The sequence below is a fragment of the Paragemmobacter amnigenus genome (assembly GCF_009908265.2).
In the GTDB taxonomy this organism is placed as follows: domain Bacteria; phylum Pseudomonadota; class Alphaproteobacteria; order Rhodobacterales; family Rhodobacteraceae; genus Paragemmobacter; species Paragemmobacter amnigenus.
On sequence record NZ_JAAATX020000014.1, the window covers coordinates 55,702 to 109,472 of the forward strand.

The window sequence follows — 53,771 nt, forward strand, 5'->3', positions numbered from 1 at the left end:
ACGCCGGACAAGAGCCTGATCAGCGTAGACTTTCCGGCGCCATTGTCGCCGAGCAGACACAGCACTTCGCCAGCGCGGACCTCCAGATTGATGTCATGCAGCACATCGATGGGTCCGAAGCTTTTGTTGACGCCTTTCAGCGATACGATGGATGCGGTCATGCCTTGGCCCCTTTCTTCTTCGGCGCATAGGACAGCGCCATCTTGCGGAAGGTGTTGTTCATCAGGACGGCAACCAAAAGCAGGATGCCGATGATCAGGCTGGCCCAGTTGGCGTCAAACCCGGTGTAGTAGATGCCCTGGTTGACGATGGCGAAGGTCAGAGTGCCCAGCACGATGCCGAAGATGGAACCGTAGCCACCCGTCAGAAGCACGCCACCGACCACGACAGAGATGATGGCGTTAAAGATATAGGACTGACCCGCCGAGACTTGCGCCGAGTTGTAAAGGATCGCCTGGCTGAGGCCCACGAAGGCCGCGCTCATGCCTGAGCACATGAAGAGGATGATCGTTACGCGGTCGGTTGGAATGCCGGCGTTGCGCGCCGAGACCTTGTCGCCACCCATGGCCAGGATCCAGTTCCCGTACTTCGAGTAGTGAAGGACGAAGGCCCAGAAGGCTGCGGCCGCGATCCACCAGAAGATGGTGACCTGAAAAACGCCGCCGATGAAATGGCCCAGCAGAAGCTTAGCCTCCGGCCCGGCTTGAAGCTTCACGCTGGTGGTGCCGGTGATAATCACCGCCAGACCCAGCAGCAGGCCCGCCACGGCAAACAATGTGCCCAGAGTCACGATGAAGGACGGGACTGCAGTTTTGACCACCAGAAGCCCATTGATCAATCCGACCATTGCCCCGAGGGCCAGCGCCGCCCCGATCCCCACTACGATGGGTAGCCCGAAATGCCCCGATATAATCGCGCAGGTCATCGAACCGGCTGGAACCATGGAGCCGATGGAAATGTCCAGCTCCCCGGCGATCATCAAGAGCCCGATTGGGATCGCAATGATGCCCAGAGAGGCGGCCACGTTCAGCCAGCTTGCAGCACCATTGGGAGATGCGAAATTTGAACCACCAAAGATCCAGAAGAAGACAAAGACCGCAGCCAGGCCCAAAAAAGATCCTGTTTCCGGTCGGCGCAGCAAGGCGCCAAGCGACATGCGTGGGTTGGGGTCGGTCATGACTGTCTCCGATTGGCGTCTTCGTCGGCGGATCATAGCGCCTGGCGCGCTTTTTGCCGAACATCAGGGTTTCCGGCCCAAGGCGATCAAGCCTCGGGCCGAAAGGTCTGGAGGGATCAGCGATAACCTGCGCCGGCACCCGCCAGCGTGGCATCGATGTTGGCGCTGTCCACGATCCCCGGTCCGGTCAGCACGGGGGCAGAGGCAATGGCCAGACCGTAGTTTACATAGGCATCCGCCATGGTGACCGCGAGGAAGCCCTGCAGCCAAGGCTGTTGGTCCACCGCAAACAGCTGAGTGCCCGCTTTGATCCGGTCCAAGCCCGTGCCATCCATGTCGAACGAGGCGAGTTGAACTTTACCGGTCAGACCGGCCTGGTCGATCCCGGTGGCGGCAGAGTTCGCGTCGCCCGCCGAGATGGTGATCGCACCATTGATGCTTGGGTCGCCAAGCAGAGTAGCCTTGATAGCTTCGGCGACCGCCGTCGGATCGCCAAAGGCCGAGGCAGGCAGGGGAAGCTGGGTCGAAACGCCACCTTCCTTGCCAATTCCGTCAGACACCCCCTTGCAGCGGTCTTCCAGGTTCTGCGCGCCCGGAACGGTGTTGACGCAGATCACATTCTTGAAGCCATGGCTGCCGTAATAGGCACCGGCCGCCAGGCCCGCTGTGTATTCCTCGTTGCCGATGTAGTTGATGGCGCCCAGCTCCTTCGCCTTGTCGGCACCGCCCGAGTTATACAAAATGACTGGAATGCCGGCGGCCTGGGCCGCCTTGATCGCCTCGTCCTGAGCATCCGGCACCCAGTTCGGCACCGCGATGACCGAGGCACCTTGCGAAATGGCCGTGCGGACGAGGTTCGCCGCGTCGCCACCGATGTTGTCATAGTTCTGCAGCATCAGATAGTTGACAGTGCCTCCATGGGCCTGAACGACCAGCGTGCCGTCGTCGATGCCCTTCTTTACCTTGGCAAAGAACGGGTCATCGGCCTTGCCGCCAACGACGGCAATCACGGCGCCATCGGCCAAGGCCATCGTGGCGCCAAAGGCAATTGCGGTGGTGGTCATCGCCAGCCGCATAAGGGTTTTCTTGATCGTCATTGGGTATTCTCCTCCCTGAAACCGCCCATCTGGACGGGGTTTGCTTTTTCGTAGTCTGGCCCAGTTCGGGCCATCAGCGGCGTCGACTCCTCAAATCGCCACCGAAGATTCCGAGGTCAGCTTTGCGTCTTGTTCATTCGAGCTCGTTTTGCCGCAAAGCGCTTCTCCATCTGCGCTTCTCCATCCTTGGATCCATCGTGGAACGTCCCGAACCAACGGTCGAAGGGCACCAGCCCGTCTGAGTAGTTCACCTCGAAATACTTGTGGTGCAGGTAGTGGGAGTAGGCCTGCGTGTTGATCGCGCCCTCGCCGACCTCGACCTTGTCGAACCCGATGTGACCCACGACTGCACCCGTGCCGCTAAGTTGAAGGTGGTAGAGGACCAGCAGGGGATGCGACGGGAACACCAGGTGGATCAGGATGTCAGACCAGTAGAGCAGATGCTCGACCGGGTGCATCGACAAGCTGGACCACGGACTTGGATTGACCGAGTTGTGGTGAACCGAGTGGACGTATTTGTAGAGCGGCCCCTGGTGGATCAGCCAGTGAATGCAGAAGAAATGCGCTTCATGAATTAGGGGTATCAGCAGGCCCAAGATCACCAAAGCCCAAGGGTTGGCCTCGAACGTGGTCCAAGGTCCCCAGCCGATTGCCCAGAGGTGCAGCATGACGACTTCATAAGCCGTCCAGATCGGCACCCCGGTGCCAAAGCTGCGGACGAAGTTGTCGATGTTCTGGCTCTTGAAGAGGAATACGTCGGATTTCTTGTCCGCCGGGAACAGTCCGTTGAACTTGAACCGGTTGCCTTGCGCGCGGCGGATGTAGAGCCGAAGTTCCATCAGGCCGTAGAGCACAAACACAATCGCGGAGTTGCGCAGCCACAGGTAGCCGATCCAGCGCCAGTCGAAATTGGCCAAGGTCTCTTTCGCCGGGGTCGCATAGAACCAGATCACAGAACCAAAGGCGAAGAACAGCGCGTTCCACGGCAGGAAGTAATGCGGCAACCACGCCAGAAGTTTGGCCGGGCGCGGTGGCCAGACGAACAGGGGTGCGCTTTCCAGTCGGGCGTTGGGGGCATAGTCCCCCCGCTTGTTGCGCGTGCCGAATTTGAGATCGTCCATCTTTCTGTCCCGCCCAATTGTCCATGCCGCTGGCACCAGAAAGTCAGTCCAGGACTGTACTCCAGTCCGGGGATTTGCAGCGTCAAAGGACGTCATTCGATATCTGTGGACGCTTGGCGCGCCCTTTCCCCTGATGTCGGTCAACCTCTGTTCCGAGGCGACCTTTCTGGCGCAGAGTCATATCGAAGCTTGACAAAATGTCGCGGGGCGCATTGATTGATTTCAATCAACGGTGGACCAGAAAAATCTAAAGCATTGAAATAATGGCAAAAAAAACCTCTTCCAGAGTGACACTTTCTGATGTCGCGGCCTTGGCGGGCGTGGGCAGCGCCACCGTGGACCGTGTGATCAACGACCGCGGCAATGTCAGTGACGATGTTCGCAAACGCGTTCTGGATGCCGCGCGAACCTTGGGATTGAAGCGGATTCTGCCTTCGTCGCACCATAGCATCGTTCGCCTGAACGTGATTCTGGCGCGGCCAGAACTGCCCCTGATCCGGCGTATGGGGTTCGAGTTCCGCCGCCTTGCCCAACGCATGAACCACTCTCTCGCGATCCACCGGACCGTCCTGGAGGACGAAGAACCTGCAACCATCGTCGCGGCCTTGGACCTAAGCGGCTATGACGCCGCCATCGTCTATGCGCAGGACCATCCCCTGATCCGCGCTGCCATTGCCGATCTGGCAAGGCAGGGTCGGCCAGTGGTCACGATGATCTCGGACCTGCCCGGATCGGCGCGCTTGGCCTATGCGGGGACCGACCATTACAAGGCGGGACGCTCGGCGGGGTATTTCCTGGACCTGATGGCCCGGCCCGGGTCGATTGTCGTGCTCTGCAATCACCTGGGTTTCCAATCCCATGCTGAGCGATTGTATGGACTAAAGGATCAGCTGGCAGAGACCGGTAAACTGGTTGTGGCCGAGGTGGTTGAAGGGGGCGATGACGCAGTCCGCTCTGAAGTGCGCCTGAAGGAGGCTTTCCGCCGCAATCCCTCGACCGTGGCGGTTTACAACATCGGCGCGGGCAACCGGGGTGTGGTGGGGGCGATCAAGTCGGACATTCTGCCTTCACGCCCGCTCTTCATCGGTCATGAACTGACGCCCTTCACACATGTCAGTCTGCGCGAAGGGACGATGACCCTGACGATTGACCAAAGCCCGGAATTGCAGGCTCAGTTCGCACTGGAGGTGCTTCTGAACCATTTCGGCTTTGAAGGAGTAACCGATCTGGCGCCGCCCTACACCTCCACCGTACCCATAGTGCTTTATGGCCCGCAGAACCTGCCCGACTCGGTGCCCGGCTGATGGATTTCGATCAACGTCGGGCTATGCGATGAGGCCGCCGGCCCCTATTCCCTTGCGGAAAACAAGAGGGCTTCATGCAGTACAGGGCGTTCGGGCGAACCGGCTGGCAGGTGTCGGAGATCGGGTTTGGTGGCTGGCAGATCGGCGGACAATGGGGCCGTGTCGATGATGTAGCCTCTATCCGCACCCTTCTGCACGCGTTCGAAGCCGGGATCAATTTCGTCGATACGGCAGAGCTTTACGGCGCGGGGCATTCGGAATCCGTGATCGGGCAAGCGCTCCGACAATGGCGGGGGGCCAAGATTTATGTCGCGACGAAGGCTCAGCCGACAGTCTGGCCGAACCCGGAAGATCTTGCGCCCGAGATGCGAGGGCGGTTTCCGAGCTGGCATTTGCGGGCAAATGTTGACGCCTCCTTGCGACGGTTGGGTGTCGAAAGGATCGACCTATTCCAACTCCATTCGTGGGGTCCGGCAGGTCACCGCGAACTGGATTGGCTGGAAACCCTGAGCGACCTGCGGACCGAGGGCAAGATTGACCAGATCGGCGTTTCACTCCGGGACAACCAGCCGCAGGAAGGAGTAGCGCTGGCCCGGCTGGGGTTGGTGGCGTCCGAGCAGGTGATCTTCAACATGTTCGAACAGCCACCGCGTGACGCGTTGTTCCCGGCAGCCAGAGCCGGCGGGACCGCGATCATCGCACGCGTTCCGCTGGATTCCGGGTCACTGATCGGGCAATGGACCGACAGCAGTTACGAAAACTTCGAGCCCGGCTCGCAGCCGCATCAGATGTTCCGGGGCGACCGCTTTGCTGAAACCCTGGCGAGAGTGGCCGCGCTGAAGTCCGATGTTGCACCCTACTATTCCAACCTGGCCGAGGCGGCGATGCGTTACGTTCTGGCGCATGACGCAGTGTCGGTTCTGATCCCCGGCATGAAGTCGCCGGACGAAGTGGACATGAACATCCGCTACAGCGATGGCGCCGAATTTCCGCATGACCTTCTGGCCAAGATGCCGCGACACGCCTGGGTGAGGAACTTTTACCGATGAGACAGATCGAACGCCTGCGCCCGCACCAGATCGAAGCTGCGTTGGCCGAACGCTCATTGATCTATCTCCCGCTCGGCACCATCGAATGGCATTGCCACCACCTTCCAGTCGGGCTTGACGCCCTGACCGCGCACGGCCTTTGCCTGCTCGCAGCAGAGGAAACCGGCGGCCTGGTCTGGCCGGTCCTTTACTATGGCACGGGTGGCGGTCATAGAGACTTTCCTTGGACTGTGATGATGTCCGAACGCGTGGAAATCGAGGCCCTCTTGACCCAAACCCTGCGAAGGCTCAGTCAATTGGGCGTTCAGGAAGTCGTGATTTTCTCCGGTCATTTCGCGGACGAGCAGTTGCAAATGATCGACGCGATGGCTGAGGGCTGGAACGCAACCGGCCACCCGCCACAGGTCAAAGCCTTCGCCGTCAACCGTGCTGACGTCCCGAAATTTCCGCCAGACCACGCAGGATTGTTCGAGACCACGTTGCTTGCTGGTTTGACGGAGGGGTTGATTGACCTTTCCAAGTTGGGATCTGCCGCGGATGACATCGACCGTTTCGATCCCGCTTCGCCCCTGTGGGGTATCGTTGGCACAGACCCCCGCGAGATTCCCCCGTCGGATGGGGCGACGGTGGTCCGCAGTGTAGTCAGTGCAATCACGGCCCGTGCCGCCTCCCAGCTGTGAAGGTCATTTGGCTACGGGACGACGCACACAACAATACAAATCCGCTAAGCGCAAAGTGTTTCCGCTCTCCTTTTCGGATAGCCGTCTATCCGTTCGCCGGTCCTGAGGTAGTGAATGGCTGTACAGTCTAGCTGTGCGCTTTGCTCTAAGAACTGTCGGATGTCCGCTTTCCGCCTTTTGCGAAGCCAAGGCTCGCTTCAACCCGCCGCGCTTTACAGTTGATTCCCGCGCATCCGACGTCGCGTTACAGGCACAGTATCTCCGCCACCCCCCGGCTACCACCTTGCCGGGAGAGCTGCACCACCAAGTCCACGCTCCCTTCGCAGTACCGCTTCACCTCCTCGAATCCCATTCCGAGCCCGGCAGCCATGACCATGATCGCCAGCCGGTCGATGGCTTTTCGCGCCGTATCTGCATGGATGGTCGTAAACGACCCGCCGTGTCCCGTGTTGATCGCCTCGAGGAAGGTGCGACTTTCCTCGCCCCGCAACTCGCCCAAGATGATCCGATCCGGCCGCATCCGGAGGGAGGCTTCCAGTAGCCGCGCAGGCGTCCGTTCGCCGTGGCCGCTGCGATCCGCCTTGAGCGCTACCGCGTTCTCCTGACGGGGGAACAGCTCATAGGCATCCTCGATGGTCAGGATTCGCTCGGCTGGGTTCACCATCGACAACAAAGACCGAGCGAATGTCGTCTTACCGGTCGAGGTGCCGCCGGAGATCAGAAGGTTCATACGTTCCTCAACACACAGCCGCATTGCGTCGATGACATGCCCAGCCTCAGCAAATTTCATCGCCTCGGCTGCTCGCGCCCGTCGCCGCGCGTCCAGATCGACAAGCCCACCATGCAAGAGCCGTGGTTCGATCAGCTGATCGGCTGCGACCTTAAACGGCCGGAAGGTGATGGCCATCCCGCCTTCCACGACGGGCGGTGCCACAACCTGCGCCCTGATCGCAATGTCGCCCCAGACGATCTTGCCTGACACAGTCGGCTTCTTTTCGGAGAACTGCACGCCGACCGCTGAAGCGATGGCATGACCAAGATTGTTCGATAGGACCCGGTCGATGGTCAGATGTGCCATCCGCTCCATGTGGGTCGCGCCCTTCCGCTCGATCCAGACGTTGCCGTCAGGATTGATCGCCACTTCGACGAGGTTGTCGCGCAGGAACAGCGGCGCGATCGGCGTGAGGTATGTCCCAAGGAAGCTCGGCCGATCGTCCATCACCAGATTTCCAGATCGCGGTCGACCATGACCGTGATCGCGGCCCCGGGGGCGACCGTGATGATCGGCGGCAGGCTCGTGTAGGCCTCGACCGCCGAGCCCATGGCAGCACTCAGGTCTTCGCCCATGCTCTCGGCTGTATCTGAACTGATCTCGTCGGTGTATTTCGCGGCGGCAACGGCGGGGGCGGCCCCGAGAAGAGAGATGAGCGCAGCCGACCCAAACCGCGCGCCGAATCGGGTGTTGACCTCGCCGGTGAGGCCGGAGCGACCCTGGGCGTCCCCACCGAAAGCCTCCATCTGCACGGACTGCCCATCCGGGGTGACGAGCCGCCTCCAAGCGACAAGAATGCGACCCTGACCAATCGCCACGTCCGAGGAATAGTCGCCGAAGAGACGCGAGCCGGCGGGAATCAGGATCTGGGCCTGATCGAAGGACCAGACCGGCCGGGTCACGATCGCCGTGAGCTGGCCGGGCAGGCTCGAGTCGACCGCGTTCTCCAGGGTTGCCTCGATCATGGTGCCTTGCAGGACGGTGTTCGACGGGTTGGCAATCACCTGGCTGACTTCGGTCGCGGTGGCTTCCCGCCCCGACTGCACGAAATCCCGACCCGTCGCATCTCGGCCCTCGGCAGGGGCCTCGGGCATCCCCATCCCGGCATCCCCTGCCCCACCCTTCTGACCATCGTCGAACACGACAGAAGGCGAGGCCACACGGGCCGCAAGCTGCGCCTCGCGCTCGGCACGTTTGGCAGCCAGTTCGGCCTCCCGCGTAGATTCAGCGGCACCAGCGGTATCGGCACCTGCCTTTAGCACGGCAATCTCCTGATCGAACTGACGCCGCATGTCTTCCATCAGGGCAAGGTTCTGCGACTGCGCTTCTTCCAGCGCGAGCGCCAGTTCCTTGGCCGTCTCGTCCTTTTCGGCATCGGCCCTGTCGGCAAGATCACCCAACTCGCGCTGCAGCCGTTCGACCTCGGACTGGAGCGTGGCGTTCCGCGCTTCGAGGTCTTCGCGTTGCGAGGCCAGTTCCCCTTCGATGTCGGAGAACCCATCTCCATCGGGCTTCGCTTCCGGTCGCGGCTCAATTGCTCCGAAAGGCGAGCCTCCCGCCCGATCCTGGAATTCTTCGACGGCCGAGGTTTCCACATCGGGAATGGCTTGGGCAGAGGGCCAGACCGTCCAGAGCGCCGCAAGGCTTGCCCCTGCCAGCAGCGCACCCATGCCAAGCTTTTGCTGGCGGGTCAGCTTCGGCTTCGGTCGCTCGACCTTGTAGTCCAGCTCAGCGCCCTTCTGCGGATCGGTCATCTCCGGTTGCGCCATGTCAGAACTCCCATCCTTGAAGCTTGGCGAGCAAAGCCGGGTCGGTGGTCACACCGCCATCCATCCGCTCGATGCATAGAACCTGCGTGCCGATCCGGATCGAATAGGCGGAGCGCAGCCCCGATACGCGGACGATGCTGCCTTGCGTCCCAGAATTCAGCGTCACCTCGCGGCCCGTCGCATCGACGCCAAAGATCGAAGGCCGAAGACCTGGCGCGAAGGCGAAGTAGGTCGCTTGCCCATCGTTCCAGATATGGACGGGTTTCAGGGTCACGTCGCCCGACCAGGCGTAACCGATGTCGCGCGAACCTGCGGCCACCGTGCTGCGGGCTGTCCGGCTCGTGCCGGTTTCGGGATAGCGCAGGACCAGACGATACGTCGGGTTACGAGACCTGCCCTCGCTGATCGACAGCGAGATCGTGCGCCGCCCGGTGTAGATCGTCATGTTGGTTTCCGCCCCGGCGATCAGGGGTTTCACGGAAACCGTAGTGCGGTTCGAAAGCACCTCGACCTCGAAGGCCTCGCTGTCGCCAAGAAGGACCGAGTCGATCCGCTCGCCCGCACCGAGTTCGATGGCGGTGTTCACACGAAGATGCGTGTCGAGCCGGATGACATCGACGGGGTTGTAGAGGACCGACCGGACACGGACATCCGCGCCCATTGAGGCGGGGGCGACTTCGGCAGTGGAAACACTCGCGACGACGAGGACGCAGGCGAAGGCAAGTCCCGGGAGGTGGAGAGATCGGGTCATGGATTGGTCTCCAGGGTTTCTGCGTCGACGCGGTAGGCCGAGACAGTGAAGCCGAGCGGGTTTTCCCAGACATGGGCGAGAGAGCGTTCGGTCTTTGGCTCGAAGGCGAATTCGACCGTCGCAACGAAGGGCTGGGTCACCGGCTCCTGCTTCGTCTTGCGCAAGGTTTTCAGGAAACGGATCTGGGCGACGTTCGGCGAAAGGAACGTGATCCGGCGCACGGTCACCGTGACTTCCGCACCGGGCCCATAGACATCGGGCGGATAGGCAGAATTGCCGCCGCCCTTCGACCAGAGAAGTCGCAGACTTTCCTCCGCGCCCCCTGTGGAGCGGCGCTGGACGCTCTCGAGCCGGGCTTGAATGCCTGCGAGGAAATAGCCTTCGCGATCTGAGACGTAAGCCACGAGGAGGCTTTGCTTCAGCGCCTCCTGGTCCTCGATCCCGGTCGGGGCGACCTGCAGGATGTTTTCAGCGTCTCCGGTCTGGCGATCAACGAGGACGGTGAAGACCTGGGTTTCCCGCAAGGGCAGGACGAGGACCAACGCGGTCGCAAGGATCAGGCTCAGCCCGCTAGCAGCACTCGCGACGATCCAGGCGCGCCTGGCCGAGAGGCGGGGCTCCAGAACGAGATCGACATCAAATCCATGCGCCTCCATGGGCGGTCCTCCACTTCTCGAATTCTGGGGCATCAGCTCTTGTCCGGCGCCCGGCTGGCGAGCCGAATCGCGGTCTGCACCGCGGACCGCCCGATTTGTCCGGCGGTGTTGCCGTTGAGGCGGGCATCCGATGGACGGCGACCACCCGCATCCAATCCGGCGGCTCCCCGGCCCGCGCCGATCCCGGAGGCGATACCGGTGCGTCCGTAACCTTTGGCGTTGTCCGCTGTGCGGAAGGTCGAGGCAGCGACACTGCCGAGACCGGTCGCGGTCGACGCGAGGGACTGTGCGATCGTCGGCACCATGGCCATGAGGCCGGTGCCGAGCATCATGACGACCACAAAGCTCAGAACATCGCCGATGGTTTCCACCGAGGCGAGGGAGGCCGGGGTTAAGTCCTCCGCGATGTAGATCGTGAAGGCCGCCATGCCGGACGTCAGCATTGGGTAAAGAGCGAAGCCGAGGGCGAGGTTCACCCACCGGTCGAAAAGCGGGGTAGTCACCTTGAAAAGCGTGCAGCCGATTGCGACGGGTGCGAAGATGACGAGAACACCAATCATGATCTTCGCAGCCGAGATCACGATGATCGACACCGTCGCCATGAGGGCTGCCACAAGGAACATCAGGAGACCCGCGAGGGCACCGGTGATATAGCTGCCATTCTGACTGATCGCCTGACCTACATCGAGGGCTTGAAGGTAGAGGGCATCCAGACCTTCATAGAGGTTGCCCGACCGATCGCCGAACGCGTTCATTACGACCGCCCCGATCTCGCTCGGAGCATTGGTCAGGACGCCGTAGACCGAATTGAAGTTGGCCCAGGATGACAGAAATGCCGAGGCCACGGCGATGCGTGCCATCAGGCCGAGCCCGTTGCGAAGGGTCATTGGGACGGCTTGCGCCATCAGGTTTATCCCGACCAATGCCACCACAAGGACCGACCCGACCCGGAAGACCGGCACGATCTCGGCCGCCACGGCATCAAATGCCGTAGCGCCAACCGCAGTTGCGGCGGCATCGACCTGGGTCAGAATGTCGGCGATGATGGCCATGGATCACTTGGCCCGACAGCTTTGCTCGAGGTCTCGAAACCGCGCTTCGGTCGCGCGCCGATCTTCATCGCGGATGCGTTCCAGCACTGGACGGTCTGCATCTGTCAGTTCCGCCGTCGACTTGCCCAATACGGCCTCTACGAAAGCGTCGAAGCTGAAGCCGTCGAAGAGGCAAGCGCAGGAGCCATCTTCAAGCCGCTGCGACATCGCCACGCGGAAATAGGCTTGGCGAGCCACCGCGCGGAACTTCCAGTCGGTGATTCCGTCCGGTAGGTTGATCACCTCTTCGCAGGAAGGCTTGTCTGCATTGGCAAAAATCCCGGTCCCACGCCGCTGCATTTCGGTCAAGAGGTCAAGCGCGGCCTCGGCATCTTGCGCCACTACCGCTTCCCGGGTTCTTTCGGCCAGTTCAACGTCGCTGACCAAAGAGAGGTCTTCCGCTGCGGCGAAGTTCGCAAGGCACAGGAGGGCAAAAGCCGCCACGACCGGCTGAGACGCCCGCCACATCATTCGGCCCCCGAGTAGTCGAAGAAGCTCTTTTCCTTGGCCTGTTCCGCCGCCCAATTCACACCCGTCTGCCCGGCAGCGAGACCCGCAGCCGCGTTCAGCCGCCACATCTGGCCGAGCATGTAGTTGGTCTCGGCGGCCATCCGGGTGTTGAGGTCGATGCTTTCCTTTAGCGTATCCTGGTTGGCGATTTCGTCCACCAGCCCGTCGATCCGCGCGAGGCTTTGGGCGGCTTCCTCGTAGGAGAGCTGCGCCACGCCCATAGCCGTGGCACTTGTGGCGGCGGTCGTCGCGATGAGCTTGTCCTGCGGGTTCTCCGACGACGAGAGCCCGGCCAGGGCTTCCGAGGTCAGTCCGGCCCCTTCCAGCGTGTCGCGCATATACTCCGCGGCCATCTTGTCGCCCATGGTCACATCGCCATCGAGCAGGCTGTCCCGGAGCCCATCGAAGTCCCCGATGGTCAGTGCGTCCTGGAAGCCGGAGAGATCGGTGATCTTGGCCGCCCGCGAGCGCAAGTCCTCCACCGAATTGTAGAGGCTTGCGATTTCGTTCAGGCCTGAAATCGACCCCAGGATGCCTTCGAGGTTGGTCAGCTGCTCGAGACCTGTCTCGACCTGCTTCTTCAGCTCTTCGATCTGCGCAATCTGGTTTTCGGCATCGCGAAGTGCCGCCTGCAGTTGCTCAATGTTCTTGGCGAGGTTGGTGCCGTCAATGACGGGCACGCCCTGCGCCAGAAGAGGTGATGCCAGAAGCGTTGCGCAGACGGCGAGCGCGAGACGCGCCCTCATTCGAAGGACGGCAGATATCACGGAGTGTACTCCCAAAAGGTGGTGTATTGCAGGGACTGCGCGGCATCGGAGAGCCCACGGGCCGCCTCGACCTTGACGGCGCCTGCGCGGAGTCGCAGCGTCAAGGCCATGAGACGCGCGCGTTCGGCGAGCATGTAGGTGTTGTGGTCGACCGCCTCTTTCGGGGTCTCGGGCTTGGCCGCTTCAAGGAAGCCCTTGATCCTAGCCATGGCCGCCTCGATCTGCCCCGACTGCTGGCCGGAATAGCCGATAAAGGCCGAAGACATGTTGCCCCATTCGGCACTTGCGCCCTCCACCCCCGCCAGCGTGCCAGTTACATCGGCACCGGTGATCACCGAGAGATAGGCGTCGTAGTAGCTTGAGATCCGGCGAACGTAGTTCTGGGTTTCCTCGAAGGGTGGGATGCCGCCATATTTCTGGACGTTGCCGGGCCCGGCGTTGTAGGCCGCGAGCGCGAAGTCGATCCGGCCGAAGCTGTTGAGCTGGGTCGCGAGATAGCGCGCACCGCCATCAAGGTTCTGCAGCGGATCGGTCGGATCGACGCCGAGATCGGCGGCGGTACCGGGCATCAACTGGCAAAAGCCCATGGCCCCAACCGGGCTGATCGCCGCGTTTGAAAACCCGCTCTCCTGCTTGACCAGCGACTGGAAGAGAATGCGCCAGGTCGTGGGTGTGAGCCCAACCTTCACAACGCCGGGATGCGTCTCATAGCGCGCCGCCGTCGCGATGATCATCGCTTCGACCGTCTCACCCTCGCCAAAAAGCCGCTGGCTCTCCGCGCTCGTCTCTTGAAGGGGATAAACCTCGTCGGCAGAGCGGAAGCTACCCGCCCCCGTCTCGAAGCCGCTGAGGTCGGTCGTGCCAGTCGTATCTGCGAGGAAACGCTCATAGGCAGCCAGCTGCTCGTCTTCGATCTCGCTGAGTTCCGTGCGGGTGGTTAGCTTATCTCCCTGCTTCACGGCGTCCTCGGCCTGTTCGACCAGACGCGAGATGAAGTTTGAGAGCCGTGAGCCGTCGATGATCGGTACGCCCTGGGCCTGGATGCCCATGGGCACCGAAGTGCCGAGGAGAAGCCCGAGAAAGAGGGGGGTGCGACGCATGCGGTGGCTCAGTTCGCGCAATGGGCGTCGGGGGCGTTCATCGTCGAGACGATTACTGTCGTGCCGTTAGTTTGCTCCCGCACAGCGAAGTACTTGCCTTCGGCGCGGAACTGGCCGTGGCAGGGCGAGACGGCCCCCGTTTCGACGCCGGCGCAGGCAGACAGGAGGGTGATCCCGAGAAGGGAGAGAGGGATCAGGCGGTTGCGTCGTCGGGTCACGTCATATCCTTCCAGAAATCGTTGGTGTCGCGCCAGCCATAGGGGGCGCGGTCTTCACCGGATCGGCCACCGCCGAGGACGGCGAGCGCGGGCCCGAGGGCCGCGAGATCCATGTTCACGAAGACCGAGTCTCCGGCCGAGCGCAGGAGGGCGAGGCGCAGGCCGCCCGTCGGCGTGCAGAGGAACTCGGCCTCTTTCTCGTTCAGCCGCAGTATCCGATAATCCTCGGGGTTGGCGCGCGGGTTCGGGTAGAGAAGCTGGGTCACCACGCTTTCCGCGATGATCTGGCCGACCTTGACCCGGGTCAGGTGCGTCGGCGTCTGGGTCAGCATCATCACCACGGCGTTCTTCTTCCGCATGGTGACCAGCCAATCGTGCAGGCGCTTCTCGAAGATCGGATCGTCGAGCATCTTCCAGGCTTCATCGATGACGATGAGGGTCGGACGACGATCCTCGATCACCCGATCGATGCGACGGAAGAGATAGGCCAAAAGCGCCGAGCGCTCGGTTCCGAGATCGAGGATTTCCGACATGTCGATGCCGACCACATCTTCGGACAGACTGATCTGAGATGTGGCCCCGGGCCCAAAGAGCCAGCCATGCCGACCCCCCTGCCCCCATTCCCGGACTCTGCCTACCAGATCGCCCTCGTCGTCGGTCGAAGCGACGAGGGTTGCCAGGCCATCGAACGTCCGAAGCCGCGGATCAGCGGAAACGATCTGACGAACGGCGGCGTTGAGACTGACGGTTTGGGCGGTCTCGAAGGGCCGTACACCTGCAAGAATGTCACCGAGCCAGTCGGTGAGCCAGGCCGCCCCCCGCTCGTCGACCTCGGTCTGGAATGGGTTCAGGCCTGTCGCCTCGCCGATCCTGATTGCGGAATAGCTTCCGCCCAAAGCGCGCACAGCCATCTCGAGGCCCCGGTCCTTGTCGATGACGAGGATGCGGGCATGCACCCGCCGGGCCTGCGCCATCAGAAAGGCCGTGCCAAGGGTCTTGCCGGATCCGGTGCGGCCGAGAACCAGCGTGTGTCCAGCGCTCGGCTCGGCACCCCGCTCACCCTTGTCGTGGAAATTGAAGCGGTAGAGGCTCGATGTCACCGTCGGCAGTGCCGTGATCGTCTCGCCCCAGGGCGATTGCACCTTGGAGCGACCTTCCGTCACCCGGTGGAGCGCCGCGAGGTGCGCGAAGTTCTGGGCTGACAGCAGTGCGGTGCGTGGACGGTAGGCCCAGTTGCCCGGGGCTTGGGCAAACCACGCTGCGCGGGCGGCGAAACTCTCGCGCACCAAGGTAGCCCCGCAGTCCTGCCCTGCCCGCCAGACCTCAGAGGCTGCTTCTTCCAGCCGTTCAGGGCTTTCCGCCGTGACCATGACGGTCAGGTGATGCTTGCCAAAGACCTGTCGGCCCGAGGCGACGTTGTCCGCAGCCTCGTAGAGTTCCTCACGCAAGGTTTCGGCGGCGTCCTCGGAGGCGCGCATCTGGCGCGCCGTGCGCTTGATGCGCTCTTCGATCTCGTTGTTGCGGGCGGGCGTGAAGCTGTTGGAGATGACGATGTCGTAGGGTAACTCCAGGGCATCGAGCATCCGGGCCCAGGTACGGGCGGGGTAGGATTTCACGCCGAAAATCGTCCCAAAGCGCTGCCCGGCGCAGGTTTCGATTTCCACCCGCTTGCCAGAAAAGGTCATCTGCGATGATGCTACGGCCTCGCTGAGAAACTGGCCGCGCATTGGAAGTACTTTGGCCATCGGCTGACCAAGAACGACGCCCAGAAGACCGAGCCATTCCCCGGAAGAGATGCTCAAGCGCCGGAAGCCCAATCCCTGGCAGGCACCGGCAAGCAGGCCCATCGCTTCATTCAAGCGTTCGATCCGCTGGCCAAGATCACCTGTGAACGCTGCCTTGAAGAGAGCACCGATCAGCGGAGCCCGTTTTAGCGCGGTGGGGCGCAGAATAAGTGAGACCATCAGCACCCGGCGCTTCAAAGTGCGGGAGCGAAGATGTCCCTGCCAACGGCCATCGACCATGGCAGCGAATTCCGCCCCAGTGCCCTCACCATCGAAGGGTTTCAGTTGAGGTGCATCCGGCAGGGTCAGCTTTGAGACGTGAAACCCGAAACCTTCGCCCAGCTGGCCGATCAGCCGCGCAAGCGAAATGGTCGCGAGCGAGAGGTCCCCCTCTTCCGTCGTGAAACTGTCCTGCCCCTCGACCACGGCTGAGGCGATCAGATCCCCCTGACGGGTCAGGATCAGATTGTCCGCAGGTGCGGAGAGCCAGGGCAAATGTCGGGCGAGGGTCTCGGCTGCGAGATCCTCGGGCCGCAAGACAGATCGAAGGGCCGGTGTGGCAGGCAAAAGGGACTTTAAGTCAGCTGACATGGCGATCTCCGCCAAAGGCCGACTTGCCGTGCGCACGCGGTGTCCGGGAAAAGACCACCGCGACTGTCTCGAAGAGGTTCGGGTTGCGATCCGCAACGAACCACAAGATCGGATAGCCGACGACGCCGATCAGCAAAAACCGCCAGTCGTTTGCCCCAACGAAGGGAATGACCGAGCCCAGCATCAGGCTCACGAAGTAGCCGATGGGCAGGCCGAAGATCTTCGGCGGCCTGGTGAGGCCGAGAAACAGAGGCGCGTTATGCATACGAAAGGGTCCGGATCAGGCCGCAGGGCAGAGGGGTAAACCGCACCCCCTGCCCTGCTGGCATCAGCCTCAGGGGGCTGCGAAGCCATCGATGATCGTCGCGGCCGAGAAGACCAGGACCACGCCGAAGAAGATGGCGAGGAACAGGGGCCAGTTCAGGCGGCCGGTGAACATCATGTAGCCCGCGGCCACCACAGCGAGGATGGCGATCAGGCGACCGATCGGGCCGGTCAGCCCGTCAACGATGACCTGAAGCATGTTCTCTAGGGGGTCGAGGTTCTGTGCGAGCGCAGGTTCAGCGAGGATCGCCGCGAAGGGCAGTGCCAGCAAAAGGGTGTGCAAAGCCAGGCGCGGAAAACGCGCGCCGAAAAAAGTCCGGAACATGTGGGGAAGTTAATCCGATGAGAGGGTTGCGTTGGTCAGCCGTAGAACCTTGGCCACATGGCCTTCGGTTTCGGCATAAGGGGGAATGCCGCCATAGTCGCGGACCGATTCGGGGCCGGCGTTGTAGGCAGCCAGAGCAAGGTCTGCGGCGCCGAAGTTCTCAAGCTGGGCGAGGAGATAGCGTGCAGAGCCGTGCAGGTTGTCTTCAGGATCATGGGGGTCGACACCGAGGAGATCAGCAGTTCCTGGCATCAGTTGGCCAAGCCCGATAGCTCCGACCGGTGAGCGCGCATCCGGATTGAAGGCGGATTCCACCGCGATGTTGGCCCGAAAGAGCGCGAGCCATTCCGTCCCGGAAAGTCCCGCCGCTTTCAGCGCAGGGTGGCGGAGATAGTCGTCGCCCACGTCAAGAACGAGATCCTCGATCTCGGCCGTGCCACGCGGTCCCCTGCCCTTCTGGGCCGTGCCGTAGGACGCAAGAACGACGAGACCTTCGTCTTCAGCATCGGCCCCAGCTTCTTCTGCGAACGCGTCGTCGTCCAGATCGCCGCGTTTGGGAAGCTCTTTGCCAAAATCGAGAACACTGGCCAGAACCCTGAGGTCCTCTGCCCCTGCCCCAAGGTCGATCACCTCGGCGACGGCACCTTGTGCGCCGATGAGCCAAAGCGCCAGCCCGCAGCATAGGGTCAGATCAGGGAATAGGCTCCACCGCTGCGTCATGGGTCCAGGTCGCCTTCTCGCCCGTCTTCAAAGGAACGGGGACCGTGGTCAGACCCAGCTCGACCGCGAAGGAGATGAGACCAGTGACGGTCTTGAACTCCCGGGGTTCGAGCCCGCGTGAGATCACCAGAAGGGCTGTCTGGTCGCCCAAGCGCAATTGAATGCGCCAGGTGCCTTGCCAAACATTGAGAACCTTCTTTGCGTCCTCGACACAGAGGGCTTCGACGATGCCGCCTTCGGTCAGGGCCTCCTTAAGTCCGGCCTGCAAGATCACCGGGGTCAAGTTCCTCATGGGTAGGCACCTTCCGAAGCAACACGCTTACGGCAGAACATAGTGCAGGTTGCGCTGATGAGAAACATGTCGTCGCACAACATGGCGCTCACCTAGCGGTAGAATCCTGTTGCGTCAATAGAGGTGTTTTGCAATTCATGCACATGTTTTGAAACCGCGGACCGTGCATGCCCCTTCTCCGCTCCAGACACGCTTGCCTCGCCGCCGCCGCCCTGTTCACGATGCCTGTCTGCGGCGTCGCTCAAGGTGCGACGGCGTTGGACTGCTTGCCGCCGGTCCCGCCTGCACCGGTGACCGATGCTGCCACGCGCGCGGAATATCGCGTGGAGATCGGGCAGGAGTTCACGGCCTATTTCGATGAGGCGCAGACCTATCTGCGCTGTCTGGATGCCGCGCGAGCCCAGGTGTCCGAAGAGATCAACCGCGCGATCCACGACTACCAGGCTCTTGGCGAGGACCCGGACGGATGACCGCGTGAGATCAGGTCCCCCTACCCTTCCCCTCCTGGCATCTTCACAAGGAAACTCCCATGACAAGACTACGAGCTGCGGCCGCCCTGGCAGCGACCGCCATGTCACTTTCTGTTGCGGCTCCGGCACAAGCCTACCCCGTCGATTGCGCGATCCTTCTCTGCCTCGCAGGCGGCTGGCCAGCCTCGACCGAGTGCGCCCATGCCCGCACCGTCTTCATTGCCCGGATCACGCCATGGCCGGTCGAGCCACCGCTGCAAATCTGGAACTGCCCGATGCGGGCGAGTTTCCGCGGCGAGGCCAAACCGATCGAGCGCCTGTTCGACATCGCCGTTCGCGGAGAGACTGCCCCGCTCATCTCTGTCCCGAAAACGCCGTGGGCACCTCAGCTCGTCCAGGATCGGGCAGATGTCGATATCTCCGATCCGGCGTTTGACTTTGTCCGCTCGATCCGCGTGTTCGAGATCACCTACCAGCAGAGACGCAACTCTGACGGCGACTGCAACAGCTGGGGCGCCGTGTACATGGGCACCTATGGCGCTCAGGGCGACTACAGCCGTCGTCGGAGCAGCATTTCTGCGGTGCCGACCGCCTCAGACCTCACCGTGCCGGCAGACTGTCGCAGCTATTGGCACCGGTCTGTTTTCGTCGAATGGCGCGACTATGAAGGGAGCTACGGACACGAAGAGGTTCATTACTGAGAACATGAACGACCGCCCTCCCACGAAACGATCGAGTGACCGGATCCCCAGAAACAGAAACGACGCCAGACCATAGGCCCGACGCCGCACTGATTTCCTCGTGGTGATGGAAATCTAGCGCGAGCTTTGGGTCCGTTCAACCGGCAAATGCCTTTGCCGGAACGAAATTTTGCACGGCTCACGGTCTGGTGTCGCCCCAAGACGGAACGACACATCATGGAACTCACGACCGGCGCCATCCTGCGCCGCATCACCGAAACACCACTCTCCACTGCGGCCCATAAGCTCGCGACGATCATCCTCGACGGCATCGCCTGGAAGGATGGCTACAACGGGCTTGAACGCGGAACGGCCGCGTTCACGCTGGCGCACCTCGCCGAAAAGATGGGGGTTTCCCGGCAGCATCTGACGGCGCTCCTGGTCGAGCTCGCGGCGTCCGGCTTGGCGCTGGCCCGGTGGAAGCCCAATGGCAAGTTTGCGCCCTGGCTGTTCCGGTTCGGGGGGCATATCGCAACTGGAACAGCGCCAGATGTCGTGTCATCTGCAGGCGACACATCACTATCTGGAGACTCTAAGAACAAAACTATCTTTGCAGGAAAGATCGAGATCGGCGCAGTAGCCAGCGTCTACCACACGCCTTGGGCAGAATTGATCAAGTCAGCGAAGGTGTCGCTTGCCTGCTGGAACGTCGATACGCAGATCATCTGGGAACGTTTCCTGACTTTCAACCAGTCGCGCGGCAATGCCCATGTCCCGGCTGGCTACTTGCTCGGCTTCATGCGGCGCTGGCGGACCAGTTCGTCAAGCCGGGCTCCAACGTTTTCATCGGAGCCGGAGCTGCTGGCCAAAGAAGATCCGAAAACGCTCGAGCTCCATCAGCAGATTCGGGCTGCTCCTAGTGCCAACCGACAGTTTCACGCATCGGATTTGTGCAGCCTGATTGGCCAAGCCGCCTACGATGCTCGTGTCCTAGATGTCGTCCGACAGTTCGGCTGTCCAAGGTTCACTGCAATCCTTGCCGTGCACGGACGCGCCGTTTTGGCAGGAGAAATCTCGCGATGAGATGGCTTGATGCGGAAGAGAGACCTCGGACATGCTTGCTCCAATCATTTCTGCCGGGGTTTCTCCGACCACTTTCAAACCAGGGATTGACCCATTGGCTTCACGACGGCACCACCGTTGGCAAGGTCTCCTGCCTTCGCCAGCCCGCGCCCCTTGATCAGTGCGTAGACAGCCGGAATCACGACCAACGTCAGGATGGTGGACGACACCATCCCACCGATCATCGGCACGGCGATACGGCTCATAACCTCAGACCCGGTGCCATGCGCCCAAAGGATCGGCATCAGGCCCGCCATGATCGCCACCACCGTCATCATCTTGGGCCGCACCCGTTCGACAGCGCCGACCATGATCGCGGCATCCAGATCGGCGCGGGTGAATGGGCGTCCTGCGCGGGCGACCTCGGCCCTGCGTTCCGCCAATGCATGGTCGAGGTAGATCAGCATGATTACCCCGGTTTCCGCCGCCACGCCGGCCAGCGCGATGAACCCGACCGCGACTGCCACCGAGGTGTTGAACCCCATCCACCACATCAGCCAGACCCCGCCGACGAGCGCGAAAGGCAGCGATAGCATGACGATCAGGGTTTCGGTCAGGCGGCGGAAGTTGAGAAACAGCAACAGGAAGATCACCGCCAGTGTGATCGGCACGACGATTGCCAGCCGAGCCTTGGCACGTTCGAGGTATTCGAACTGACCGCTCCAGCCCAGCGAATAGCCGGGCGGCAGGATCACTTCGCCAGCCACTGCCGCTTGTGCCTCGGCGACATAGCCGCCCAGATCGCGGCCCGCGATGTCCACGAAGATGTAGACGGCAAGCTGACCGTTCTCAGTGCGGATCGACGTCGCACCCCGTGTACGCTCGACAGCGGCGACCTCGCCCAGGGGCACAGTGCCACCACCCGGAAGCGCGACCTGAACCTCTTGCGCGATGGCCTCGGGATCCTGGCGCAGCGCTGCGGGATAGCGCAGTGCCACGTTGTAGCGCTCGCGTCCCTCGACGGTCTGAGTGATCGCCTCGGCCCCAAGCGCCATGGCGATAACCTCCTGCACGTCCTGGATCGACAGGCCGTAACGCGCCAGCCGTTCCCGGTCGGGCACGATGTCGAGGTAATAGCCGCCGATCACCCGTTCGGCATAGGCGCTGGTGGTGCCGGGAACATTCCGCAGCACCGCCTCGACCTGCCGCGCGACTGCCTCCATTTCTGTAAGGTCAGTGCCGAAGACTTTCACCCCCACAGGAGTGCGGATGCCGGTGGCCAGCATATCGATGCGGGCGCGGATCGGCTGGGTCCAGGCGTTCGAGACGCCGGGGAATTGCAGGGCGGCGTCCATTTCCAGCCGCAGACTTTCCATCGTGACGCCCTCGCGCCACTCATCCTTCGGCTTCAGCTGAATGATCGTCTCGAACATCTCGGTAGGGGCCGGGTCGGTTGCCGTCAGCGCACGTCCCGCCTTGCCGAAGACGGTCTCGACTTCCGGGAAGCTGCGGATGATGCGGTCCTGCATCTGAATCAACTCCGCTGCTTTGGTGACGGACAAGCCCGGCAGGGTGGTGGGCATGTACATCATCGTGCCCTCGTCCAGAGCGGGCATGAATTCGGACCCCAACTGCCGCGCGGGCCAGATTGTGGCGACCAGTGCCACCAGCGCGAGCGTGATTGTGAACACCCGCGCCCGCAGCACCCATTGGATGACGGGTCGGTAGATCGCGATCAGGGCGCGGTTCACCGGGTTGCGGTGTTCCGGCACGATCCGCCCGCGCACGAAGATCACCATCAGCGCGGGCACCAGCGTCACTGACAAGAGCGCTGCGGCCGCCATGGCGAAAGTTTTGGTTGCAGCCAAGGGGCCGAATAGGCGGCCCTCTTGCCCTTCCAGCGCGAAGATCGGCAGGAAGGAGACGGTGATAATCAGCAGGCTGAAGAACAGCGCCGGGCCAACCTCGGACGCGGCTTCGATCAGCACTTCCACCCGTGGCTTGCCGGGTTCCGCCCGTTCCAGATGCTTGTGGGCGTTTTCAATCATCACGATGGCGGCGTCGATCATCGCGCCAATGGCGATAGCGATGCCGCCAAGGCTCATGATATTGGCCCCGATGCCAAGCGCGCGCATGGCGGTGAAGGCCATCAAGAGGCCCACCGGCAGCATGATGATGGCGACCAGCGACGAGCGGACATGCAGCAGGAAGACAAATGTGACCAGCGCCACGACGATGCTTTCCTCAAGAAGTGTCGTCCGCAAGGTTTCAATGGCTGACAGGATCAAGTTGGACCGGTCATAGACGGTGACGATCTCCACCCCCTCGGGCAGGCTTCGCGCGATGGTCTCGATCTCGACCTTGGCGTTATCGATCACGTCGAGTGCATTGGCCCCCACTCGTTGTAGCACGATGCCGCTGGCGACCTCTCCCTCGCCATTAAGCTCTGCGATGCCCCGACGCTCATCGGGCACGATCTCGACCCGCGCTACGTCGCGCAGCAGAACCGGCACGCCCCCCTCAGCACGGATCGGGACCATTTCCAGATCGGCTATGCCGTCCAGATAGCCGCGCCCGCGCACCATGAACTCGAATTCCGACAGCTCGACCGTGCGCCCGCCGGTGTCCATGTTGCTGGCCGCAACTGCCTCACCGATCTCGGACAGGGTGATGCCAAGCGCCCGCATCCGCACCGGATCGACGGTGATCGAGTATTGTTTCACAAACCCGCCGACGCTGGCGACTTCCGACACGCCGTCGGCACCGCTGATGGCAAAACGCATTACCCAATCTTGCAAGGACCGCAGCTCGGCCAGGCTCAGGTTCTCGCCCTTCAGCGCGTATTGATAGACCCAGCCCACGCCCGTCGCATCTGGCCCAAGCGCGGGCGTCACTCCATCCGGCAAACGTGCTGCGGCGGCGTTGAGGTATTCCAGCACGCGCGAGCGGGCCCAGTAGGGGTCCACGCCATCTTCGAAGATGATGTAGACGAAAGAGATGCCGAAGAACGAGAACCCGCGCACCACGCGTGACTGTGGCACGGTCAGCATGGCCGAAGTGAGGGGATAGGTCACCTGATCTTCGACCACCTGCGGCGCTTGCCCAGGATATTCGGTCAGCACGATCACCTGCACATCCGACAGATCGGGGATGGCGTCGATCGGCAGTGTGCGCAGGGACCAAAGGCCCGCAGCCACGGTAAAGACGGTGGCAAAGAGCACAAGCAGCACGTTGCGGGCCGACCATTCGATAATGCGGGCGATCATGGGTTGGCCTCCGGGGTGGATCCGGGCGCTGCAAGGGCAGCCAAAGCCGCATTGAGGTTGCTTTCGGCGTCGATCAAGAAGGTGGCAGAGCTGACCACTATGTCGCCCGCGCCCACGCCGCTGACGATCTCGATCATGCCGTCGCCCTTGCGCCCCACGGTCACAGGTTCGGGCCGGAACCGCCCTTCACCCAGATCAAGGATCACCACCTGCCTGTCGCCGGTGTCGATCACAGCACCCTCTGGTACCTGCACCACGGGTGCACCGCCGAGCATGATTTCGACCTCGGCGAACATGTTGGCGCGTAGGCGCCCGTCCGGGTTCGGCAATTCAATCCGCAGCTTTCCAGTGCGGGTCATCATATCGATCTCGGGGTAAATGGTGTCGATACGGCCCGGAATCGGGCCATCCGTGAGGCCACGAAAGCTCACCCGAACCTCTGTTCCTACTGCAATCTCCATCAGCGCCGCTTCAGGCACTTCGGCGATGACCCAGACGGTCGAGGTGTCAGCGATGCGGAACAGGGTATCGCCCGCTTCCGACATCATGCCTTCGACCGCCATCCGCTCCAGCACCACGCCGCTGCGCGGGGCCATGATCGGAATACTCACTGTCGTCTGGCCCTCGGTCGCGATGCGGTCGATCACCTCTCCCGGCACGCCGAGGTTTTCCAATCGTTGCCGCGCGCCCTCCCTTGACCGTCCTTCCGACCGCACGTCGGTTAGGAACTGTGCAAGAGCGGCAGCGATCTCGGGTGAATAGAGCGTCACGAGCGGCGCACCTTCGGCGATCGTGCTGCCTGTGGTCACATCGGCGACGGTTTCTATGAAGGCGTCTGCGCGCAGCGAGATCACGCTGATCCGGCGTTCGTCCAGTTCCACGATGCCCGGCGCGCGTAATGTGGCCGCCAGTGGGGCCAGCACCGCTTCGGCCGTCCGCACCCCGGTACGCTGCAACTTGCCAGGGCTGACAGTGACCGACCCGTCATCACTATCTTCACCGTCATAGACGGGAATGTAATCCATCCCCATTGAGTCCTGCTTCGGCACTGGCGAGGTGTCGGGCAGGCCCATCGGGTTGCGGTAGTAGAGGATGGTCCGCTCACCTGTTTCCACCATGGCCGCTTCGGCAGGGAGATCAGGAGCGGGGCCCAGTGAGATATCCTCGCTCTCCAGGACAGGCAGGAAGGCTCGCCCATCCGCCGTTTGCTGTTCGGATGCCGACCATTCGGGCAGTCCATCTGGATGCCTCCAGTAGATGACAGGCCCGGTTGCATCAGAGCGCTGCTCGGTGACAACCTCTTGGCCCGCAAGAAGGGCGATCTGCGTTTGCGCGAGATCCTGCAGGCCGGAGAGGGTGATGCCACCCTCTCCGGCCTTGAGGCCAGCCCATCCGGCACCTGCGGCGACAAGCGTGATCACCATCAGTTTCCCGAGGACGCTCATGGGGTTGCTTTCAGATCGATCTGAGCTTCGACCGTCTCCTCTTCGCCCTGCACCTTGGCGGCAATCGAAAACCGCCAGCCACCGGCCATGGTGATATCTGTCGCAAAGCGGTAGTTGCCCGGAGTCTCCGCAGGCATTGCGGTGACAGGAGAGGTCATCGTCTCCATGCCATCAGGGGCCATGTCCATGCGGGTGGCAAAAATCACGGCACCTTCGACGGGCGTGCCGGTTCGTAGGTCCGTCAGGCTGACCTCGACAATCGCGCCCGACCCGACGCGATGATCCGTGGATACCAGTTCAAAACGGAAATCTTCAGCGCCGCCATAGGCAGTCGTTGAGGACAGGGCAAGCGCCAGCGCAGCGCAACGAATGCGGAAAAGACGCATATTGGGGACCTCATGAGGATTATTGGAACGACGGGTGCCCTAGCCAGAGGCGCGGGCATCACTTGCATTGGCGGCGTGTCGAAACACGCAGTCGTCAGATGCGCGGAGGTCGTTTCAATCCTTCTGGTCGCAGGCCGTCGCCTGACCAGGGTGGGTCCGAATATCCGATCGCGGAAATCAGGGCCGCGAAGACCCCGGTGTCTACCAAAGGTGTCGGCAAGACGCTTGTGTTGACAGCACAGCGAAGCATGGCAATGCAGGCCAGTTCGCAAGACGGGTCATCAGGGCAATCGTCGTCGCAGCAGGGCATCGCGGCCATGGCGATTTCGTTCGTCAGTGCAGAAGCAGGTTGCGACGTGGCCGAGACGAGCACCGCCACGGTCAGGATCAAGGCAAGGAAAAGGCGCAGGACCGCTTGCATCATTGGTTTGTGTTGGATTTGGGTAGCGAGATCAAGTCGCATCACCGTGAGCGACACTCAGTCGCCTAAGCGCATTTTTCCCCCGTTAGGCGCTTTAGTGTCTATCTGGGAGGGATGTTAATAGGCAACGACTTCACGCCCACGGTAAAATGATCCCTCAGTGCCCACTAGCTGAACCTTCAGCGTGCCGCACGCTCATCTCGCGAACGACCACTTCGCACGCGCAGACATCCGGCTAGCCGACCAGAAACACGCTGATGCAGCGTCCGGATATCCCTACGGAACAGACCATCCGGCACAGACGAATGTTGTCAGGATCATTATTGTTGGCCCGATGGGAATCCCGCACGCATGTAGGCAATAATCGACCAGATCTGGTCCTCACTCAGGCTATCCTTAAAAGCTGGCATAGCGGTTTCGAAAGCCTTTCCGCCTTCTGATACAGTCCAAAGCAGGTACTCGTCGCCCGCCATCGGCATTTGGACCAAGTAGTTGAGCAACGCCGGCGACGGCGTCAGGCTGCGACCTTCCTCACCATCGCCAAAGCCCGTAGGCCCGTGACATCTGGCGCAGTTTTCGGCGTAGAGTGTTGCTCCGGCAGCCAGAGTCTCATCCGTCGACCGCAAGGGATTGCGCGCGCCGCGATACGCAGAGGGAACACCTTCATTCATGTAGGTCCAATGCCGTTGCATCCGCGCCTGCTGGCCTGGCCCCATCATCCCCCAGCCCCACATATCCCGACCCATACCATCGGGTGTCATGTGGCCGGGACCCATCCAGCCCGGACCCCACCAGTCGCGGCAGCACGGTGAACCTTGCTGGGCGAGGGCAGGTACAAGGGCTGCCGAAGCAATGAGTGCGAGTGCCGACAATGTTATGGTAACCTTGCCCATCAGATTGCATCCTTGTGTCCCCTGCTATGAAGGCTACACCCAGCCCACACTTGCGCATTGATCGAGATCAATCTTTCGATCAGTTCGAAGAAGATGTGCTGGCGGGCAGGGCCAAACTTGCGTCGACAGACTTCGGAACGCTGAGATGGTCGTGGGCGCAAAGCGAGTGATCGCTCAGCACTTCGATCACCCGGCAGTCAGCAATGCGCCCTCCCGCGCACTGAACGACCATACGTTCAAGTTCGGCCTTCAAAGCGATCAAGCGCGCAAGGCGGCTTTCAACCTCCGCAAGTTGCGCCCTTGCAATGGCATCGGCGGCAGCACAGGACTGATCCGGGCGGTCTGATAGGCTGAGAAGGTCGCGTATGGCCTCCAGCGTGAAGCCCAGATCCCGCGCATGACGGATGAAGGCGAGCTGTTCCATCGCTCTGCGGCCATACAGCCGCTGGTTCCCCGAGCTCCGTTCTGCTTCAGGAAGCAGGCCGATCTGCTCGTAGTACCGGATCGTCGGCACCTTCACCCCGGCAGCCTCGCCCAACTTTCCGATAGTCAGCATCAGATTCTCCTTGAAGCTATAGTTGCTAGAGACATTAGGTTCCTGATTCGATGAAAGCAACTGCCCGCTCAGCGGCAGGAGGAATGACGATGTCGGAAGCTGCACGCGAAACATCCTGTGACTGGACGGTGACGGGCATGGACTGCGGGTCCTGCGCGACCAAGATCAAGGATGCGGTGACGCGCCTGCCGGGGGTAAGCGGCGTCGAGGTTGGCATCATGTCGGAACGCCTGCGCTTGACGCTGGATGAGGGACAAACCGGGCGGGACAAGATCGAGAAGACCGTCCGTGCGCTTGGCTATGAGATTGCGCCGCGCGCCGCCGGTGCGAAGAAGGACTTCGTTTTGCCGGGGACCCAATCCGTACCTGAGCAGAGCGACATGTATGAAGATCATGATCACTCCGCCCAAGCTCCCGCTGGCCACGATCATTCTGGTCACGACCACGGCTCTAAGGCGGCCAGCACCAAGCGCGACGATAGCGGTCACGGCAGCCCCGGCCACGTTCATGACGACCCCGCCGACCGGGGCAAGCGCTGGTATCAGACCGCCAAGGGCAAGCTGGTCATCTTTACCGCCCTGCTGCTGGGTGCCGCCTGGGTCATCGAGTATCTTGCCCCCGAGATCGGTAAGTGGGCCTTCGTTGCCGCTTGCTTGATCGGCGTGGCTCCGGTAGCGCAGCGCGCCTTTGCGGCGCTGCGGATGGGACAGCCCTTCACCATCGAAAGCCTGATGACGATTGCCGCCGTCGGCGCGCTGTTCATCAACGCAGCGGAAGAGGCGGCACTGGTGGTGTTTCTGTTCGCCGTGGGCGAGGTGCTGGAAGGCGTGGCCGCCGGCAAGGCGCGAGACGGGATCCGGGCGCTGGCCAATCTTGTGCCGAAGACGGCGCAACTCGTTACAGGTGACAGCACGCGCGAGGTTCCAGCCGCAAGCCTGTCTGTGGGCCAGACAGTCCTTGTCCGCCCCGGTGACCGGATTCCGGCCGATGGCGAGATCGTGGATGGCACTTCGGGCGTGGACGAAAGCCCGGTCACCGGGGAAAGCGTGCCCAAGACGCGCGGCCCCGGGGACGCGGTTTTTGCCGGCGCAATCAACACCGAGGCGGCCCTGCGGGTCAAAGTGACCAAAGGTCCCGAGGACAACACCATCGCCCGCATCATCCGTCTGGTTGAAGAGGCCGAAGAGGCGCGTGCCCCGACCGAACGCTTCATCGACCGGTTCAGCCGCTGGTACATGCCTGCCATCGTCGCCGTCGCGGCGCTGGTCATCGTGGTGCCACCGCTGGTCTTCGGCCAGCCCTGGGACACTTGGGTTTACCGCGGCCTTGCCCTCCTGCTGATCGGCTGCCCTTGTGCGCTAGTCATCTCGGTCCCCGCCTCCATCGCTTCGGCCATGTCCACCGGGGCGCGGCGTGGCCTGTTGATGAAGGGCGGTGCCGTGATCGAAGCGGCGGCGAAGGTGGATGTTGTGACCTTCGACAAGACCGGGACGCTGACGCATGGTCGCCCGCAGGTGACGGATCTGGTGCCGTTCGGGACGACCACCGAAGCTGAACTTCTGGCCGTGGCGGCAGGCGTCGAGACCGGCTCGAGCCACCCGCTGGCGATTGCGATCCTGAACAAGGCCAAGGACGCTGGCGTTTCTGCGCTGCCCTCGCAAGACGCAAAGGCGCTGATGGGCAAGGGCGTTGTTGCAACCGTGGGCGGCGCTGCGGCCTATGTGTCCTCGCCCCGCTACGCGATGGAGCATGGCGGGCTGGATGGCCTTGGCCTTCGGCAGGCGACGATTTTTGAGGAGGACGGCAAGACCGCGGTCGCCGTGTTTCGCGAAAAGGCCCCGCTCGGTCTGATCGCCATGCGGGACGAGCCGCGTGCGGATGCGAAAGACGCGGTGCGCCAGTTGACGGCGATGGGGGTGACTGCGGTCATCCTGACCGGAGACAACCCGCGCACGGCCGCTGCGATCGCCGGAGGCCTCGGCCTGAAGTTCGAGGCCGACATGCTGCCTGAGGACAAGCTTGCCTACATCCGCGAGATCGGAAGTAAAGGCGGCGTGATGATGATCGGCGACGGCATCAACGACGCCCCCGCGCTCAAACAGGCAAGCGTTGGCGTGGCAATGGGATCGGGGACCGATGTGGCGCTGGAAACGGCGGATGCGGCCATACTTCGTGACCGGGTGACCGACATTCCCGCCACGATCCGTCTGTCGCGCGCAGCAATGGCCAACATCCGCCAGAATGTGACCATAGCGCTCGGGCTGAAAGCCGTCTTCCTCGTGACCTCGGTCTTTGGTCTGACCGGCCTCTGGATCGCGATCCTCGCCGACACGGGTGCAACCGTGCTTGTGACGCTAAACGCCCTGCGTCTGCTGCGGTTTAACCCGGAACGCGAGGGCTGAGCAGATGATCTCCGGTTTTGGCTGGGCCGCGCTGGCCCTTCTTTTCGGTTATCTGGCGCTGTTCTTCTGGGGCAGCGCCCTGGCCGCACAAGCGGCGGGGCGTCCGGTCTGGCTGTTTGCCCGTGCCACCGGGCGCGACCGGCTGGCGGCAATCGGTTTCCGCGCGGCCTTTGCATTCGCCTTCTTCGGGCCGCTCCTCTGGCTCGCCGTTCCCGCGCTCCACAAGGTTGACCCGCTCTGGACCGAGGGGCGTGCTGTCCTTCTAGGCTTGGTCGGGGTCTTTGTCGCAGGGCTTGGCGCGATGGTGGCCTTTGCCGCTCAGATGTCGATGGGATCATCCTGGCGCGTCGGCGTGGTCGGCGGCGAAACCGGCGATCTGGTCTCCGGCGGGCTTTACCGGTTCAGCCGCAACCCGACCTTTGTGGGACAAGCGGCACTGCTGGCAGGTGTTGCGATGGCGGTTCCCTCTTTCCCTACAATCCTCGCGCCAGTCCTGTTTCTCTGGTCGGCCAGCGCGCAAGTGCGGTCCGAAGAGGCCGCCCTGCGCATGGCAATCGGGCCCGACTATGATCGTTACGCCGCGTCGGTCCCACGCTGGATCGGCAGGAAGAGCAGGGCAGCAGAATGACAAGGGTGATGCTGATTTCGCTGATTGCTGCCGCAGTGGTGGCAGACCAGTTGACCAAGACCGCAGCGCTGTCGCTGCTGTCACAGGGGACTGCGGTCCCGGTCCTGCCGGGCTTCAACCTTTCCCTCGGGTTCAATACGGGCGCGAGCTTTGGCATGATGGGCGGGGTCATGGCAGGTAAGCCCCTCCTGATGGCGGCGCTGACGGGCGCGCTGACTCTTGCCTTCGCCGTCATGGCATTCCGGGCGCAGCACGCGCTGGAACGGGCAGGTTTTGCGTTGGTCGTGGGCGGGGCGCTTGGCAACATCATCGACAGGGTGCGGCAGGGTGCCGTGACCGATTTCCTTGATCTTTACTGGCGCGACTGGCACTGGCCCACGTTCAACGTTGCGGATATCTGCATCACCTTGGGCGCGGTCCTGATCCTTGCCGCCTCGCTTCCCCTTCGTCGCCGCAAGGAGCCGCTTCTTGACCAAAGCTGACCCGCAAACCCTGTCGCGCGACGACCTTACCTTGACTGCGGCCTTCCTGATCGCTCTGGCGGCCACGCTTGGTGCGCTTTTCATCGGTGAGGTGCTGGGCCAGATGCCCTGCACACTCTGCTGGTATCAGCGCATCGCCATGTTCCCCTTGGTGCCGATCCTTGGCCTGTCACTCTGGCGCGGCGATGGCATGGCGCGCGCCTACGCCTTGCCGCTGGTCCTGTCCGGGCTGGCGCTGGCGGCCTGGCATTCGGGCCTTTACGCAGGGTTCTTGCCCGCGCCGGTCGTGCCCTGCACCGAAAATGGCCCCTCCTGCACCGGCGAGGCGCAGATGATCCTTGGCCTGCCGATCCCCTATCTCTCAGCGGTCGCCTTTGCGGCGATCCTTGCCTGTCTCATGCTGCCGAAAGGACACCGCCCATGAACCGCCGCACGCTTATCCTTGGAGCCTCCGCACTTGGTGTTGCTGCCTTCGCGGGTGGCGCCTTCGTCCTGAAGCAGCGCCGCGACGCCGAGGCAGAAGCGGCGGCCGCCGCCACGCCAACCGAAGATCAGGCACTGTTGGTCCGTGACTATTCCCCCAGCTTCGGCCCCGCAGATGCGCCCGTCACACTGGTTGAATTTTTTGACCCCTCCTGCGAGGCCTGCCGTGCCTACCACCCGGTGGTGCAGGAAATCCGGCGGCAGTTCCCGACGCAGGTCCGCGTCGTGCTGCGCTACACCGTTTTCCACGAAGGCTCGGACGAGGCTGTGCGCATCCTCGAGGCTGCGCGGATGCAAGACAAGTTCGAGCCTGTCCTCGATGCACTTCTTGAGCAGCAGCCTGGCTGGGCTGTTCATGGCTCGCCTGAGATGGATGTGGCATGGGAGATTGCCGGGGCTGCGGGCCTTGATCTCGAAAAGGCCGAGACCGACCAGTTCTTCCCGGGAATCACTGGTATCCTGAATCAGGATGCGGCCGACGTGGAAGCCTTGGCTATCCGCCAAACGCCAACCTTCTTCCTTAATGGCAAACGGCTGGAGAATTTCAGCGCCGACAGCCTCATCGCCGATGTGCGGTTCGCGGTCGAGAATAGCTGACGGCCTTTAGGACCGGTTGGCGAAGGCCGAAAACAGGGCCAGCGTCCGCTCGCTGACATGGTGCTCGATGCCTTCCGCATCGCGTTCCGCTGTCTCGGGGTCAAGGCCGAGGCTGATGAGAAAGCGCAAGACGATCTCGTGCCGACGCCGGCATTCTTTGGCCAGCGCGCGGCCCGCGTCTGTCAGAAAGACCGACCGATACTTCGCGCGGGTGATCAGCCCCTCGCGCGCGAGACGGTCCAGGGTCTTGCTCACGGTCGGCACCTTCACGCCAAGCCGGGCGGCGATGTCCACCGGGCGCGCCTCGCCCTGATCGTGGATCAGTTCGGCGATCAGTTCGACGTAGTCCTCGGCCAGTTCATTGCGCCGGGCTTCGCGCACACCCTGAAACGCCCCGGCGCGCAGGTCCGCGGGCCGGTCATCCGACGTGGCATGGGTTTCAGGATCTAACTCTGTCATCCGTGCAGTGTCGCACGGGATGGATTGACAAGTAAAGGCGCGGGGCAGAATGTTAGCATTGTCTAACTTTATGTGCCACGTCTTGTAGGGATCGTGGTCAAGCCGGGAGTGCCACGAGCCATGACGACCAATGCCTGGCGGCAGGAAAGCGAGACCCCCTCCCTTTCCGAAGTCTTCCGCACCATCGCGGTCGGAAACGGTGGCACCAGCCGGTTCCGCCGGTTCCTCGCCTTCATAGGCCCCGGCTACCTGGTGGCGGTGGGCTATATGGACCCCGGCAACTGGGCGACCTCGCTCGCGGGTGGCGCGGCGTTCGGTTACACGCTCTTGTTCGTCGCGCTTCTGTCGAACATCATGGCGATCCTCCTGCAGTCTCTCTGCGCGCGGCTGGCGGTAGCCTCGGGCCGCGATCTGGCGCAGGCCTGCCGCGATGCCTTTCTGAAATGGATGTCTGTACCACTCTGGATCTTTGCCGAACTGGCGATCATCGCAACCGATCTGGCCGAGGTGATCGGCACCGCCATCGGCCTGAATCTGCTCTTCGGGATTCCGCTGGAGATCGGCATCTTCATCACCGCCGCCGATGTGTTCCTGATATTGTGGCTGCAGAACAAGGGCTTTCGCTGGATCGAGGCGCTGATCATCTCGCTGATGGCGCTGATCGCCGCCTGCTTTGTCGTGCTGATCGCGCAGGCCGACCCGGTCTGGGGCGAGGTCATCGCAGGCTTTGCCCCAAGCCGCGAGATTTTCAACAACCCGACAATGCTCTACCTCGCGCTTGGCATCATCGGGGCGACGGTCATGCCGCATAACCTCTATCTGCATTCGGGCATCGTGCAGACCCGCGCCTATGGCATGGACCTGCCCGCCAAGCGCGAGGCGCTGCGGCTGGCGACATGGGACAGCACTATCGCCCTAATGTTCGCGCTGACGATCAATGCCTCGATCCTGATCCTTGCCGCCGCGGCTTTCTACACCGTGGGTCAAAACGATGTGGCTGAGATCGACAAGGCGCATCTGTTGCTGGAGCCCTTGCTCGGCTCCTCGCTGGCGCCGGTCCTGTTCGGCGTAGCGCTTTTGTGCGCGGGCCTGAACTCCACTGTCACCGCCACAATGGCCGGGCAGATCGTGATGGAAGGCTTCATCAACTTGCGCATCGCCCCTTGGGCGCGACGCCTGATCACCCGGGGCCTTGCGATCATCCCGGCGATCTTCGTGATTCTGCTCTACGGCAGCGGCGGCGTAGGCGAACTGCTGATCCTGAGCCAGGTCGTGCTGTCATTCCAGCTTCCCTTCGCCATTGTGCCCTTGGTGATGTTCACCGCCAGCCGCGCCAAGATGGGCGAACTGGTCGCCCCCCGCTGGCTGACCGGCCTTTGCTGGCTGATCGCCGCCGTGATCATCGTGCTGAACGTGAACCTGCTGTCGACCGTGCTACTGGGCTGAGGACACTTGACCTAGCGAAAGCAAGCAAACATCAGCCCGCCTTCCGCCCAGCTTTCGGGCGACGTCAGCCTGATGCGTTCAGAAAGCCATAGACCTAGATCAGCAGCACCTGAGTGCCAACCTGCGCCAAATCATAGAGTTCAATGACATGCTCATTGTAGAGGCCGATGCACCCGTTCGATGATCTACGACCTATCTTCCGGGTATCATGGGTGCCGTGGATCAAATAGGCAGGCCAGGAAAGATACATTCCGCGGACACCAAGAGGGTTGTCCTTGGCGCCGCCCTCGACCATTTTCGGCCAGTCCGGGTTGCGCTCCAACATCGAAGCCGTCGGACGCCACGGTGGGTTCACGGCCTTGCGGACAATTTCGGTCCGTCCGAGCCGCGTCAGTTCCTCGGACAAAGGGACTGAAGAGGGATAGAGCCGGTAGATCGACTGATCCTCTGACCAATAATGCAGCGCGCGTGACTTGGTGTCCGCCAGAATCGCACCGCCCTTAGTATTCTCAAAATAGTCCCGCCACTGAGGCATCCGGAAGCTGGACACGTTGTTCCGCACGCTGCCGGATACAGGAGCCTGAAACTCGGTCGTGCCGTCCTGCGCCAAGGCTGGTAAGGCCGCAAGACTCGCCATCCCGACTGCTCCGCCCATCAAGGCCCGTCGCCCGATCCGATCATCGGCCATGGATCACTCCTTAATCTAGGTTTTGGAATGGTGAGTAACGATCTCTTGCCAGCGGGACAAATCAAAGAGCCGTTAGCGGCGCACGGTTTGGGCCGCAAGCGCGCCAAGCTCCGCGCCGTTCATCTTGCGAGGCTTCGGATCGGCCCCTCGAAGTCGACCAACAGGTCTCGACACTCTGACATTGCCGTGATCCAGAAACGCATACCTTGCACCTCAAGTAGCTATAGCAATTAGCCCTCGCGTCTCAAGACGGGGGCTTTCGCAGGATTGATCACTTCAGACGCACATCCCCGTTACGGCGGAAAGCTGATTCAAGTTCTGCCCAGCTTGGGCATGGCCCTGGCCGCTGGCGCCGTACTTGTCTTGGCCTTGCCACCATATTCGATCCTGCCCTTTGCGCTGATCGCCTTCGCAGTGCTGGTAATTATGTTGCGTGGCACGTCGTGGCCTGTCGCGTTTCGACTGGGATATCTGTTTGGATTGGGCCAATGCATACCCGGGCTTTTCTGGATCACCGAAAGTTTTCAGGTCGAGGCGGACCGGTTCGGATGGTTGGCCTTGCCTGCCGTCCTCGGTCTTGCGGCACTGCTGGCAGTGTTTCCGGCGGTCGCCTGTGCCCTTGCCGCCCGAATGGCGCGCGCCGGATTGCCGCTGGCCCTTTCGCTCGCGACAAGCTGGACCGGCCTTGAATGGCTCCGGGGGCACGTTCTGACGGGGTTTCCTTGGAATCTTGCCGCCTACACGCTGGCCGACTGGTTGCCTTTCGCACAAGTGGCCTCCCTGGTCGGCAGCTATGGGCTGGGGTTCCTCTTGGTGCTTTGTTCGGCACTGGTCGGGCTGGCTTTCCGCGCGCCTGCTCGCAGGTTGCAGGTCATCCGTTTCGCCAGCGCCACCGCAATTGCGGTCACCGTGGCCGGTTTCGGCGTTGCGCGCCTTGCTTTATCAGTTCCCTCGTCAGAGCGCGGCGCACATATCCGCGTCGTGCAACCGAACATCGCGCAAAGCGCCAAATGGGACGAAGGATCCCGGAAGGCCAACATCCTCCGACTTCTCTCGCTTTCTGCACGCCCCGGCGACTACGATATCCTGCTTTGGCCAGAAACTGCATGGCCAGGGTTTCTCGCCGAGGACACTGGGGCCCGCGTCATGCTTGGGTGGCTCTTGCCGAATACTGCCGTCCTATTGGCTGGCAGTCCTGAGCGGGAGGTCACCGCTGACGGGACGGTGTACCGAAACGCTGTGCTCGCCATTGCGCCGGACGGTTCCGTCCTGACGCGCTACGCAAAGCATCACCTTGTTCCCTTTGGCGAATATGTGCCGTGGCGGAGTGTCCTGCCATTTCAGCGATTGGTCGAATCTCTAGGTGATTTCCTCCCCGGTCCGGGTCCCCGCACCCTTGCATTTGGCCCACATCCCTATGCGGGCATCGCGATCTGCTACGAGATCATCTTTCCCGGCCACGTTGTCGATGATGCCATCCGACCGGACTGGATCTTCAATGCGACCAACGACGCCTGGTTCGGCACCTCCATTGGTCCAAAGCAACATCTGGCGTCAGCTCGGATGCGGGCCATCGAAGAGGGGCTACCTCTCGTGCGGGCCGCAAATACTGGAATTTCGGCAGTGGTCGATGCCTACGGCAAAACACAGGCGATCCTGGACATCGAGACTTCTGGCGTAATCGACATGCGTTTGCCGAGGCCTCTACCACCGACCCCTTACGCCCGTCTTGGCGACTGGTCCGTGCTTCTTCTTGCACTCGGCTCTTGGGGGGTTTTCGCTTTCTGGGTTTGGCGCGAAATGACTGTGGTGAAAGGAAGCCAGAAATGATCGGACCAGTTTTCGGGATCGTCGGATTCCTGTGTGGCTACTATCTCGCCCAAAAACGCGGCGGCAAGACGCTTGACCGCCTGCAGTATGGCGCAGGCTTCGGCATCGCTTTCGGGCTGTTCGGCACCCTCCTCGGCATTGCCCTCGCCAGATTTCTTGGGGCGGCCTGATCGGCGAAACCTCGCCGGTGCTGCACTCTTCACCTTTTTGTCGGTTGAACCTCTAGTTGCTCGAGGTTTTAGACCGCACGCTGTTCTCATCATCTGGACTGTTCATGCGTCTTCGTTCTCTTCAGATCATACTTTGGGTCGCCGCGACGGCGGCGGTCCTTGCTTTCGCGGCGGTGCGGTGGTGGCCGGCAACGGACGACACCCAAGCAGCAGCTTCTGTCTTCACGCCCGCCTTCGCGCTTGCTGACAGCGAAGGTCGCATCCGCACGACGGACGAATTCCGTGGAAAATTCCTATTGGTGTTCTTCGGCTTCACAAGCTGCCCGGATGTCTGTCCGACTACGCTATCCGAAGTCGCGCAAGTCATGGATGACCTTGGATCTGACGCAGGATCGGTGCAGCCAGTTTTCATCTCGATCGATCCAGAACGGGACAGACGGCTTGGGCTGGCTGATTACACCAAAGCCTTCCATCCAGCGATCCTCGGCTTGGCCGGCAGCGAGGCCGAAACGCAGGCTGCGGCCGCAAGCTTCAAGATCTTCTATGAGCGGGAGGCCGATACCGCTTCGCAAGACGGGTACACGATGGCGCACAGTCCCGGCCTCTATCTCATCGGCCCGGATGGCGCGTGGCTGCGTCAATTCACCTACGGCACACCGGCGGCCGAAATCCTTTCCGACCTTCAATCGAGACTTTGACCCATGAATCACTTTCTTCTTGCTGCAGCCCTGACCCTCTCTGCACCTGCCGCGATGGCCTGCGAGACTGTAGCCATCGGCGATCTGACGGTTGAGCACGCCTGGTCCAAGGCGACCATCGGCGCGGGGCGTCCCGGCGTCTTCTATGTGGAGATCACGAACACCGGATCGACCGACGACGCGCTGGTTGGCATCGCGACGCCTGCAGCTGGTATGCCGATGCTGCATGAGACTGTCGTTCAGGACGGCATCGCATCAATGCCGCATGCGATGTCCATCCCTGTGCCGGCCGGCCAGAGCGTGCAGCTTTCGCCTGGCGGATACCACGGCATGCTGATGGGTCTGACGACAGCCCTGAAGGAAGGCGACAGCTTTCCGGTCACCCTCACCTTTGAAAAGGCCGGAGAGGTCACGGTGAATGTCGATGTCCTTTCGTTGCGCGCGGAGGGTCCGGATTGCGCCGACGCAGGGCAATAATCCTCGGCGCTGGAGGGGCCATCGGAGCCGTCGCCTTCATGCTGGGCGTCGGGGCTTATCGCACGCGCAATAGGCCAGCTCTCAGCGAGGTCCTGCCCTTGCCCATCGGCGAGATGTCCTGGGCATTGACCGACCACCGGGATCAGTCCGTTCGACCCACAGACTGGGCCGGTCACCCGGTCATGGTGTTCTTCGGCTTCACCTGGTGCCCCGACGTCTGCCCGACCACATTGAGCGACATATCGCTCTGGCTCGAGGATCTGGGAGCCGACGCGAACCGTTTGATCGTGGCGCTGATTTCGGTCGATCCGGAACGCGACACGCCCGCTGTCCTTGCGGACTACGTCAGCAGCTTCGACCCACGCATCATCGGGTTGACGGGTCCCGCCGACGAGGTGGCAAAGGCGGCCGCAGATTTTCGCGTAACCTATCGCCGTGTCGACAAGGATGGCGGCGACTACACGATGGACCACACCGCCGGTGTGTTCCTGTTCCACCCCGATGGGCGCTTTGCCAGCATCATCGACTTCCATGAAGACCGGCGCTTCGCCGTTCCCAAAATCCGCCGAACCCTCAGTTGAAAGGTCATTCTGCCAGATGATCCGCTCTGCATTTCTGATCCTTGCTGTCGCATCTCTCGCCCCGCTCCAGGCAGTGGCAGATCCTCCGACGGCGCATTTGCCGATGGCATTCGAAGCGATAATCGCCGCCGGTGACACTTTGGACAGTGTCCTTGGACACGCTGGAGTCCCCCCGACGATCCGGGCAGAAGCCGCACTGGCACTCTCGGGAGTGTATGATCTGACGGACCTGCGACCTGGCCACCGGATCGAATGGACTGCGGCGTCCGCTGATCCGGCATCGCTGACACGCCTTTCATTGTTCGTGGAAGATGGAGTGGAAATTGCTCTCACCTTCGACGGGCTGATAGCAGCACAACGGCTTGACCCACCGGTTCGTGTGATGCACCGGAGTGAGACCTTGACCCTCAACGGAACCCTTTACGACGCCTTGACGGCCCGAAATGCACCGGAACGCTTTGCGGTTGACCTAACCGCACTTCTTGCGGGCCAGGTCGATTTCAGGCGCGACCTCAAAGGTGGAGAGACCTTCGCGCTGGTCTGGCAGGAAGATCAGCTTCCCGATGGCACCATCGCGGGAGAGCCGCGCCTGAGTTACGCTCGGCTGGAGCTTACTGATCGCGTCCTCGAACTCGTTGCGACCGAAGCCGCCGGCCCGATCATCGTCTTTGAAGATGGCGAAGCCGTGCAGCGTTCAGCGGCACCCATCCTTGGTGCACGACTGTCGTCCGTCTTTGGGCGCCGGAACCATCCCGTGTTGGGTGGGGTTCGCATGCATACCGGGATTGATTACGCGGCACCCGTGGGAACCGAAGTCTCGGCGACCGGCGCCGGGCGGGTGACCTTTGCGGGTACGATCCGTGGCTATGGCACCACGATCGACATCGATCACGGCGGCGGGGTCGTCACGCGCTATGCACATCTTTCCGAAATTGCCGAAGGCGTTCGCGAGGGGATGCGTGTCAAGGCTGGAGACGAGATTGGCGCGGTCGGGGCGACAGGTCTCGTGAGCGGCCCCAACCTTCACTACGAAGTCCGTGTTGACGGCAGACCGGTCGACCCTAAGGACCAGGACGCCTTGCCGGAACAGGAGATCGCTTCGGCAGATGATCTCAATGCGCTCGCCACTTGGCGCAGCGAAACTGGCTTCATTTCAGGAACTGACGGAGAACGCGGATGACGGAATTTCGTATCGGCCGCCGCGAGGTCATCCTTGCAGCAACAGCCTTTGCCGTAACCCCTGCCGCCAAAGCTCAGGCAGAGGAAGAACCGCCAATCCATGTCGTCAAGGGGCGTGGCTGCGAGTGCTGTGAAGCATGGGTCGACTATCTGCGGGAGCAAGGCTTCACGGTTACGGATGAGGTGTCGATGGGAACGTTGCTGATCCGCTTCAAGATGGACCAGGGCATTCCAGCAAAGGCATTTTCCTGCCACACGGGGACCGTTGACGGCTATGCTCTCGAAGGCCATGTCCCGGCTGCGGACATCCGAAGGCTCCTGGACGAGCGTCCTGATGCAGTTGGTCTTGCCGTGCCCGGCATGCCTTACGGCTCCCCCGGCATGGGATCAGAAGACAGTCGGGACGCCTATGACGTCCTGCTGGTTGGCCGGGATGGAAGTCTCGAGATCTTCACGAGCTATCAGGCAGCCTGATCTGTCCATCTTCGAACCCAACGGGCTAGGCAGGGATTTAATCAAGGGAATGGCGACCGATCAAAGCAGATCCGATATCTGACGGACAGCCTCGTCGCTTCCCCAGTCGAAGGGGCCCTGAAGCCGCCCGATTTCACGCGTCTCGCGGTCGATCAGAAGCGTCGTCGGCAGTCCGATGAAGGCCAAAGCCAGTTGAACCCGCAGCGGTTCCGCCCAGTAGAGCGGTAGGTTTACAAGCCCGATCTCATCATAGAAACCTCGGCCCCTTTCGATCCCGCCCTCGTCGATGCAAAGGGGTAGCACCGCAAAATCCGGGCCTCCAAGCAGCCCTTCCAAACGGTCGAGTGCCGGCATCTCTTCCCGGCAGGGCGGGCACCACGTCGCCCAGATGTTCAGAAGGATCACACGCCCGGCAAAGTCCCCAAGAACCCTGGTGGTTCCTGCTTCATCCTGGATAGGCGGGGAAAGCAGAGGCTGCGGGTCCTTTCGCAGCCGGAAAGGCGGCCGCGCCTGGGCGGGCCCCGCAATGAAGCCCGCTACAAGACCGACAAGGAGAGGTCGACGACCCATCTGAACAGGCATTGGCTTTTCCCTTCGCGGAAGGTCGGACCCGCAGGCAATCTGCGGGCCCGGATCGTCGTCAGGCCGAAACCGCGAACTCAGTCATCATGCCTGTCGAGAGATGCGGCATGTGATGGCAATGCAGCATCCACCGCGCCGCTTCACCCGCATCCACCGCGACCGTCACCATCCCCATCGGCGGCACATGAACGGTGTCACGAACAGCACCCGCGATCCGGGTCTGGCCCACGCCGACCACCTGGAAAGCGTGGCCATGCAGGTGCATGGGATGTGCCATCATTGACATGTTGTGGAACATGATCTCGACACGCTCGCCGGTTTTCGCGGTCACCGGGGAATGTTTGCCCCAGGTCTGCCCGTTGATGGTCCAGACATAGGGCATCATCGAACCGCCCAGCATCAACATCGGCTGCGACGATGCCGCGCGCTCTGGCAGTGGGGTGACGGCGCGCAGGACCGCTTCCTGCGTCAGATCGGCGCTGAAGGCAGGATGGTCGGCGTCGGACATGTCGGCGACCTTCGTCACCGTGGCCCCCGGCGTCGCAAGGACGAGACCCGTCCGCTCTCTTGCACCCTCGCGCAAGGCGAGGACCGGGAATGCCCCGCCTTCGGCCGGAACATCAAGCTCGATGTCGAGCCGTTGACCCATCGCGATTCCGAATCGGCTGCCAGGAAGAGGCTGCACCGGCTCGCCGTCCACGGCGACCAGCCGCCCGGTTAGCGCGCCGGTGTCGATCCAGAACACCGTCGCGGCGGCCGCGTTGATCACCCGAACAAGGACCTTGCTGCCTTTGTCCACTTGGACGACTTCGGGGTAGTCCAGCGTCCGGTCATTGGCAAGGTAGGCATCAAAGTTGTAGTCGTTCAGGTCCATAGCCATGCCGTCCATGCCCGGCATGGACATCATGTCTCCCTGACCCACTGCGCCCATGTTCATGCCAGAGTGGTCCATTCCTCCTTGCGCCATCTGGCCATGGTCCATGCCGGCCATTGACGCGCCACCCGTAATCTCTGCCAGCACCTCCGCAGGCGGCTTGAACGAAAAGTCGTGCAGGAACAGCGTCACGTCCTGCCGATCGGCCGCAACGTCCTCGGGTCGCCGCACGATCAAAGGCGCGGCCAGCAGCAGCATCTCATGCGCGGGGATATGCGCATGCATCCAATGGGTACCCGGGCGCGCGGCAAAGTCATAGGCGCGGCTTTCGCCCGGTTGCAGCGTGGTCATGGGCATGTCCGGCACGCCGTCTTGAGCGTTTGGCGGGATCTGTCCGTGCCAATGGATGATGGTCGGCTCAACCAAAGTGTTCGTCAGATCGACGGCGAATGCCTGACCCGGGTCCAGGACCAATCCAGACCGGCCGTTGCCGTCCATCAGCCCCCAGACGGTGGCGGCCCTGCCCCGAACATCGAGCGTCCGGGTCGTCGCCGTCAGCGATATGCGGGCTGATTGGGCACGGGCGCGCGAAGCCAGCATAAGTGAGGCGGCAGTAGCCGCAGAAGCGGCCAGAAAGCCGCGGCGAGAGAGCGTAATCATGCGAATTCTCCTGTATCGCAACGTGAAAAGACTGAAGGCCCCGACAAAGCGGAACCATAGTGTCAGATCAACGTGCGTTTCGGAGGTGGGCCAGGTGGCGGGAGCGCCAGCGATGCGGCCAGCAGGTCGTTGTTCAGGTTGATTTTAACCGAACGCGCGATGGCGACGACGCCCGGGCTTAGTGCGGGAAGAGCTGCGGCTGCAAAAAGACAATGTTGCTGGCAAAGCAGACGTTGTGCATCGTCAATCGGGCTGCCTGCGGATGACATATGCGCGACATGGCCAGCCATCGCCATCATTTGCTCATGGTCTGCCTGAGACTGTTGCCGGCCATCCGCGAAGGCAAGCATCGGCAGGATCGCCGCCAGAAGATAGGCGGCGAGGATCAATGCACGCATAGGAAACGACGAACGGGTCATGCTCTCGCTTGTATCAGCGTGGTCTGGTCCCGTCATCTGACAGTTTGGTGTCTGGACCACATGGCCATAGCATCGACTGCAGCAGAATTGCCGCGTTTTCCTTCGTGTTGACTTGATAGCGCAGAGTTTACTGGCAGCCGAACGAAGGTCGCGAAAACTATCAATGATCTGACGGGACACGCCATGAAACGATTGTTCTTCGCCCTTTTCGCACCTCTGTTTCTGTCCGCCTGCGGCGCCGAACCGATTTGGGCCCCTGATGAGGCCGTGGCCGAGGCGCGCTATGAACATGTCGGCCCGACCTCGGTCACGCTCTATACCGTCCTGTCGACCCGCAGCGGCACCGGTGCGCATGCCGGGCTTTTGATCAATGGCTCAGAGCGTGTCCTCTTCGATCCGGCGGGAACCTGGCGACATCCGAAGCTTCCGGAGCGCAACGATGTCCATTTCGGGATCACGCCGAAGATGGTCGACTTCTACATCGACTACCATGCCCGCGAAACTTACGACGTTGTTGAGCAGACGATCATGGTTTCGCCAGAAGTTGCGGACCTGATCATGGCGCGTGCCAAAGCGTACGGCGCGGTGCCCAAGGCGAACTGCACAATTGCAATATCGCGCGTACTTGACGGCGTTCCCGGCTTCGAAAGCCTGCCAATGACCTGGTTTCCGAAACGGATGATGGAAGGTTTCGCAGATTTGCAGGGCGTTCAGACCCGCCGGGTTACGGACGATGACGCAGATGAGAATCACGGCGTCCTTCTGGTGCAGGCCGGGGACGCGCGTCTTCAGTAGTTTCTTAGTGATCAAGCCTATTGGGAGCCATACTACGCTCGCCACGCCCGGCCTTTGGCAGTATTTTGCAAAGACACATAAAATGGGGCATATGATGATCCTTGCGCGCCGAACTCTCCTTCTTGTCGGACCGGCCATCCTTGCCATGAGCACTGTGCCTTTGCTGGCCGAAGGGGACGAACGGATCCATGTGGTGAAGGACCCTGGCTGCCCCTGCTGCAACGCTTGGATCGGCCACCTGCGCGAAAACGGCTTCAACGTCAGCTTTGAAGAGCGCAGTGTCGAAGACCTCGCGGCCTACAAGCGGGAGCGCGGCATCCCGGAGAACCTGTCGTCCTGCCACACGGCGACCATCGGCGACTACACCATCGAAGGGCACGTTCCAGCAGCGGATATCCGCAGGCTGATGGCCGAACGCCCCTTGGCGGTAGGACTTTCCGTTCCGGGCATGCCATTCGGCTCACCGGGAATGGGACCAGAGACAGAGCGTCAGGCTTATGACGTGGTCCTGGTCGGTCAGGACGGAAGCAGTACGGTCTTCACCAGCTATCCGGCGGCGTGAGATCCCCACCCGGTACACGCCGCGCCAGACACCACAGGATCATCTTGGCAAGCCGACCTCGGATGCTTGCCAGGCTTCCAGAAGCTCATCCCGCGGCCCCGCCCCGTCAAGCGGTCTGATCGCGATGTCCAACCTGCGCGCCGCGTGATAGGCTGAGGCGGCCAAAAGACCGGGCTCTTTGCCGTAGGCGAGCCGGTAGCGTGCAATGAAACCTTCCATGCGGTCATCACCATTCCAGCCCTCCGCAAGGAGTGCTTGCACCAGAACGGTGCTTGCACGGCTGTACTTGCTCGCCGCGTCGTCGGCGGCCGGCTTCAGTCCAAGGACTACGACGACATCAGCCGGCTCGTCTGGTGAGCCAGTCAACCCCTGGACCAGTCCGGTGGCTTCCGCCGGAAGCGGAAGAACCTGCACGTCGACGCCGCCCAGATGCCCGTCAGAGGTTTCGTTTGGGTGCCCGTCCCGCTCGTCGGAAGCCAGTAGGAATCCTCGGACAGCCTCCGCAAGGTCTTGCTCAACATTCTCACCGACGACGAGAATTCCTGCGGTGAACGAATGCGCTGCCGCAATTCCAGACAGAGCGATCCAGAGTACCGCCGCGAGGGCCGGGACGGCCGGGATCGTCCTGCGAGCAGAGAAGGCGGTGCAACGGGTGCATTCCGAAGCGCGTCGTTTCGAACCACTCATTCTGATGCCCGAACAGAAGTCACGATTTCGGAAAGCTGCGCCTTTTCAACAAAACCCGGGACCAACTGATCGCCCACGACAAAGGATGGCGTCCCGTTGAATCCGAGCGCCTCAGCCAGACGCATCGAGGTTGCAATGTGCTCGTCGATCTCAGGCGCCTGCATGTCTGCCTTGAGTCTGTCCAAGTCCAAGCCGATTTCGCCGGCGACACGCAGCACCGTGTCGGCTTCTACCTTGCCACGCATGCCCATCAGAGCGTTGTGGAGCTCAGCATACTTGCCCTGCTTTCGGGATGCGAGTGCGGCGCGTGCGGCAAAGGCAGATCCCTCGCTGAGGATTGGCCATTCGCGCATCACCAATCGGATGTTGCCGTCTTCGGCCAGAAGAGCGTCGACTTCCGGCATGGCGCGCTTGCAGTAGGGGCAGTTGTAGTCAAAGAACTCGACCACCGTGATATCGCCCTCCAGATTGCCTAGAACCGGTGCGTTGGGGTCACGTTCCAATGTGTCCCGCTCGTTGGCCAATACTGCGGTTGCGGTGGCTGCCTGTGCTTCCGCTTGCCGTTCTTCGAGGGCCTGGAGCGCCTCGAGGATCAGTTCGGGGTTTTCGCGCAGGGCCTCTGCCACGAGAGCTTTGATGCGTTCATCCGAGACCTCCTGCGCGAAGGACGGCAAAGCAACTTGGAAACTGAAGACACTGGCTAGCAGCAGGGATTTCATTCGCATCGGGCGGACCTTTCATTTCGTACATTCTTTGAGAGTTGATGCTTCCTCAAGTGACTAGAGGGGCAAGTCCAAACTTGGACCAATAGCCTATTGTTCGGGCCAGGCATCATGGCGCGAGGGCCTCGGTGGCGCTGCGCTCTGCTTGCGTGGCGCGGATGCCGTCGGGCCAAGTCGATTTGATGTAATCCAGAACAGCTTCGATATCCTCGTCCGTCAGACGGTCGCCGAAAGCCGGCATGCCGGAGGTGAAGGCAACGCCCATTTCGTCAAGGACCGCTTGCCCGCCGCGTTTGATGTAGTCGCGCAGCATGATGTCGCCGTGATGCCAGGTGTGGCCGTTCGCGTCATGCGGCGGGGCGGGATAGGTCCCGTCCTCATTCGCCGACCGCCAGTCGGGATGTCCTTCTAGATCGGCGCCGTGGCACGACGCGCATTCCGCCCGATAGATGGCGCGACCTTGTTCGAGATCCGGGCTATTGTGGAAGAACGCGTGCGCTTGTGGCGCCCACAGCAGAGAGAAGGCCGCGGACGCGACGACTGCGGGCCCTCTGAATTTTCCAGCTCTTGGCTTGGTGACCTTCATGTCCGGCTCACGGTGATCGGTGTCACTCCATCCGGCGGGAGAATCCGTTCGGACAGTTGAGCCAGATCCTCCCGAATTCGGGCCCGCTGCGCAGTAGGATAGGCATCTTCGGGCGGCAGGCCGCCGTGTTGGGCAAAGAGCATGATGTCGCGCGCGATCGGTGCCGCCGCCGTTGAGCCGCCGCCGCCATGCTCCACTACAACAGTCACGGCATATCGAGGCGCATCAAAGGGTGCGAAGGCCACGAACAGCCCATGGTCCCGCCTGTTCCATGGGAGTTCGTCCTGCGATCGGACACCGGCGGCGCGCTCGGCCGCTGTGATCGAAAACACCTGGCTCGTTCCGGTCTTCCCGGCCATGGCTTTGGTCACATCCGCGATCCGTGACCCGTATGCGGTGCCGCGCTCGTGGTTCGACACCTCGAACATCCCTTGTCGCACGATCGCAAGCGCTTCTGCCGAAAGTCCAAGTGAGGCAGGCGCAGGTTCACCCGGGCTGGCCCCACCAAGCGGGCGCACGAGACGCGGGAGGACTGCCGTTCCTGAGGCCAGGCGCGCGGTCATCGTGGCTAGCTGAATTGGCGAGGTCAACGTGAAGCCCTGGCCAATGGACGCGTTGATCGTGTCGCCAATCAACCAATCCTGACCGTAGCGCTCTTGCTTCCAGGCGCGCGAGGGATTGTTGCCGTGAACCATTCCCGACAGTGGAAGGTCGTATTTCTGGCCCAGTCCAAGACGGTCATTCATCGCAAAGATGCCGTCGATCCCGATCCGTTGCGCAACTTCGTAGAAGTAGACGTCGCAGGACTGCCGCAACGCACCGACCATGTCGACCCGCCCATGGCCGCCGCTTTTCCAGCAATGGAACCTGCGACCAGAGATTTCCACGTACCCGTTGCAGGTCACGGTTTCTGCTGGATCCATGACCCCGCTTTCCAGAGCCGCGAGCGCATTCGACATCTTGATCGTGGACCCCGGCGGATAGGCCCCTTGAACGGTCTTGTCGGCAAGAGGGCGAAACTCGCTGTCGCGCAGTCCGCTGTAGTCCTTGCTCGAGATCCCCCGCACGAAGAGGTTCGGGTCGAATGCAGGGGCAGACGTGCAGCCGAGGAGATCACCGTTCGTGACATCCATTACGATTGCCGCCGCGCTTTGTCCTTCGAGGCGCACACGCATGAAGTTCTGCAAATGATGATCCAGTGTGATCTGCATGTCCGAGCCGGGGGTCGGCGGATCAAGTGCCAGCTCGCGCATGGTCCTGCCGCTGGCGTTGACCTCCACCCGCTGAGCTCCCGGCTCACCGCGCAGCGCGCGCTCGTGGATCCGCTCAAGCGCCGTCTTGCCGATCTGGTAGTCCGGCGAGCGCAAAAGCGGATCGGGCTCCCCGTCCTTGGTTGCGAGATCGCTGTCGCTAACGGGTCCCACATAGCCGACCTGATGGGCAAAGTCCGGCCCGAAGGGATAGACCCGGGACAGCACCATCTCCGGGTGGACACCCGGAAGAGCCGGGGTGTTCAAGGCGATGATTGACAACTCTTCCCAGGTGACCCTGTCCTTAACGGTCACCGGGACAAAGCCCCGAACGCGGTCAAGTTGCTCCCGAATCCGGTCGATATCCTCGCTCGTCAGACCAAGAAGCCGCTGCAGTTTCGCAAGGACGTCATCGACGTCCCGGGCCTCCTCGTTCACGAGCGTGATCCGGTAGGTGTGCTCGTTGTCCGCGACGATCTTGCCCGCGCGGTCAAAGATGCGGCCCCGGTCGGGGCGCACCAGCCGCAAATTAATCCGGTTTTCCTCGGCCAGAAGGTAATACTCCTCAGCATCGCGTACACCCAGTTGCCACATCCGGAAACCAAGCACACCGACCACCGAGGTCATCATGCCGCCCAGCAACAGCGACCGACGCGTCGTTACCCGTGCGGCCTTGGCAAGATCCCGTTCAGATCGGCGCATGCTTGGCCCTCTCGTCCTGAGACTCCGGTATGCGTCTGCCGCCGATGGTTTTCAGGTAAGCGGCAAGTCGCAGTCCCAGGACCAAGACCACCAGTCCGACGAACCAATACTGCAGGGGGTTAGGCTCGGGCGTCGCCCGGTGAAAGCTGAGGAAGTGCATGAACAGGAAGTAGGCGACATGCGCTACAGACAGCCACCAGAGCGGCAGGACACCCATTTGCAGAAACTTCCAGCCGGAAACGCCCAGGCGGCGCATTGCGACATCGCTTGAGGTTGAGGCCAGGAGGATCGCGAGGAGCAAGGCGGCGATCCCGATTGCGTTGGCCAGACCAAAGCCATGTTGAAACATGACATAGCTGAGGAGTTCGGGATTCCATTCGAAGCCGAAGAGCCGCATCAGGTCCCATTCGACCCAGCCGACAAGAATGATTCCAGCATGCGCAAGCGCCAGAAGGCAGCCGTAGATCCCCGACTCGCGGCGGTAGGTCAGCACCAACACTGCGGGTCTGAGGAGCCGGGCCAGAGGCCCCAGGCCCATCGAAAGCGCAACCAGCACCAGCGAGGCGTCGGCAAGTGCCCGGTTCCAGCGGTGCATCGGACTCCACTCGCCATGGATGGCCGCAAAAATCAGAACGAGGCCAGCAGAGAGGAGGGCCATCAGCCCGTGCCGCAGAAGCACATTCCGGCTCAGCCGTCGGAACATTGGGTCATGGACCGTGACTGTCTTCATTTCACGTCACCCCGATCAAGGCCCCGCGGTCCCTGCACGTTCCTGTTGCCAGTGCGGACAGCGCGAAACCGGCGCCACGTTGTCAACGCGGCGATGCCCATGATGAAGAGCCCGGCAGTCGCAAGCCACGGCCGGAGCGGATCAAACCAGGCAAGAAGCGCGGGTCCACCGAAGACCAGCATGAGCACCTTGTTGCAGGTTGGGCAGGCGATTCCGAGAAAGCTGGCAAGCCCACCCGTCCCGGAAGCGCGCAAGTTGCACTGAGGGACCCACATCGCCGCTGTCACACCTCCGAGGAAGGCCGTCAGAACGGTCGCGACGAACTCCCAAGGCCCGACTGGAGTCATCCGGACAAAAAGCGGGTTCGCCCATACGGCAGTGACCGTGCCGAGGACCACAAACAGGGTGATGCCAACAGCCAGGCCGCGCAGGTTGCGGCGAAGGCTGTCATCATTCAGAAAAGTTGCCGGACCCGGGTTATCGCGCATCAAACTCGACCTCTGCAAACTCTTCACCAAAGCCCACACTGACGACCCAACGACCGGCCATCGGCAGCTCCACGTCGGCGCGCCAGACGCCTGCCTCGACCAGCTGAAGCGGCGGCGCTATGCCGTCCATGTGCATGTCGACCATCGCAAAGTTCACAACTGGCCGCATGCCGGCAGCTGCGCCGGCGTCAGTATCGGGCATGAACTGGATTTCGACCCGAACGTCACGACCACCGAGCGCATAGACCTGGACGTCCATCCGTCCGTCCGAAAACGCTTCAGACACTTCGGCTGTCACCGATGGATCAGCGGAGATCGTGTCGCGCGGATCGAGGGTCCAGACGGTCGTCCAGATGAAGACACCGACGAAGACGGCAACGCCCAAGGCGAGAATGAGGGTAAGCGCTCTAGTTCCCATTTCCCATATCCATCTGTGAATGATCCATTCCAGCCATCGGGGTCTCGATCGGCGTCGGTGCGGGCGCAGGAATGTCGCCCGTGCCTTCGGGGTCGAGGAGATAGGTGGCAATGGCCTCGCGGTCGGCAGCGCTCAGGAAAGACGTGCCCTCAGCGACGACCTCGGCCATGCTGCCGCCGAAAGCATCCCCGTTGGGCAGAATCCCCGACTGAAGCGCGTAAGCCAGGTCCGCAACGCCCCAACCTTTTGCGAGGAGAACGTCGCTCAGAATTGGCGGTGCTTTGCTGCCCCCTGGAAGGCTATCGTTCCCGGCAAAGCGGGCACCGTCATCAAGGCCCCCTGCCAGGGTCCGGCCCGTGTGACAGGCAGCGCAATGTGCAGCCCCCTCGACCAGTTGCCGTCCGCGGTTCCACGGGGAAGACGTGCCCATAAGTGCGTCCGTCTCGGGCGTATCAAGGTAGGCCGCGCGCCAGAGTTTCAGTCCCGATCTGAAACTGAAGGGAAAGCCGACGTCGTGGGGTGGGGCTGCAACGCCAACAGCCGGGACGGTGCGGAACGCCTCCCAGAGGTCGGCAATGTCCTGATCGGTAAAACCGGCGTAGAAAGAGTAGGTGAAAACCGGGTAGTAGGGGTCGCCGTCGGGCGACACCCCTTGGCGCACGGCCTTGGCGAAATCCTGCACAGTCCATTGCCCGATCCCGGCCTCCCGATGCGGTGTGATGTTCGGTGGCACGAAGGTGCCGAAGGGCGTGTCAAGAGGCGCACCTCCCGCGAGCGCCAGTCCTTTGGCGGCTGAGCTGGTATGGCAGGACACGCAGCCACTTGCGCGCGCGAGATAGGCCCCACGTTCGGCATCGCCGGAAGGGAAGCTCGCGGGCTCGACCTCCCCGATCGGCCACAGTGCCAACACCCCGGCACCGATACCTGCCACGATGGCTGGGAAGACAAAGGAAAGCCGGATCAAACCTCGCATGGTCAGTTCCGGCCCGCACGAAACTGCGCATGACAGGAAGAGCATGTCGCGCTGATCCGGTTGAAGAGGTCGTCCGCCGCCAGTGTCGTCAGATCGAGCTCCAAAATTGTCGGGTCGGATGTCCCTCGTGTCACCGCGATCTTTTCCGAAGCCGCTCCGTATCCCATCAATTCCGCGACCGTGAAGCCCGTTGGTTGCGATGTTCCGGTCATGTCCATGCCCGAGTGATCCATGCCAGCCATCTCGTCTGCTGGCGAACTCGCGGGCTCGAGGCCGTTCGGGGCAGCTTCAGCCAAGGCATCAGCATAGGCCTTCAGCTCTTCGGAGAGGGCCGCGAACTCCTGCCAATCGGCCCAGATTTCCGGCTTGGCATAGGTGACGCCTTCAAGGCTGTTTTCAGGGAAGAGCGACAGCATCGTCCCGCCCGCATGACTTGCAATGACGCTGGCGCCTTCAGACACAATGAAGGTGTCGTAGGGCACGGTGCCCTGCATCATCGGTGCCAATTCCGCGATGGTGTCGCGCATTGCCGTCATTCCGTTCATTCGGTCCAGGACGACGCCCGTCGCCCCCGTATGTGCCAGTGCCACTGCCGCGACGGCGGAAGCGGCAAGCGCGATCGCGCCAGTCCATTGAGATTTCATCTGCCTGACTGCCCTTGGTTTTTTGTTGTTGCTCATTGGCTGCGCCCTGCCGGTCAGGCGGGTCGCACCTTGGGACGAATTCTGGAGTCAGGCTGAGAAAGGGTCGAACCTGAGCAAGTCTTTCAAACCGGCTCTTCTGGTCATCGAACAATCGTTCGGCCTGACTGTCAGGTCAGGGTTCGCGGGGGAGGAAGTGTGATGGCCGGGCCGCCAAAACGGCGTTGCGACTGCTCAGCGTCGGGCTGAAGCACAGCAGGAACGGCCTTGGGCTGTATCGCTGCCAGAGCATCCGGCAAAACGAACGCTGTGCAAGTGACGCCGGGATGACAGGCAGGCGTTACCGAAGATTGCTGTTCGGGGGTATCTGCAGCCTCGACGGTGAGGCCGGAATGATGCTCTTTGCCAGACGCTGCTTCTGCAGATTGTGCCAACACCAAGCCCATGACCAGAGCGACAGTCAGAAGCCACATCGACGCGAAACGCAACAACCTGCGTACAAGCAGGTTTTGCGGGAAGGTCAATGGGTATGCTGTCGCTCTCATCTGTTCAGATCAGCTTGACTTTCGTTCCGACCGGCGTGCGATTGAACACTTCTTCGATGTGCTCATTGTAAAGCCCGATACAGCCGTTCGACGAGCGGCGACCGATCTTGCGCGTATCGTGGGTACCATGAATTCGGTAGTACTGCCACGAGAGATACAGGGCGCGGGTGCCAAGCGGATTGGTTGGATCGCCTCCTGGCACAAAGGCTGGCCACTCCGGGTTGCGCTCCCGCATCGAGGGTGTCGGAGCCCAGCTCGGGTTTTCCCGCTTCTCGACGACCTCGGTATATCCCCGCCGGGTCAGTTCATCCGACAGCGGAACCGAAGTGGGGTAGAGAAACATCTGACCGTCGCTCGTCCAGTGCTGGAGAACCTTGGCTGTGGTGTCAGAGATGATAACCCCCACCCCAAGCGAGTCGAAGTGGTCCTGCCACTCATGGGTACGGAACGCCGAGATATTGTTTCGGACGGGCCCTTGGTTATCCTCGGTTGCGAAGGCTGCCCGGCCCGTCAGGAAGGGCGCGGCAAGGGCTCCGGCAACGAAAAGTCGTCGACTGAATCGCATGGTCTGCTCCTCTTTTTTGTAGCTCTTGCCGGGTTCCAACGTGGGAAGGTCAAATCGCTTCGCGTCGTACAGGGGTCACAAAGAGGTGAAGCCGTGGCGCTTTCGCCGATTTTGTTGGGAAATTCTCTGCTCACTTCGATGTGAACACCTCTCCCATACACCAAGAGCGCTATTCTGCGACCATGCGTAAGTTTGCGAACATCTTGTGCGGTTTTTGCTTGCTCGTCGCCCTTCTATGGGCGGCGCTTCCTGATCACGCATCCCACGGCGCGCATGCAGATCATGCTCAAACCGCAGCTGTGGACCAGGACGCCCTTTGCAGCGACGGATCAGGCCATGCCTCCTGCCAGCTTGTCGCAACTGCCACCTTGTCATTTTTCGAGGTGGCACCGTCTGCCAAGTCCGCGCAGTTCGTGATCACGCCGGTCTCGGCTTCGAGCCGAGCCTTTGCCCCCCGACGCCCACCTCCGCGAACCTTCTTCTGAGTGAACCCTCGTCCTTCACGTTCCCCTCAGGAGTTCGCATGATTTTCCGTCGATCCTTTCTCACCGGCGCAGCCGCCGCAACCCTGTCGATGCCAACTGTCCTTCGCGCCCATACCGAAGAACCCTTTGTCCTGGCCGACGAATTCCAACCTCGTGAGGTCCGAGTCCGAGAGCAACATGCCCCCGGTCAGATCCTGGTCTTCCCGCGAAGTTTCTTTCTCTATTATGTTTTCGATTCCGAGCGTGCCGTCAGGTACGGTGTTGGCGTCGGCAAGGCCGGTCTGGCATTCAAGGGATCGGCAATCGTCGAACGAAAGGCCGAATGGCCGTCATGGCGCCCGACAAACGACATGATCCGCCGGAATCCCGATCGCTATGCCCAATTCGCCGATGGGGTGCCGGGCGGACCGGGCAACCCACTGGGCGCCCGAGCCCTCTACCTGTACCGCGACGGGCGCGACACGTACTACCGGATTCACGGCACGACAGAGCCCTGGTCGATTGGACAATCTGTGTCGAACGGCTGCATCAGGATGCTGAACGACCATGTGATCCAACTCTACGAGCAGGTACCCGTCGGAACACCGGTGACAGTCCTGTGACGATCCGGCGTCGTGATCTCTTTGTAGTGGGGGGCATCATTGCCGTGATCTATGGACTGCGGGCCTTGCCTTGGGACCGGCTTGGCGGACGCGGGCTTTCCTATGTCGACATCGAGGGTGTGCCGCCATTTCGTCGACTGGAGCTGCCCGGTCAGACCTCCACGGCAAACATCGCACTTGTCGGTCTCGATGGGCCACTACCTGAAGCGGGAGCACGCAGGGCGCGCATGGAGACCCTGCGCACCGACCCATGTCCGGCCTTATTTGGGAACAGCGCCTCCAATTCTGAGGTTCCCATCGCCTACTTCAGCGAGTTTCGTTGTCCGTTCTGCCGTGCTCTCGAGCGAGATCTTGAAAGCCTACTGGCCGAGGACCCAGCGACATTCCGGCTCGTGCAACACGAACTTCCGATCTTCGGGCCGCCGTCTGAGCTGGCCGCCCGGGCATCCGTTGCCGCCGCACGTCAGGGCAAGCAACAGGAGCTTCGCCGCCGCTTCATGCGGACACCGATGGTTGCGGAAGAGGCCTCGGTACGTCGTGTTGCGGAGTCCCTTGATCTGGATGTCGAGCAGCTCTTAATCGACATGTCCTCCGCCGGGGTCCAGGCCGAACTC

Annotated in this window: 63 protein-coding genes (2 of these 63 only partly in view); 23 read left to right on the plus strand and 40 right to left on the minus strand. The window is 62.0% G+C overall.

The features are described from left to right. The 4 genes from GU927_RS17985 to GU927_RS18000 form a co-directional block, all read right to left on the minus strand. On the minus strand, positions 1 to 161 hold the 5' end (the start) of the coding sequence (locus GU927_RS17985; protein ID WP_161763827.1) for an ATP-binding cassette domain-containing protein. The gene continues 658 nt to the left of window position 1, outside the view; the window shows 161 of its 819 coding nt (coding positions 1–161); its start codon is at positions 159 to 161; its stop codon lies beyond the left edge, outside the window. Further along, entirely contained in the window at positions 158 to 1,177 is a 1,020-nt protein-coding gene (locus GU927_RS17990) for an ABC transporter permease (RefSeq protein ID WP_161763828.1), read from the minus strand. The genes GU927_RS17985 and GU927_RS17990 overlap by 4 nt, the downstream gene beginning before the upstream one ends. 116 nt (positions 1,178 to 1,293) lie before the next feature. Further along, on the minus strand, positions 1,294 to 2,274 hold the full coding sequence (locus tag GU927_RS17995; protein WP_161763829.1) for a substrate-binding domain-containing protein: 981 nt from the start codon (positions 2,272 to 2,274) through the stop codon (positions 1,294 to 1,296). A 116-nt stretch (positions 2,275 to 2,390) separates the two neighbouring features. Continuing rightward, on the minus strand, positions 2,391 to 3,395 hold the full coding sequence (locus GU927_RS18000) for a sterol desaturase family protein (RefSeq protein WP_161763830.1): 1,005 nt from the start codon (positions 3,393 to 3,395) through the stop codon (positions 2,391 to 2,393). Positions 3,396 to 3,658: 263 nt separating this feature from the next. On the opposite strand from GU927_RS18000, the gene GU927_RS18005 reads away from it, so the two are divergent. From GU927_RS18005 to GU927_RS18015, 3 genes are all read left to right on the plus strand, one after another. Next, entirely contained in the window at positions 3,659 to 4,699 is a 1,041-nt protein-coding gene (locus GU927_RS18005; protein WP_161763831.1) for a LacI family DNA-binding transcriptional regulator, read from the plus strand. 74 nt (positions 4,700 to 4,773) lie between these two features. Then, positions 4,774 to 5,748 carry an aldo/keto reductase gene (locus tag GU927_RS18010; RefSeq protein ID WP_161763832.1) on the plus strand — a complete coding sequence of 325 codons (975 nt, stop codon included), beginning with the start codon at positions 4,774 to 4,776 and terminating at the stop codon, positions 5,746 to 5,748. Further along, the gene (locus GU927_RS18015) at positions 5,745 to 6,428 is read left to right on the plus strand and encodes a creatininase family protein (RefSeq protein ID WP_161763833.1); all 684 of its coding nucleotides are present in this window, start codon (positions 5,745 to 5,747) and stop codon (positions 6,426 to 6,428) included. Before GU927_RS18010 ends, GU927_RS18015 begins: the two co-directional genes overlap by 4 nt. 244 nt (positions 6,429 to 6,672) lie before the next feature. Here the strand turns inward: GU927_RS18015 and GU927_RS18020 are convergent, their stop codons facing one another. The 14 genes from GU927_RS18020 to GU927_RS18085 form a co-directional block, all read right to left on the minus strand. Next, positions 6,673 to 7,647, minus strand: a complete 975-nt coding sequence (locus GU927_RS18020; RefSeq protein ID WP_161763834.1) for an ATPase, T2SS/T4P/T4SS family — start codon at positions 7,645 to 7,647, stop codon at positions 6,673 to 6,675. Beyond that, positions 7,647 to 8,954, minus strand: a complete 1,308-nt coding sequence (locus tag GU927_RS18025) for a TrbI/VirB10 family protein (RefSeq protein WP_217765720.1) — start codon at positions 8,952 to 8,954, stop codon at positions 7,647 to 7,649. Before GU927_RS18025 ends, GU927_RS18020 begins: the two co-directional genes overlap by 1 nt. A 16-nt stretch (positions 8,955 to 8,970) precedes the next feature. After that, positions 8,971 to 9,720: a TrbG/VirB9 family P-type conjugative transfer protein gene (locus tag GU927_RS18030; RefSeq protein WP_161763836.1), complete on the minus strand. Its 750-nt coding sequence runs from the start codon at positions 9,718 to 9,720 to the stop codon at positions 8,971 to 8,973. Beyond that, positions 9,717 to 10,376 carry a virB8 family protein gene (locus GU927_RS18035; protein ID WP_161763837.1) on the minus strand — a complete coding sequence of 220 codons (660 nt, stop codon included), beginning with the start codon at positions 10,374 to 10,376 and terminating at the stop codon, positions 9,717 to 9,719. Before GU927_RS18035 ends, GU927_RS18030 begins: the two co-directional genes overlap by 4 nt. Positions 10,377 to 10,408: 32 nt before the next feature. Beyond that, positions 10,409 to 11,428, minus strand: coding sequence for a type IV secretion system protein (locus tag GU927_RS18040; protein WP_161763838.1), 1,020 nt, complete (start codon positions 11,426 to 11,428; stop codon positions 10,409 to 10,411). A 3-nt stretch (positions 11,429 to 11,431) separates the two neighbouring features. After that, positions 11,432 to 11,938 (minus strand): hypothetical protein, encoded by a 507-nt coding sequence (locus GU927_RS18045; protein WP_161763839.1) that lies wholly within the window; start codon positions 11,936 to 11,938, stop codon positions 11,432 to 11,434. After that, complete coding sequence (locus GU927_RS18050) at positions 11,935 to 12,723, minus strand: type IV secretion system protein (protein WP_161763840.1); 789 nt, start codon at positions 12,721 to 12,723, stop codon at positions 11,935 to 11,937. The genes GU927_RS18045 and GU927_RS18050 overlap by 4 nt, the downstream gene beginning before the upstream one ends. A 17-nt stretch (positions 12,724 to 12,740) precedes the next feature. Beyond that, positions 12,741 to 13,844, minus strand: coding sequence for a lytic transglycosylase domain-containing protein (locus GU927_RS18055; protein ID WP_161763841.1), 1,104 nt, complete (start codon positions 13,842 to 13,844; stop codon positions 12,741 to 12,743). Between the two features lie 8 nt (positions 13,845 to 13,852). Continuing rightward, positions 13,853 to 14,062, minus strand: coding sequence for a hypothetical protein (locus GU927_RS18060; protein ID WP_161763842.1), 210 nt, complete (start codon positions 14,060 to 14,062; stop codon positions 13,853 to 13,855). Next, positions 14,059 to 16,452, minus strand: a complete 2,394-nt coding sequence (locus tag GU927_RS18065; protein ID WP_217765721.1) for a VirB4 family type IV secretion/conjugal transfer ATPase — start codon at positions 16,450 to 16,452, stop codon at positions 14,059 to 14,061. The genes GU927_RS18060 and GU927_RS18065 overlap by 4 nt, the downstream gene beginning before the upstream one ends. Then, positions 16,427 to 16,702 (minus strand): type IV secretion system protein VirB3, encoded by a 276-nt coding sequence (locus GU927_RS18070; RefSeq protein ID WP_161763844.1) that lies wholly within the window; start codon positions 16,700 to 16,702, stop codon positions 16,427 to 16,429. Before GU927_RS18070 ends, GU927_RS18065 begins: the two co-directional genes overlap by 26 nt. A gap of 69 nt (positions 16,703 to 16,771) precedes the next feature. Further along, entirely contained in the window at positions 16,772 to 17,086 is a 315-nt protein-coding gene (locus tag GU927_RS18075; RefSeq protein ID WP_161763845.1) for a TrbC/VirB2 family protein, read from the minus strand. A gap of 9 nt (positions 17,087 to 17,095) precedes the next feature. Next, positions 17,096 to 17,806 (minus strand): lytic transglycosylase domain-containing protein, encoded by a 711-nt coding sequence (locus GU927_RS18080; RefSeq protein WP_161763846.1) that lies wholly within the window; start codon positions 17,804 to 17,806, stop codon positions 17,096 to 17,098. Further along, positions 17,778 to 18,098 carry a hypothetical protein gene (locus GU927_RS18085; protein WP_161763847.1) on the minus strand — a complete coding sequence of 107 codons (321 nt, stop codon included), beginning with the start codon at positions 18,096 to 18,098 and terminating at the stop codon, positions 17,778 to 17,780. The genes GU927_RS18080 and GU927_RS18085 overlap by 29 nt, the downstream gene beginning before the upstream one ends. A gap of 290 nt (positions 18,099 to 18,388) precedes the next feature. On the opposite strand from GU927_RS18085, the gene GU927_RS18090 reads away from it, so the two are divergent. The 3 genes from GU927_RS18090 (at position 18,389) to GU927_RS18100 (ending at position 20,331) form a co-directional block, all read left to right on the plus strand. Continuing rightward, entirely contained in the window at positions 18,389 to 18,568 is a 180-nt protein-coding gene (locus GU927_RS18090; protein ID WP_161763848.1) for a hypothetical protein, read from the plus strand. Positions 18,569 to 18,627: 59 nt separating this feature from the next. Next, entirely contained in the window at positions 18,628 to 19,269 is a 642-nt protein-coding gene (locus GU927_RS18095; RefSeq protein ID WP_164517409.1) for a hypothetical protein, read from the plus strand. 216 nt (positions 19,270 to 19,485) lie between these two features. Then, positions 19,486 to 20,331 (plus strand): hypothetical protein, encoded by an 846-nt coding sequence (locus tag GU927_RS18100; RefSeq protein ID WP_126976264.1) that lies wholly within the window; start codon positions 19,486 to 19,488, stop codon positions 20,329 to 20,331. Positions 20,332 to 20,405: 74 nt separating this feature from the next. Here GU927_RS18100 and GU927_RS18105 read toward each other — a convergent pair whose 3' ends face one another. The 6 genes from GU927_RS18105 to GU927_RS18130 all read right to left on the minus strand — a co-directional run bounded on the left by GU927_RS18105 (position 20,406) and on the right by GU927_RS18130 (position 27,277). After that, positions 20,406 to 23,576 (minus strand): efflux RND transporter permease subunit, encoded by a 3,171-nt coding sequence (locus GU927_RS18105; protein ID WP_125327827.1) that lies wholly within the window; start codon positions 23,574 to 23,576, stop codon positions 20,406 to 20,408. Next, positions 23,573 to 25,021: an efflux RND transporter periplasmic adaptor subunit gene (locus GU927_RS18110; RefSeq protein ID WP_125327826.1), complete on the minus strand. Its 1,449-nt coding sequence runs from the start codon at positions 25,019 to 25,021 to the stop codon at positions 23,573 to 23,575. The genes GU927_RS18105 and GU927_RS18110 overlap by 4 nt, the downstream gene beginning before the upstream one ends. Beyond that, positions 25,018 to 25,407 carry a FixH family protein gene (locus GU927_RS18115; protein ID WP_125327825.1) on the minus strand — a complete coding sequence of 130 codons (390 nt, stop codon included), beginning with the start codon at positions 25,405 to 25,407 and terminating at the stop codon, positions 25,018 to 25,020. Before GU927_RS18115 ends, GU927_RS18110 begins: the two co-directional genes overlap by 4 nt. Before the next feature lie 94 nt (positions 25,408 to 25,501). After that, positions 25,502 to 25,885, minus strand: coding sequence for a hypothetical protein (locus tag GU927_RS18120; RefSeq protein WP_125327824.1), 384 nt, complete (start codon positions 25,883 to 25,885; stop codon positions 25,502 to 25,504). A gap of 263 nt (positions 25,886 to 26,148) precedes the next feature. Then, entirely contained in the window at positions 26,149 to 26,721 is a 573-nt protein-coding gene (locus GU927_RS18125; protein WP_125327823.1) for a c-type cytochrome, read from the minus strand. Positions 26,722 to 26,800: 79 nt separating this feature from the next. Further along, complete coding sequence (locus tag GU927_RS18130) at positions 26,801 to 27,277, minus strand: MerR family transcriptional regulator (protein WP_125327896.1); 477 nt, start codon at positions 27,275 to 27,277, stop codon at positions 26,801 to 26,803. Positions 27,278 to 27,360: 83 nt separating this feature from the next. Between GU927_RS18130 and GU927_RS18135 the strand changes: the two genes are divergently transcribed. The 5 genes from GU927_RS18135 to GU927_RS18155 are packed head-to-tail and all read left to right on the plus strand — an operon-like array spanning position 27,361 to position 31,869. Then, positions 27,361 to 29,679 (plus strand): heavy metal translocating P-type ATPase, encoded by a 2,319-nt coding sequence (locus GU927_RS18135; protein WP_125327822.1) that lies wholly within the window; start codon positions 27,361 to 27,363, stop codon positions 29,677 to 29,679. A 4-nt stretch (positions 29,680 to 29,683) separates the two neighbouring features. Continuing rightward, on the plus strand, positions 29,684 to 30,307 hold the full coding sequence (locus GU927_RS18140; RefSeq protein ID WP_125327821.1) for a methyltransferase family protein: 624 nt from the start codon (positions 29,684 to 29,686) through the stop codon (positions 30,305 to 30,307). Continuing rightward, positions 30,304 to 30,789 (plus strand): signal peptidase II, encoded by a 486-nt coding sequence (gene lspA / locus GU927_RS18145; RefSeq protein ID WP_125327820.1) that lies wholly within the window; start codon positions 30,304 to 30,306, stop codon positions 30,787 to 30,789. The genes GU927_RS18140 and lspA overlap by 4 nt, the downstream gene beginning before the upstream one ends. Further along, positions 30,776 to 31,213, plus strand: a complete 438-nt coding sequence (locus GU927_RS18150) for a disulfide bond formation protein B (protein ID WP_125327819.1) — start codon at positions 30,776 to 30,778, stop codon at positions 31,211 to 31,213. Before lspA ends, GU927_RS18150 begins: the two co-directional genes overlap by 14 nt. Continuing rightward, positions 31,210 to 31,869, plus strand: coding sequence for a DsbA family protein (locus GU927_RS18155; protein ID WP_125327818.1), 660 nt, complete (start codon positions 31,210 to 31,212; stop codon positions 31,867 to 31,869). The genes GU927_RS18150 and GU927_RS18155 overlap by 4 nt, the downstream gene beginning before the upstream one ends. Positions 31,870 to 31,875: 6 nt before the next feature. Here GU927_RS18155 and mntR read toward each other — a convergent pair whose 3' ends face one another. After that, positions 31,876 to 32,328: a manganese-binding transcriptional regulator MntR gene (gene mntR / locus GU927_RS18160; RefSeq protein WP_125327817.1), complete on the minus strand. Its 453-nt coding sequence runs from the start codon at positions 32,326 to 32,328 to the stop codon at positions 31,876 to 31,878. A 120-nt stretch (positions 32,329 to 32,448) separates the two neighbouring features. Between mntR and GU927_RS18165 the strand changes: the two genes are divergently transcribed. Further along, positions 32,449 to 33,774 carry an Nramp family divalent metal transporter gene (locus GU927_RS18165; protein WP_125327816.1) on the plus strand — a complete coding sequence of 442 codons (1,326 nt, stop codon included), beginning with the start codon at positions 32,449 to 32,451 and terminating at the stop codon, positions 33,772 to 33,774. Positions 33,775 to 33,868: 94 nt separating this feature from the next. Here the strand turns inward: GU927_RS18165 and GU927_RS18170 are convergent, their stop codons facing one another. Then, positions 33,869 to 34,462: a L,D-transpeptidase gene (locus GU927_RS18170; RefSeq protein WP_125327815.1), complete on the minus strand. Its 594-nt coding sequence runs from the start codon at positions 34,460 to 34,462 to the stop codon at positions 33,869 to 33,871. Between the two features lie 333 nt (positions 34,463 to 34,795). On the opposite strand from GU927_RS18170, the gene lnt reads away from it, so the two are divergent. Genes lnt through GU927_RS18205 form a run of 7 tightly spaced genes read left to right on the plus strand, consistent with a single transcriptional unit; the run spans position 34,796 to position 39,871 of the window. Continuing rightward, positions 34,796 to 36,292, plus strand: a complete 1,497-nt coding sequence (gene lnt / locus GU927_RS18175) for an apolipoprotein N-acyltransferase (RefSeq protein WP_161763849.1) — start codon at positions 34,796 to 34,798, stop codon at positions 36,290 to 36,292. Beyond that, positions 36,289 to 36,462, plus strand: coding sequence for a hypothetical protein (locus tag GU927_RS18180; RefSeq protein WP_164517408.1), 174 nt, complete (start codon positions 36,289 to 36,291; stop codon positions 36,460 to 36,462). The genes lnt and GU927_RS18180 overlap by 4 nt, the downstream gene beginning before the upstream one ends. A gap of 56 nt (positions 36,463 to 36,518) precedes the next feature. Further along, entirely contained in the window at positions 36,519 to 37,160 is a 642-nt protein-coding gene (locus GU927_RS18185; protein WP_232489269.1) for an SCO family protein, read from the plus strand. Positions 37,161 to 37,163: 3 nt separating this feature from the next. Then, positions 37,164 to 37,637, plus strand: a complete 474-nt coding sequence (locus tag GU927_RS18190; RefSeq protein ID WP_125327813.1) for a copper chaperone PCu(A)C — start codon at positions 37,164 to 37,166, stop codon at positions 37,635 to 37,637. A 38-nt stretch (positions 37,638 to 37,675) separates the two neighbouring features. After that, the gene (locus GU927_RS18195; protein ID WP_174258199.1) at positions 37,676 to 38,218 is read left to right on the plus strand and encodes an SCO family protein; all 543 of its coding nucleotides are present in this window, start codon (positions 37,676 to 37,678) and stop codon (positions 38,216 to 38,218) included. Continuing rightward, entirely contained in the window at positions 38,169 to 39,398 is a 1,230-nt protein-coding gene (locus GU927_RS18200; RefSeq protein ID WP_217765722.1) for a M23 family metallopeptidase, read from the plus strand. The genes GU927_RS18195 and GU927_RS18200 overlap by 50 nt, the downstream gene beginning before the upstream one ends. Then, on the plus strand, positions 39,395 to 39,871 hold the full coding sequence (locus GU927_RS18205) for a DUF411 domain-containing protein (RefSeq protein WP_125327810.1): 477 nt from the start codon (positions 39,395 to 39,397) through the stop codon (positions 39,869 to 39,871). Before GU927_RS18200 ends, GU927_RS18205 begins: the two co-directional genes overlap by 4 nt. A gap of 60 nt (positions 39,872 to 39,931) precedes the next feature. Here GU927_RS18205 and GU927_RS18210 read toward each other — a convergent pair whose 3' ends face one another. The 3 genes from GU927_RS18210 to GU927_RS18220 all read right to left on the minus strand — a co-directional run bounded on the left by GU927_RS18210 (position 39,932) and on the right by GU927_RS18220 (position 42,406). Continuing rightward, positions 39,932 to 40,453, minus strand: coding sequence for a TlpA family protein disulfide reductase (locus GU927_RS18210; RefSeq protein ID WP_232489270.1), 522 nt, complete (start codon positions 40,451 to 40,453; stop codon positions 39,932 to 39,934). A 58-nt stretch (positions 40,454 to 40,511) separates the two neighbouring features. Next, positions 40,512 to 41,987, minus strand: coding sequence for a multicopper oxidase family protein (locus GU927_RS18215; protein WP_125327809.1), 1,476 nt, complete (start codon positions 41,985 to 41,987; stop codon positions 40,512 to 40,514). Positions 41,988 to 42,049: 62 nt separating this feature from the next. Next, a complete protein-coding gene (locus GU927_RS18220; protein ID WP_125327808.1) occupies positions 42,050 to 42,406 on the minus strand; it encodes a hypothetical protein in 357 nt (118 codons plus the stop codon). Positions 42,407 to 42,589: 183 nt separating this feature from the next. On the opposite strand from GU927_RS18220, the gene GU927_RS18225 reads away from it, so the two are divergent. Beyond that, the gene (locus GU927_RS18225) at positions 42,590 to 43,201 is read left to right on the plus strand and encodes a hypothetical protein (RefSeq protein ID WP_125327807.1); all 612 of its coding nucleotides are present in this window, start codon (positions 42,590 to 42,592) and stop codon (positions 43,199 to 43,201) included. A 91-nt stretch (positions 43,202 to 43,292) separates the two neighbouring features. Continuing rightward, positions 43,293 to 43,763 carry a DUF411 domain-containing protein gene (locus GU927_RS18230; protein WP_161763859.1) on the plus strand — a complete coding sequence of 157 codons (471 nt, stop codon included), beginning with the start codon at positions 43,293 to 43,295 and terminating at the stop codon, positions 43,761 to 43,763. A gap of 39 nt (positions 43,764 to 43,802) precedes the next feature. Here the strand turns inward: GU927_RS18230 and GU927_RS18235 are convergent, their stop codons facing one another. From GU927_RS18235 to GU927_RS18285, 11 genes are all read right to left on the minus strand, one after another. Next, entirely contained in the window at positions 43,803 to 44,450 is a 648-nt protein-coding gene (locus tag GU927_RS18235) for a hypothetical protein (protein ID WP_161763851.1), read from the minus strand. After that, complete coding sequence (locus GU927_RS18240; protein WP_125327802.1) at positions 44,447 to 45,169, minus strand: DsbA family protein; 723 nt, start codon at positions 45,167 to 45,169, stop codon at positions 44,447 to 44,449. The genes GU927_RS18235 and GU927_RS18240 overlap by 4 nt, the downstream gene beginning before the upstream one ends. A gap of 112 nt (positions 45,170 to 45,281) precedes the next feature. Beyond that, complete coding sequence (locus GU927_RS18245) at positions 45,282 to 45,758, minus strand: c-type cytochrome (RefSeq protein WP_125327800.1); 477 nt, start codon at positions 45,756 to 45,758, stop codon at positions 45,282 to 45,284. Further along, on the minus strand, positions 45,755 to 47,710 hold the full coding sequence (gene mrdA, locus GU927_RS18250; RefSeq protein WP_125327798.1) for a penicillin-binding protein 2: 1,956 nt from the start codon (positions 47,708 to 47,710) through the stop codon (positions 45,755 to 45,757). Before mrdA ends, GU927_RS18245 begins: the two co-directional genes overlap by 4 nt. Next, complete coding sequence (locus GU927_RS18255) at positions 47,697 to 48,440, minus strand: ferric reductase-like transmembrane domain-containing protein (RefSeq protein ID WP_232489271.1); 744 nt, start codon at positions 48,438 to 48,440, stop codon at positions 47,697 to 47,699. The genes mrdA and GU927_RS18255 overlap by 14 nt, the downstream gene beginning before the upstream one ends. Beyond that, the gene (locus GU927_RS18260) at positions 48,437 to 48,928 is read right to left on the minus strand and encodes a hypothetical protein (protein WP_161763852.1); all 492 of its coding nucleotides are present in this window, start codon (positions 48,926 to 48,928) and stop codon (positions 48,437 to 48,439) included. The genes GU927_RS18255 and GU927_RS18260 overlap by 4 nt, the downstream gene beginning before the upstream one ends. After that, the gene (locus tag GU927_RS18265) at positions 48,918 to 49,313 is read right to left on the minus strand and encodes a hypothetical protein (protein ID WP_217765723.1); all 396 of its coding nucleotides are present in this window, start codon (positions 49,311 to 49,313) and stop codon (positions 48,918 to 48,920) included. Before GU927_RS18265 ends, GU927_RS18260 begins: the two co-directional genes overlap by 11 nt. Positions 49,314 to 49,335: 22 nt before the next feature. Then, positions 49,336 to 50,319 carry a c-type cytochrome gene (locus GU927_RS18270; protein WP_232489272.1) on the minus strand — a complete coding sequence of 328 codons (984 nt, stop codon included), beginning with the start codon at positions 50,317 to 50,319 and terminating at the stop codon, positions 49,336 to 49,338. 2 nt (positions 50,320 to 50,321) lie between these two features. Further along, entirely contained in the window at positions 50,322 to 50,999 is a 678-nt protein-coding gene (locus GU927_RS18275; protein WP_125327792.1) for a cytochrome c, read from the minus strand. A gap of 131 nt (positions 51,000 to 51,130) precedes the next feature. Then, positions 51,131 to 51,433, minus strand: coding sequence for a hypothetical protein (locus GU927_RS18280; protein WP_164517405.1), 303 nt, complete (start codon positions 51,431 to 51,433; stop codon positions 51,131 to 51,133). Positions 51,434 to 51,509: 76 nt separating this feature from the next. Continuing rightward, complete coding sequence (locus tag GU927_RS18285; RefSeq protein WP_125327893.1) at positions 51,510 to 52,070, minus strand: L,D-transpeptidase; 561 nt, start codon at positions 52,068 to 52,070, stop codon at positions 51,510 to 51,512. A 523-nt stretch (positions 52,071 to 52,593) separates the two neighbouring features. Between GU927_RS18285 and GU927_RS18290 the strand changes: the two genes are divergently transcribed. Next, entirely contained in the window at positions 52,594 to 53,157 is a 564-nt protein-coding gene (locus GU927_RS18290; RefSeq protein ID WP_125327788.1) for a L,D-transpeptidase, read from the plus strand. Then, a protein-coding gene (locus tag GU927_RS18295; RefSeq protein ID WP_161763854.1) for a DsbA family protein crosses the window boundary here: on the plus strand, positions 53,154 to 53,771 show its 5' portion. Its footprint extends 150 nt past the window's final position; 618 of the gene's 768 nt are visible here — the first part of the coding sequence; its start codon is at positions 53,154 to 53,156; its stop codon lies beyond the right edge, outside the window. The genes GU927_RS18290 and GU927_RS18295 overlap by 4 nt, the downstream gene beginning before the upstream one ends.

Bases quoted from the DNA above. Each gene is read 5' to 3' on its own strand.
- GU927_RS18220 (WP_125327808.1), bottom strand. From the start codon at position 42,406: ATGACCCGTTCGTCGTTTCCTATGCGTGCATTGATCCTCGCCGCCTAT.
- GU927_RS18190 (WP_125327813.1), top strand. From the start codon at position 37,164: ATGAATCACTTTCTTCTTGCTGCAGCCCTGACCCTCTCTGCACCTGCC.
- GU927_RS18045 (WP_161763839.1), bottom strand. From the start codon at position 11,938: ATGATGTGGCGGGCGTCTCAGCCGGTCGTGGCGGCTTTTGCCCTCCTG.
- mrdA (WP_125327798.1), bottom strand. From the start codon at position 47,710: ATGCGCCGATCTGAACGGGATCTTGCCAAGGCCGCACGGGTAACGACG.
- GU927_RS18240 (WP_125327802.1), bottom strand. From the start codon at position 45,169: ATGAAATCCCTGCTGCTAGCCAGTGTCTTCAGTTTCCAAGTTGCTTTG.
- GU927_RS18055 (WP_161763841.1), bottom strand. From the start codon at position 13,844: ATGCGTCGCACCCCCCTCTTTCTCGGGCTTCTCCTCGGCACTTCGGTG.
- GU927_RS17995 (WP_161763829.1), bottom strand. From the start codon at position 2,274: ATGACGATCAAGAAAACCCTTATGCGGCTGGCGATGACCACCACCGCA.
- GU927_RS18225 (WP_125327807.1), top strand. From the start codon at position 42,590: ATGAAACGATTGTTCTTCGCCCTTTTCGCACCTCTGTTTCTGTCCGCC.
- GU927_RS18020 (WP_161763834.1), bottom strand. From the start codon at position 7,647: ATGGACGATCGGCCGAGCTTCCTTGGGACATACCTCACGCCGATCGCG.
- GU927_RS18230 (WP_161763859.1), top strand. From the start codon at position 43,293: ATGATGATCCTTGCGCGCCGAACTCTCCTTCTTGTCGGACCGGCCATC.
- GU927_RS17990 (WP_161763828.1), bottom strand. From the start codon at position 1,177: ATGACCGACCCCAACCCACGCATGTCGCTTGGCGCCTTGCTGCGCCGA.
- GU927_RS18100 (WP_126976264.1), top strand. From the start codon at position 19,486: ATGGAACTCACGACCGGCGCCATCCTGCGCCGCATCACCGAAACACCA.
- GU927_RS18140 (WP_125327821.1), top strand. From the start codon at position 29,684: ATGATCTCCGGTTTTGGCTGGGCCGCGCTGGCCCTTCTTTTCGGTTAT.
- GU927_RS18005 (WP_161763831.1), top strand. From the start codon at position 3,659: ATGGCAAAAAAAACCTCTTCCAGAGTGACACTTTCTGATGTCGCGGCC.
- GU927_RS18215 (WP_125327809.1), bottom strand. From the start codon at position 41,987: ATGATTACGCTCTCTCGCCGCGGCTTTCTGGCCGCTTCTGCGGCTACT.
- GU927_RS18170 (WP_125327815.1), bottom strand. From the start codon at position 34,462: ATGGCCGATGATCGGATCGGGCGACGGGCCTTGATGGGCGGAGCAGTC.
- GU927_RS18255 (WP_232489271.1), bottom strand. From the start codon at position 48,440: ATGAAGACAGTCACGGTCCATGACCCAATGTTCCGACGGCTGAGCCGG.
- GU927_RS18040 (WP_161763838.1), bottom strand. From the start codon at position 11,428: ATGGCCATCATCGCCGACATTCTGACCCAGGTCGATGCCGCCGCAACT.
- GU927_RS18195 (WP_174258199.1), top strand. From the start codon at position 37,676: ATGCTGGGCGTCGGGGCTTATCGCACGCGCAATAGGCCAGCTCTCAGC.
- lnt (WP_161763849.1), top strand. From the start codon at position 34,796: ATGGCCCTGGCCGCTGGCGCCGTACTTGTCTTGGCCTTGCCACCATAT.
- GU927_RS18135 (WP_125327822.1), top strand. From the start codon at position 27,361: ATGACGATGTCGGAAGCTGCACGCGAAACATCCTGTGACTGGACGGTG.
- lspA (WP_125327820.1), top strand. From the start codon at position 30,304: ATGACAAGGGTGATGCTGATTTCGCTGATTGCTGCCGCAGTGGTGGCA.
- GU927_RS18070 (WP_161763844.1), bottom strand. From the start codon at position 16,702: ATGCATAACGCGCCTCTGTTTCTCGGCCTCACCAGGCCGCCGAAGATC.
- GU927_RS18075 (WP_161763845.1), bottom strand. From the start codon at position 17,086: ATGTTCCGGACTTTTTTCGGCGCGCGTTTTCCGCGCCTGGCTTTGCAC.
- GU927_RS18205 (WP_125327810.1), top strand. From the start codon at position 39,395: ATGACGGAATTTCGTATCGGCCGCCGCGAGGTCATCCTTGCAGCAACA.
- GU927_RS18080 (WP_161763846.1), bottom strand. From the start codon at position 17,806: ATGACGCAGCGGTGGAGCCTATTCCCTGATCTGACCCTATGCTGCGGG.
- GU927_RS18125 (WP_125327823.1), bottom strand. From the start codon at position 26,721: ATGGGCAAGGTTACCATAACATTGTCGGCACTCGCACTCATTGCTTCG.
- GU927_RS18015 (WP_161763833.1), top strand. From the start codon at position 5,745: ATGAGACAGATCGAACGCCTGCGCCCGCACCAGATCGAAGCTGCGTTG.
- GU927_RS18010 (WP_161763832.1), top strand. From the start codon at position 4,774: ATGCAGTACAGGGCGTTCGGGCGAACCGGCTGGCAGGTGTCGGAGATC.
- GU927_RS18085 (WP_161763847.1), bottom strand. From the start codon at position 18,098: ATGAGGAACTTGACCCCGGTGATCTTGCAGGCCGGACTTAAGGAGGCC.
- GU927_RS18025 (WP_217765720.1), bottom strand. From the start codon at position 8,954: ATGACCGATCCGCAGAAGGGCGCTGAGCTGGACTACAAGGTCGAGCGA.
- GU927_RS18050 (WP_161763840.1), bottom strand. From the start codon at position 12,723: ATGAGGGCGCGTCTCGCGCTCGCCGTCTGCGCAACGCTTCTGGCATCA.
- GU927_RS18280 (WP_164517405.1), bottom strand. From the start codon at position 51,433: ATGTGGCTTCTGACTGTCGCTCTGGTCATGGGCTTGGTGTTGGCACAA.
- GU927_RS18030 (WP_161763836.1), bottom strand. From the start codon at position 9,720: ATGACCCGATCTCTCCACCTCCCGGGACTTGCCTTCGCCTGCGTCCTC.
- GU927_RS18180 (WP_164517408.1), top strand. From the start codon at position 36,289: ATGATCGGACCAGTTTTCGGGATCGTCGGATTCCTGTGTGGCTACTAT.
- GU927_RS18110 (WP_125327826.1), bottom strand. From the start codon at position 25,021: ATGAGCGTCCTCGGGAAACTGATGGTGATCACGCTTGTCGCCGCAGGT.
- GU927_RS18200 (WP_217765722.1), top strand. From the start codon at position 38,169: ATGAAGACCGGCGCTTCGCCGTTCCCAAAATCCGCCGAACCCTCAGTT.
- GU927_RS18245 (WP_125327800.1), bottom strand. From the start codon at position 45,758: ATGAAGGTCACCAAGCCAAGAGCTGGAAAATTCAGAGGGCCCGCAGTC.
- GU927_RS18235 (WP_161763851.1), bottom strand. From the start codon at position 44,450: ATGAGTGGTTCGAAACGACGCGCTTCGGAATGCACCCGTTGCACCGCC.
- GU927_RS18155 (WP_125327818.1), top strand. From the start codon at position 31,210: ATGAACCGCCGCACGCTTATCCTTGGAGCCTCCGCACTTGGTGTTGCT.
- GU927_RS18130 (WP_125327896.1), bottom strand. From the start codon at position 27,277: ATGCTGACTATCGGAAAGTTGGGCGAGGCTGCCGGGGTGAAGGTGCCG.
- GU927_RS18000 (WP_161763830.1), bottom strand. From the start codon at position 3,395: ATGGACGATCTCAAATTCGGCACGCGCAACAAGCGGGGGGACTATGCC.
- GU927_RS18115 (WP_125327825.1), bottom strand. From the start codon at position 25,407: ATGCGTCTTTTCCGCATTCGTTGCGCTGCGCTGGCGCTTGCCCTGTCC.
- GU927_RS18260 (WP_161763852.1), bottom strand. From the start codon at position 48,928: ATGCGCGATAACCCGGGTCCGGCAACTTTTCTGAATGATGACAGCCTT.
- GU927_RS18275 (WP_125327792.1), bottom strand. From the start codon at position 50,999: ATGAGCAACAACAAAAAACCAAGGGCAGTCAGGCAGATGAAATCTCAA.
- GU927_RS18270 (WP_232489272.1), bottom strand. From the start codon at position 50,319: ATGCGAGGTTTGATCCGGCTTTCCTTTGTCTTCCCAGCCATCGTGGCA.
- GU927_RS18105 (WP_125327827.1), bottom strand. From the start codon at position 23,576: ATGATCGCCCGCATTATCGAATGGTCGGCCCGCAACGTGCTGCTTGTG.
- GU927_RS18035 (WP_161763837.1), bottom strand. From the start codon at position 10,376: ATGGAGGCGCATGGATTTGATGTCGATCTCGTTCTGGAGCCCCGCCTC.
- GU927_RS18290 (WP_125327788.1), top strand. From the start codon at position 52,594: ATGATTTTCCGTCGATCCTTTCTCACCGGCGCAGCCGCCGCAACCCTG.
- GU927_RS18165 (WP_125327816.1), top strand. From the start codon at position 32,449: ATGACGACCAATGCCTGGCGGCAGGAAAGCGAGACCCCCTCCCTTTCC.
- GU927_RS18095 (WP_164517409.1), top strand. From the start codon at position 18,628: ATGACAAGACTACGAGCTGCGGCCGCCCTGGCAGCGACCGCCATGTCA.
- GU927_RS18285 (WP_125327893.1), bottom strand. From the start codon at position 52,070: ATGCGATTCAGTCGACGACTTTTCGTTGCCGGAGCCCTTGCCGCGCCC.
- mntR (WP_125327817.1), bottom strand. From the start codon at position 32,328: ATGACAGAGTTAGATCCTGAAACCCATGCCACGTCGGATGACCGGCCC.
- GU927_RS18210 (WP_232489270.1), bottom strand. From the start codon at position 40,453: ATGCCTGTTCAGATGGGTCGTCGACCTCTCCTTGTCGGTCTTGTAGCG.